53 protein-coding genes (1 of these 53 running past the window's edge) are annotated in these 57671 nt (G+C 68.2%); 39 read left to right on the plus strand and 14 right to left on the minus strand.

Annotated features, from left to right (window positions below):
* The first annotated feature begins 268 nt into the window (after positions 1-268).
* From msrP to F787_RS0110200, 4 genes are all read left to right on the plus strand, one after another.
* A complete protein-coding gene (msrP, locus tag F787_RS0110185; protein ID WP_028492099.1) occupies positions 269-1234 on the plus strand; it encodes a protein-methionine-sulfoxide reductase catalytic subunit MsrP in 966 nt (321 codons plus the stop codon).
* Positions 1235-1867 carry a sulfite oxidase heme-binding subunit YedZ gene (locus F787_RS0110190; RefSeq protein ID WP_028492100.1) on the plus strand — a complete coding sequence of 211 codons (633 nt, stop codon included), beginning with the start codon at positions 1235-1237 and terminating at the stop codon, positions 1865-1867.
* A gap of 64 nt (positions 1868-1931) precedes the next feature.
* A complete protein-coding gene (locus F787_RS0110195; protein WP_019022183.1) occupies positions 1932-2555 on the plus strand; it encodes a hypothetical protein in 624 nt (207 codons plus the stop codon).
* 29 nt (positions 2556-2584) lie between these two features.
* Complete coding sequence (locus F787_RS0110200; RefSeq protein ID WP_018869615.1) at positions 2585-2899, plus strand: DUF2007 domain-containing protein; 315 nt, start codon at positions 2585-2587, stop codon at positions 2897-2899.
* A 7-nt stretch (positions 2900-2906) separates the two neighbouring features.
* Here F787_RS0110200 and F787_RS0110205 read toward each other — a convergent pair whose 3' ends face one another.
* On the minus strand, positions 2907-3683 hold the full coding sequence (locus F787_RS0110205; protein ID WP_051246108.1) for a lytic transglycosylase domain-containing protein: 777 nt from the start codon (positions 3681-3683) through the stop codon (positions 2907-2909).
* Between the two features lie 99 nt (positions 3684-3782).
* On the opposite strand from F787_RS0110205, the gene F787_RS0110210 reads away from it, so the two are divergent.
* Genes F787_RS0110210 through F787_RS0110220 form a run of 3 tightly spaced genes read left to right on the plus strand, consistent with a single transcriptional unit; the run spans position 3783 to position 5729 of the window.
* Complete coding sequence (locus F787_RS0110210) at positions 3783-4610, plus strand: biotin--[acetyl-CoA-carboxylase] ligase (protein ID WP_028492102.1); 828 nt, start codon at positions 3783-3785, stop codon at positions 4608-4610.
* Positions 4600-5502, plus strand: a complete 903-nt coding sequence (locus F787_RS0110215) for a type III pantothenate kinase (protein WP_028492103.1) — start codon at positions 4600-4602, stop codon at positions 5500-5502. Before F787_RS0110210 ends, F787_RS0110215 begins: the two co-directional genes overlap by 11 nt.
* Positions 5499-5729 (plus strand): hypothetical protein, encoded by a 231-nt coding sequence (locus F787_RS0110220; protein ID WP_028492104.1) that lies wholly within the window; start codon positions 5499-5501, stop codon positions 5727-5729. Before F787_RS0110215 ends, F787_RS0110220 begins: the two co-directional genes overlap by 4 nt.
* A gap of 7 nt (positions 5730-5736) precedes the next feature.
* Here the strand turns inward: F787_RS0110220 and F787_RS0110225 are convergent, their stop codons facing one another.
* Positions 5737-7302, minus strand: coding sequence for a DUF255 domain-containing protein (locus tag F787_RS0110225; protein WP_028492105.1), 1566 nt, complete (start codon positions 7300-7302; stop codon positions 5737-5739).
* A gap of 170 nt (positions 7303-7472) precedes the next feature.
* On the opposite strand from F787_RS0110225, the gene F787_RS0110230 reads away from it, so the two are divergent.
* From F787_RS0110230 to lysS, 3 genes are all read left to right on the plus strand, one after another.
* Positions 7473-8453, plus strand: coding sequence for a hypothetical protein (locus tag F787_RS0110230; RefSeq protein WP_019570077.1), 981 nt, complete (start codon positions 7473-7475; stop codon positions 8451-8453).
* Between the two features lie 75 nt (positions 8454-8528).
* Positions 8529-9627 (plus strand): peptide chain release factor 2 gene (prfB, locus tag F787_RS0110235; protein ID WP_099049988.1). Its coding sequence is split into 2 segments (ribosomal slippage): positions 8529-8600 and positions 8602-9627, totalling 1098 coding nucleotides; the frame shifts between segments, so codons are not numbered across the junction.
* Between the two features lie 17 nt (positions 9628-9644).
* Complete coding sequence (gene lysS / locus F787_RS0110240) at positions 9645-11135, plus strand: lysine--tRNA ligase (RefSeq protein WP_028492106.1); 1491 nt, start codon at positions 9645-9647, stop codon at positions 11133-11135.
* 52 nt (positions 11136-11187) lie between these two features.
* Here the strand turns inward: lysS and F787_RS0110245 are convergent, their stop codons facing one another.
* The gene (locus F787_RS0110245) at positions 11188-13290 is read right to left on the minus strand and encodes a bifunctional diguanylate cyclase/phosphodiesterase (RefSeq protein WP_051246110.1); all 2103 of its coding nucleotides are present in this window, start codon (positions 13288-13290) and stop codon (positions 11188-11190) included.
* A 162-nt stretch (positions 13291-13452) separates the two neighbouring features.
* On the opposite strand from F787_RS0110245, the gene F787_RS0110250 reads away from it, so the two are divergent.
* Entirely contained in the window at positions 13453-13833 is a 381-nt protein-coding gene (locus tag F787_RS0110250) for a DUF2237 family protein (protein WP_018869605.1), read from the plus strand.
* 22 nt (positions 13834-13855) lie between these two features.
* Here the strand turns inward: F787_RS0110250 and F787_RS0110255 are convergent, their stop codons facing one another.
* Together F787_RS0110255 and F787_RS0110260 are read right to left on the minus strand one after the other, a co-directional pair.
* Positions 13856-14422 (minus strand): CPBP family intramembrane glutamic endopeptidase, encoded by a 567-nt coding sequence (locus tag F787_RS0110255; protein WP_019570072.1) that lies wholly within the window; start codon positions 14420-14422, stop codon positions 13856-13858.
* Between the two features lie 89 nt (positions 14423-14511).
* On the minus strand, positions 14512-14895 hold the full coding sequence (locus F787_RS0110260; RefSeq protein WP_019590075.1) for a magnesium transporter MgtE N-terminal domain-containing protein: 384 nt from the start codon (positions 14893-14895) through the stop codon (positions 14512-14514).
* Between the two features lie 532 nt (positions 14896-15427).
* On the opposite strand from F787_RS0110260, the gene alaC reads away from it, so the two are divergent.
* The 3 genes from alaC to thrC all read left to right on the plus strand — a co-directional run bounded on the left by alaC (position 15428) and on the right by thrC (position 19181).
* Positions 15428-16630 carry an alanine transaminase gene (gene alaC / locus F787_RS0110265; protein ID WP_018869602.1) on the plus strand — a complete coding sequence of 401 codons (1203 nt, stop codon included), beginning with the start codon at positions 15428-15430 and terminating at the stop codon, positions 16628-16630.
* Between the two features lie 63 nt (positions 16631-16693).
* Positions 16694-18001, plus strand: coding sequence for a homoserine dehydrogenase (locus F787_RS0110270; protein WP_028492108.1), 1308 nt, complete (start codon positions 16694-16696; stop codon positions 17999-18001).
* Between the two features lie 37 nt (positions 18002-18038).
* The gene (gene thrC, locus F787_RS0110275) at positions 18039-19181 is read left to right on the plus strand and encodes a threonine synthase (RefSeq protein ID WP_018869600.1); all 1143 of its coding nucleotides are present in this window, start codon (positions 18039-18041) and stop codon (positions 19179-19181) included.
* Between the two features lie 48 nt (positions 19182-19229).
* Here the strand turns inward: thrC and F787_RS0110280 are convergent, their stop codons facing one another.
* Positions 19230-20108, minus strand: a complete 879-nt coding sequence (locus F787_RS0110280) for a peptidylprolyl isomerase (RefSeq protein WP_042805878.1) — start codon at positions 20106-20108, stop codon at positions 19230-19232.
* Positions 20109-20405 (minus strand): YciI family protein, encoded by a 297-nt coding sequence (locus F787_RS0110285; protein WP_018869598.1) that lies wholly within the window; start codon positions 20403-20405, stop codon positions 20109-20111.
* 114 nt (positions 20406-20519) lie between these two features.
* Between F787_RS0110285 and F787_RS0110290 the strand changes: the two genes are divergently transcribed.
* Genes F787_RS0110290 through F787_RS0110305 form a run of 4 tightly spaced genes read left to right on the plus strand, consistent with a single transcriptional unit; the run spans position 20520 to position 24628 of the window.
* Positions 20520-21140, plus strand: coding sequence for an L-threonylcarbamoyladenylate synthase (locus F787_RS0110290; protein ID WP_038036659.1), 621 nt, complete (start codon positions 20520-20522; stop codon positions 21138-21140).
* Between the two features lie 2 nt (positions 21141-21142).
* Complete coding sequence (locus F787_RS0110295; RefSeq protein ID WP_028492110.1) at positions 21143-22513, plus strand: DUF945 family protein; 1371 nt, start codon at positions 21143-21145, stop codon at positions 22511-22513.
* Between the two features lie 49 nt (positions 22514-22562).
* On the plus strand, positions 22563-23783 hold the full coding sequence (locus tag F787_RS0110300) for a tryptophan--tRNA ligase (RefSeq protein WP_018869595.1): 1221 nt from the start codon (positions 22563-22565) through the stop codon (positions 23781-23783).
* 5 nt (positions 23784-23788) lie between these two features.
* Positions 23789-24628 (plus strand): ScpA family protein, encoded by an 840-nt coding sequence (locus F787_RS0110305; protein ID WP_018869594.1) that lies wholly within the window; start codon positions 23789-23791, stop codon positions 24626-24628.
* Between the two features lie 48 nt (positions 24629-24676).
* Here F787_RS0110305 and F787_RS0110310 read toward each other — a convergent pair whose 3' ends face one another.
* The 3 genes from F787_RS0110310 to F787_RS0110320 all read right to left on the minus strand — a co-directional run bounded on the left by F787_RS0110310 (position 24677) and on the right by F787_RS0110320 (position 30323).
* Positions 24677-27847, minus strand: a complete 3171-nt coding sequence (locus tag F787_RS0110310; protein WP_028492111.1) for an efflux RND transporter permease subunit — start codon at positions 27845-27847, stop codon at positions 24677-24679.
* Positions 27840-29156, minus strand: a complete 1317-nt coding sequence (locus tag F787_RS0110315; protein WP_028492112.1) for an efflux RND transporter periplasmic adaptor subunit — start codon at positions 29154-29156, stop codon at positions 27840-27842. The genes F787_RS0110310 and F787_RS0110315 overlap by 8 nt, the downstream gene beginning before the upstream one ends.
* A 183-nt stretch (positions 29157-29339) precedes the next feature.
* Positions 29340-30323 carry a sigma-54-dependent Fis family transcriptional regulator gene (locus F787_RS0110320; protein WP_028492113.1) on the minus strand — a complete coding sequence of 328 codons (984 nt, stop codon included), beginning with the start codon at positions 30321-30323 and terminating at the stop codon, positions 29340-29342.
* A gap of 282 nt (positions 30324-30605) precedes the next feature.
* Between F787_RS0110320 and F787_RS0110325 the strand changes: the two genes are divergently transcribed.
* The 20 genes from F787_RS0110325 (at position 30606) to F787_RS0110425 (ending at position 53698) form a co-directional block, all read left to right on the plus strand.
* Positions 30606-31754, plus strand: a complete 1149-nt coding sequence (locus F787_RS0110325) for an efflux RND transporter periplasmic adaptor subunit (RefSeq protein ID WP_028492114.1) — start codon at positions 30606-30608, stop codon at positions 31752-31754.
* 42 nt (positions 31755-31796) lie between these two features.
* Positions 31797-35654, plus strand: a complete 3858-nt coding sequence (locus F787_RS0110330; RefSeq protein ID WP_028492115.1) for an efflux RND transporter permease subunit — start codon at positions 31797-31799, stop codon at positions 35652-35654.
* 33 nt (positions 35655-35687) lie between these two features.
* A complete protein-coding gene (locus tag F787_RS0110335) occupies positions 35688-36392 on the plus strand; it encodes a hypothetical protein (RefSeq protein WP_018869588.1) in 705 nt (234 codons plus the stop codon).
* 563 nt (positions 36393-36955) lie between these two features.
* The gene (locus F787_RS0110340) at positions 36956-37408 is read left to right on the plus strand and encodes a sulfur globule family protein (protein WP_026332761.1); all 453 of its coding nucleotides are present in this window, start codon (positions 36956-36958) and stop codon (positions 37406-37408) included.
* Between the two features lie 87 nt (positions 37409-37495).
* Positions 37496-38134 (plus strand): AAA family ATPase, encoded by a 639-nt coding sequence (locus tag F787_RS0110345; protein ID WP_018869586.1) that lies wholly within the window; start codon positions 37496-37498, stop codon positions 38132-38134.
* 3 nt (positions 38135-38137) lie between these two features.
* A complete protein-coding gene (locus F787_RS0110350; RefSeq protein WP_028492116.1) occupies positions 38138-38779 on the plus strand; it encodes a hypothetical protein in 642 nt (213 codons plus the stop codon).
* Between the two features lie 53 nt (positions 38780-38832).
* A complete protein-coding gene (locus F787_RS0110355) occupies positions 38833-39381 on the plus strand; it encodes a hypothetical protein (protein ID WP_018869584.1) in 549 nt (182 codons plus the stop codon).
* Positions 39382-39426: 45 nt separating this feature from the next.
* Entirely contained in the window at positions 39427-40998 is a 1572-nt protein-coding gene (locus F787_RS0110360) for a dynamin family protein (protein ID WP_028492117.1), read from the plus strand.
* 336 nt (positions 40999-41334) lie between these two features.
* Positions 41335-41808, plus strand: coding sequence for a DsrE/DsrF/DrsH-like family protein (locus F787_RS0110370; protein ID WP_018869582.1), 474 nt, complete (start codon positions 41335-41337; stop codon positions 41806-41808).
* Positions 41809-41938: 130 nt separating this feature from the next.
* Positions 41939-42847, plus strand: coding sequence for a cysteine synthase CysM (cysM, locus tag F787_RS0110375; protein WP_018869581.1), 909 nt, complete (start codon positions 41939-41941; stop codon positions 42845-42847).
* A gap of 7 nt (positions 42848-42854) precedes the next feature.
* Positions 42855-43646: a 3'-5' exonuclease gene (locus F787_RS0110380; protein ID WP_018869580.1), complete on the plus strand. Its 792-nt coding sequence runs from the start codon at positions 42855-42857 to the stop codon at positions 43644-43646.
* 4 nt (positions 43647-43650) lie between these two features.
* Positions 43651-44976, plus strand: coding sequence for a 23S rRNA (uracil(1939)-C(5))-methyltransferase RlmD (rlmD, locus tag F787_RS0110385; RefSeq protein ID WP_028492118.1), 1326 nt, complete (start codon positions 43651-43653; stop codon positions 44974-44976).
* Positions 44977-45017: 41 nt separating this feature from the next.
* Positions 45018-45656: a MotA/TolQ/ExbB proton channel family protein gene (locus F787_RS0110390; RefSeq protein WP_028492119.1), complete on the plus strand. Its 639-nt coding sequence runs from the start codon at positions 45018-45020 to the stop codon at positions 45654-45656.
* Positions 45653-46090, plus strand: a complete 438-nt coding sequence (locus F787_RS0110395) for a biopolymer transporter ExbD (protein WP_019022154.1) — start codon at positions 45653-45655, stop codon at positions 46088-46090. Before F787_RS0110390 ends, F787_RS0110395 begins: the two co-directional genes overlap by 4 nt.
* Positions 46091-46095: 5 nt before the next feature.
* On the plus strand, positions 46096-47244 hold the full coding sequence (locus F787_RS0110400) for a glycosyltransferase N-terminal domain-containing protein (RefSeq protein WP_028492120.1): 1149 nt from the start codon (positions 46096-46098) through the stop codon (positions 47242-47244).
* Between the two features lie 28 nt (positions 47245-47272).
* Positions 47273-48286 carry a tetraacyldisaccharide 4'-kinase gene (lpxK, locus tag F787_RS0110405; RefSeq protein ID WP_026300857.1) on the plus strand — a complete coding sequence of 338 codons (1014 nt, stop codon included), beginning with the start codon at positions 47273-47275 and terminating at the stop codon, positions 48284-48286.
* Positions 48287-48293: 7 nt separating this feature from the next.
* Positions 48294-48488 (plus strand): Trm112 family protein, encoded by a 195-nt coding sequence (locus F787_RS0110410; RefSeq protein WP_018869574.1) that lies wholly within the window; start codon positions 48294-48296, stop codon positions 48486-48488.
* A gap of 7 nt (positions 48489-48495) precedes the next feature.
* On the plus strand, positions 48496-49263 hold the full coding sequence (kdsB, locus tag F787_RS0110415; RefSeq protein WP_028492121.1) for a 3-deoxy-manno-octulosonate cytidylyltransferase: 768 nt from the start codon (positions 48496-48498) through the stop codon (positions 49261-49263).
* A complete protein-coding gene (locus tag F787_RS0110420; protein WP_028492122.1) occupies positions 49260-50597 on the plus strand; it encodes an efflux RND transporter periplasmic adaptor subunit in 1338 nt (445 codons plus the stop codon). Before kdsB ends, F787_RS0110420 begins: the two co-directional genes overlap by 4 nt.
* A complete protein-coding gene (locus F787_RS0110425) occupies positions 50594-53698 on the plus strand; it encodes an efflux RND transporter permease subunit (RefSeq protein ID WP_028492123.1) in 3105 nt (1034 codons plus the stop codon). The genes F787_RS0110420 and F787_RS0110425 overlap by 4 nt, the downstream gene beginning before the upstream one ends.
* Positions 53699-53723: 25 nt before the next feature.
* Here F787_RS0110425 and F787_RS0110430 read toward each other — a convergent pair whose 3' ends face one another.
* Together F787_RS0110430 and F787_RS0110435 are read right to left on the minus strand one after the other, a co-directional pair.
* Positions 53724-54998 carry an HD-GYP domain-containing protein gene (locus tag F787_RS0110430; RefSeq protein ID WP_028492124.1) on the minus strand — a complete coding sequence of 425 codons (1275 nt, stop codon included), beginning with the start codon at positions 54996-54998 and terminating at the stop codon, positions 53724-53726.
* Between the two features lie 22 nt (positions 54999-55020).
* Entirely contained in the window at positions 55021-55749 is a 729-nt protein-coding gene (locus F787_RS0110435; RefSeq protein ID WP_028492125.1) for an HAD family hydrolase, read from the minus strand.
* Positions 55750-55811: 62 nt separating this feature from the next.
* Between F787_RS0110435 and F787_RS0110440 the strand changes: the two genes are divergently transcribed.
* On the plus strand, positions 55812-56327 hold the full coding sequence (locus tag F787_RS0110440; protein WP_019022146.1) for a cytochrome c: 516 nt from the start codon (positions 55812-55814) through the stop codon (positions 56325-56327).
* Positions 56328-56462: 135 nt separating this feature from the next.
* Here F787_RS0110440 and F787_RS0110445 read toward each other — a convergent pair whose 3' ends face one another.
* Positions 56463-57254, minus strand: coding sequence for a secretin N-terminal domain-containing protein (locus F787_RS0110445; RefSeq protein WP_028492126.1), 792 nt, complete (start codon positions 57252-57254; stop codon positions 56463-56465).
* Positions 57241-57671, minus strand: partial view of a hypothetical protein gene (locus F787_RS0110450; RefSeq protein WP_028492127.1) — the 3' portion only. The gene runs 70 nt beyond the window's last position; 431 of the gene's 501 nt are visible here — the last part of the coding sequence; its start codon lies beyond the right edge, outside the window; it ends in the stop codon at positions 57241-57243. Before F787_RS0110450 ends, F787_RS0110445 begins: the two co-directional genes overlap by 14 nt.

Below are 57671 nucleotides of genomic sequence, written 5' to 3' on the forward strand. Positions count from 1 at the left end.
GTGGAGGGGTGGATTCCCGTCATCGCGAGTCGCGCAGTGACGTGGCGATCTCCATCCGAAGCCGCCTGTGCCAGGGTGCAGGCATCTTTGGCCGATTGCCGCGTCGCCTTCGGCTCCTCGCAATGACGGGGTGGAGGGGAGGGCAGAGCTTCGGTTCCTCGCAATGACGGGGTGGGCGCTTCGCGGCTTGGTCGGTATTGTCCGGGCGCGCGAACTCACACGCCGCTGCGGGGTCGATTGGTTCAGATCCCCGGACGAGGAAGACCCCATGCTGATTCGTGTTCGCCGGCGCAGTGACATCCCGCGCAGCGAGGTGACCCCGGAGGCGGTCTACCGGCGCCGCCGCGAGTTCATGAAGGGCGGTCTGGCCCTCGGGGCGGGGCTGGGCCTGGGGGCGCTGGGGCTTGCGGGCCCGGCGGGTGCGGACCTGCGCGACGAGCTGCAGCCCCTGGACGCGGAGCCGGGCGAGTTCTCCACCGACGAATCGCTGACCCCGTTCGAGGACGCGACCACCTACAACAACTTCTACGAGCTGGGTACCGGCAAGGAAGATCCGCACCGCCTGGCGGACAAGCTGCAGACCGATCCCTGGAGCATCCGCGTGGAGGGGCTCTGCGACAACCCCGGGGAGTATGCGCTGGAAGATTTCATCGATCCCTGGTCGCTGGAGGAGCGGATCTACCGCCTGCGTTGCGTGGAAGGCTGGTCGATGGTGATCCCGTGGATCGGCTTCGAGCTCAACCGCATCATCGACCGCGCCGAGCCGACCGGCAGCGCCCGGTATGTCGCCTTCGAAAGCATCCACGACCCGGACAACCTGCCGGGGCAGCGTCGCAGCGTGCTCGAGTGGCCGTACGTGGAAGGGCTGCGCATGGACGAGGCGCGGCATCCGCTGACGATCATCTCGGTGGGGATGTACGACCATGTGCTGCCCAACCAGAACGGGGCGCCGATCCGCCTGGTGGTGCCGTGGAAATACGGCTTCAAGAGCATCAAGTCGATCGTGCGCATCCGCTTCGTCGAGGACGAACCTCCGACCTCGTGGAACCGCATGCAGCCGAACGAGTACGGCTTCTACAGCAACGTGAACCCCGATGTGGACCACCCGCGCTGGTCGCAGGCCACCGAGCGGCGCATCGGCGAGTTCCGCCGCCGGCGCACCGAGATGTTCAACGGCTACGGAGAAGAAGTTGCCTCGATGTATGCCGGAATGGACCTGACCGAGAAGTTCTGAGTGGAAAGGCGCCGGCGCGCATCGGCTCGCCCGCCGCGCGGGGTGTGGACCCTGGTGCTGGCGGTCTCGCTGGCGCCGGGGGTGTGGATCGCGCTGCGCGCGGCCGGGTGGTTCGGCGGTCTCGGGGTCAATCCGATCGAGCGGCTGCTGGAGGATACCGGCACCCACGCGATGATCGCGCTGCTTGTGGCGCTGGCGGTTACGCCGCTGCGGCAGTGGACGGGCCTGGCCTGGATCAGCGCGCTGCGGCGGATGCTGGGGCTGGTGGCCTTTGCCTGGGTCAGCGCGCATCTGCTCGTCTGGGTCGGGCTGGATCTGTTCTTTGACTGGGTGCTGATCCTGGACGACATCCGTCACCGGCCGTATGTCACGGTCGGCTTTGCCGCCTGGCTGATCCTGCTGGTGCTGGCGCTGACCTCCACTCGGGGTGCACAGCGGCGGCTGCGGCGCTGGTGGCCGCGCCTGCACCGCCTGGCCTATGCGGCGGGCGTGCTGGCCATCCTGCACGTGCTGTGGCTGACCCGCGGCGCGGACTACGTCGAGGTGGGGATCTATGCTGCAGTGCTGGCGGTGCTCCTAGGCTGGCGGCTGTGGCGGGCCCTGCAGCCGGTGCGAAGGCCCCGGGCGGGATGAAAGATCTCCCCGCGGTCGGCGTCGCATCGCTACAATGGGGAAAACGTCAGACTGGAGCAGTTCCTTGGCCACCTTCACCCTCACCCTGCATGCCCCCGACGCCGAGCAGCCCGAGCTGCAGACGGTCTCGGTGGACGAATCCGGCGACGAGCTGCCCGAATACGGGCAGGTGTGGGTGTGGGACATCCTCTACGCACAGCAGCTGTTCGCGCTGGGTGACACCCAGCCGGCGCAGGATCTCAAGGAGATCCTCGAGCTGTGGGCGGTGAACATGTCCAGCAAGGTGTTCCAGCCGCACCAGCACATCCTGAACAAGGGGTATCTGGATCTCTCCGAGAACCTGAAGCTGGTGACCGACGAGGCGGAGCGCCCGGCGCCGGCGGATGGCGACCGTGTGATCGAGGTGCAGGTCACCGGGCAGGTCGGGCAGATGCCGGAGGTCTCGGTGTCGCCCGAGTCGCTGGAGGCGAACGATCGGGTGCATCTGGTGCTGGGACTGGCGCAGCACTTCAACTACGCCAACGACAAGTTCGGTCGCGAGCTGCCGATCCACGTGCTGGCGCTTCGCAAGTACCACGCCGATATCCAGTTGCCGCACACCCGCGAGGCGATGGATGACGGGCCGATGTACGCCATCCAGAAGGCCATGGAGTACTTCCAGGCCGCCAACCAGGGCACGGTCCAGTAGCGCCGGGCGGGCATGGGAAACACTGATCCATGAAGACCGTCTACCACAACGCCGATCCGGTGATGGCCGAGTTCATCGGCGGCATGCTCAACGACGCGGGCATCCCCGCCCACGTGCATCAGGCCGGGCTCTATGGCGCCTCGGGCGAGATCCCGCCCAACGAGTGCTGGGCGCGCATCGTGGTGGTGCACGAGGAGCAGGCCACCGAGGCGCGGGAACTGGTGATGGAATACCTCGAGGGCGATCCGGTGGGTGACGCGACCGAATGGACCTGCCCGAGCTGCGGCGAGCGGATCGAGCCGCAGTTCACCCAGTGCTGGAACTGCGGGCGCGAGCGGCGCTGAAGCGGCGTCAGCCGGAGCCGGCGCGGACCAGCGGCTGGTCGCCGTTGTAGTGCCGACCGATGCGGCGGATGTATTCGCGGGTTTCTTCGTAGGGCGGGACACCGCCATGGCTTTCCACCGCACCGGGACCTGCGTTGTAGGCCGCCAGGGCCAGGTCCAGGTCGCCGTCGAAGCGATGCAGCATGGCGGCCAGATAGCGTACCCCGCCGTGGATGTTCTGGACCGGATCGAAACGGTCGGTCACACCCAGCTCCGCCGCAGTGGCCGGCATCAGCTGCATCAGCCCGTGGGCGCCCACCCGTGACACGGCCTCGGGATCGAAGCACGACTCCACGTGGATCACGGACAGGACGAGTTCCGGATCCACGCCTTCGCGGCCGGCGGCGTCGTGGATGATGTCGGCGTATTCCCCGCCGCCGCTGGCCATCGCCCGTTGCGCGTTGCGGCCGCAGCGGGCGCGCGCCGGCGGACGGCCGTACTGGGCGATCAGCTCCATGCCGGGCCCCTGATTGCGCAGGTTGGTGACCAGACGTTCGCCGTCGGGTCCCTCGAAGACGAAGATCTCGGTCGGCGACCAGCCGTCGTCACCGCCGGTGGCCGTGTTGCCATGCGAGGACGAGGGACCGGGAACGTCCTCGTAATCGCCGTGTTCGGGCGGTTCGTCACTGATGACGCGAGCGCCATCGTCATCGATCCAGGTGTAGAAATCGGCCTGCGCCGGTACCGGGGCCGCGAGACCCCCTGTCAGGGCCAGTGACCCGACCACGAGGGTCAGGGCGGACAACCCCCTGCGCAACGCCGTAAGATGATGGACCGTGTTCAAGCCGGTTCTCCCGTCGATCTGCCGATCCCCATGACCGCCTTCTCTTCGACTGCCGCCATTATGAGGCCGGAAACCACGGCGCTGGAAGGCCTTTTGCGCGATGAATCCGCGCACGCGGGGCCGGCCCGGGTGGAAGTCCTGGATCGGGTGGATTCCACCAGCCGCTATCTCCTGGAGGACGTGTCCGCCGAGGCGCTGCCGCGGGCCGGACGGGTGTGTCTGGCGCGCGAGCAGACCGCCGGTCGGGGCCGTCGTGGCCGGGACTGGGTCGGGCACCCGGAAGACGGCATTGCACTGTCCGTGGCGTGGCCGCTGGAACCGGGTGAGCAGGTGCCGCCGGCGTGGCCGGTGGGCGCCGGACTGGTGCTCGGCGAGACCCTGCACGAACTGGGCTACGCCGCCGTCGGCCTGAAATGGCCCAATGATCTGGTGGTCGGCGAAGCCAAGCTGGGGGGCATCCTGGTCGAGCAGCAGGCGCCGCGTGTCGCCAACGGTGTCGGCGGGCGGCTGGTGGCGGGAGTGGGACTGAACCGCGCCGGGTCGCAGCGTCTGCAGCTGGGGCGTGCGGTGACCGACCTGGCCGCGCAGGGTGTCCCGCCGCCGGGCTGGCTGGAACTGGCGGGGCGCCTCGCCGCGAGTCTGCTCAGGGCGCATCCATGGCTGATGGCACACGGTCTGACTCAGGCCGGCGAGCGGCTGGGTGCCGTGGATGTACTGGCGGGGCAGCGCGTGGAACGCCTGGAGACCGGCGAGCGATTCCTCGCGCTGGGGATCGATCCGCAGGCCGGCACGCTCCGGGTGCGCGACGAAGAAAGCGGAGAACGGGGCGGGGAACAGGCTCTGCATTCCGGAGAGGTCAGCGTGCGCAGGTGGAATCATGCCGAGTGACGGGAACCCGGGCCTGACGCTACTGCTGGATCTGGGCAGCAGCCGCCTCAAATGGTCCCTGCGCGACGCGTCCGGGGTGGAACAGGCCAGCGGTGCCGACGCCGATATCGCGGCCGGCGTGGCGGAGCTGGCGCGGACGGTGTCGGTTCCGCCGGTGGCCGCATGGCTGGCGCGGGTCGGGCCACCCGAGCGCTCGCAGCGCCTGCGCGAGGCCCTGGCCACGGCCTGGCCCGGTCTGACGGTCGAGGAGGTGGAACCCCGTCTGGAGGCGGAGTCCGGCGTGGGCCGCGGGGCGACGGCGCAGTCGGGCGTGCTGGTGTCGCGATATGCCCACGGCCAGCTGGGCGTGGATCGTTATTGTGCCCTGCTGGCGGCGCGCGCGCGCGACCCGGGGCAGCCGGTGGTGCTGGTGGATGCCGGAACCGCCGTCACCGTGGACGTGCTGCGCGCCGACGGTGTGCATCTCGGGGGTTACATCCTGCCGGGGCTGCACGGTGGCTGGGCCGGGATGCAGAAGCTGCTGAGCGACCGCATCGCCCCGCGTGCGCCGGGCGCCGGTTTTGATCCGTGGCCCGAGCGCTCGCCGGGGCAGAGTACGGCCGCGGCACTGGACCGGGGCTGGGCCACGGCCTGGGCGGCGGGCGTGGCGGCCGTGGTGGCGGCCGGCCGTGAATCGCTCGTGGACACCCCGTACCCCGAGGAGGGGAGTACCGGCTCTGCGGGGGTGGCGCGCGTGCCGGTCTGTCTCCTGACGGGGGGGGATGCCCGGATGCTGATGGAGGATCTGCCGGGACCGGTCAGAATGGATCCCCGGCCCGTGCTGGACGGGCTGGCCGTGCTCGCCGGGCTGGAGCAGGCGGACGAGTCACGCACGGGGAGGGCGGGGGAATGATGCGCTGGACGATTTTTGCGTTGCTGCTGGCCAACCTTGGCTATCTGGGCTGGGCCTACCAGAGCGGACACCTGGATCCGGACCCCTGGTCCGATGCTCCGCCCCCGGAGGTCGGGGGCGAAGGCATCGAGGTGCTGGAGGTACGCACCGGGGCCGACGCGGAGCGTTTGCGCCAGCGCCTGGAGGCCCGGGAGGACCCCTCCGCGTCGGTCCAGGGCGGGGAATGATCGCTTCTTAATCCTCGCCCGGCATGCCGCGCTGCAGGGCGTCGAATCCGAGCGCGATGTCATCGGGGTCGGCACCGGGATGGATCTGCAGCTGGGCTTCCACGGCCGCCGGGTCCACGTGGCTGGCCGCCACCGCCTCCGCCGGCAGGTAATGCAGCCACCAGGCCAGTGCGGCCTGGGTGGGCACCTCGGTCCAGGGTTCGAGTTCCCCGCCCAGCCGTTCGGCATGAGCGTTCAGATCCTCGTTGAAGAACGGCTGCAGCCGGTCCAGGCGCGCCTGCGGGTCGGGTTCGCCGGCGGCGGTGTCCGTCGGATCGCGCTCCAGCGCCCGGGCGGCCCGGCGCAGTTCCAGACGGGCGATTTCCGGCCAGATCTGCGCGGGCAGATAGCCTTCCAGTTCGGGCTGGCCCTCGTCGGTGACCGCATGCAGGAAACCCGCCGGGATGCCCAGATAGGCATCCACGCCGCGCAGGGCGGTGTCGGACCACTCGAACAGCTCGTCATCGTCGAAGATCCGCGCACTGGCGGCCAGTGCCGCGATGGCCTGCCCCGAGGTATGGGCGTAGGTCGTGCGGTCGACCCGCGGCGGATCGGTGGCGCGGCGTTCATCCGGATCCAGTCGGTAATAGGCATTGTCGGCATACTGGGAGTTGCCGAAGCGCCGCTGGTCCTCGTCCCACATCGCATCGCGCAGCCAGCGGATCACGTCTTCCGCGATGTCGCGGTAGCGTTCATCGCCGGTTTCTTCCCAGGCGCGGGCGAACAGCCACAGGAACGCGGCATTCTGATCCAGGCGTTTGGAGGTCTCCAGGGCCCGGTCCGGGTCGCGCTGGTCGAAGTCATAGAAGAAAAAGAAGCCGCCATCCACCGGGTCGTGCAGGTCTTCGGCCACCTGATCCAGCAGACCCGGCATGCGCCCGGTCCATTCCTCCTGATCCAGCAGGAAGCGGTAGGTCCAGGGTTGCGGGCGCTTGCTCAGGGTGCCGAACAGCGCGCTGCCGCTGAGGCGGTCGGCGTCGGCGACGTACACCTGGTCGAGCATTTCAAGAAAGCCGCCGACCGTGGTGATCGGTTCCTCGGCGGGGGTTTCCTCGCGCCCCGTCACCGACACCACCCGCTGCTGGCGCTCCAGGATCCGGTACAGGCCGTCGGCGCGGATATGCCCGGTGAAGCGCGAGATCACGTCATCGTCCGGGGTGGTGATGACCACGAAGGGCAGACCGCGGCCGCCATAGCGCGTGAAGAGGTCGGCGCGCCGATCCAGGTCGATCAGGACCGGGATGTACTCCTCGTTCAGGATGTCCACCACCATGGGGTTTTCCAGCGACTCGTTCTGGAAGTCGATGCACCAGGTGCACCATTGCCCGTGGAAGTAGAAGAACAGCGGCTGGTTCTGATCCTCGGCCCGGTCGAACAGTTCGGGGTCGAAGCTGTTCCACTCGATCTGCGAATCCGCGGGGTAGTCTTCCGCCGGCGCCGCACCGACGAACAGCCACAGCGCCGCGATCAGCAGGGTACCCGCGGCGCGCAAGCCGTTGCGGGCGGATGAAACGTGTTGAGTTGCGGTTCCCATATCGGGCTCCCGGACCGCGTTGCGGTCGATTCTTTCGTAAAGCATAGACCCTGGCTGCGGGGCTTCTCCATGATCGCCGCGCTCGGCTGCTACCATGCCCGGGTTCATCCTAGGGGGCCTTGCATGAGAGACGAAAGCGCGCGGTTGGCTGTTCCGCGGAGGTGGCTGCGATGAGCGACGTGCGGATTCTGGTGCCGGGGCTGCGCGATGCCCTGGTGGCGGCACGCGCCGCCGGGGGCGGCGGGCTGGCGGTACGCTGGCTGCGGCAGCTGCTCGCGCGTTCGCGCGCGGCGACGCCCGCTGAAACCGTCACGGGGGTGCGACCGGACGAACCGCCCGGCTGGGAGCGGACCCTCGCGCAGGCGCTGGGATATACCGAACCCGGAAACGGAGGAGAGACGGGGTCCGCCTTGCGTACCTGGCTGGCCAGTCCGGTCGCACTGAATGCCGGCATGCGGGACCTGACCGCCCGCCCGGTGGACGGGGTCGCCGATACCGATCGGGAGGCCCTTTGGGCGGCCGCCGCACCGGAGCTGGAAAAGGTCGGGGCGCGGCTGGATCAGTCGCCGCAGGGCTTGTGGCTGCTGTCGATGGCCGCCGCGGGTGCCGACGGCGCCCGCAGCCCGTCGGCGGGCTGGGGCCGGCCGATGCCGGCCGCCGGCCTGGACAGCGAGGCCGCCCGCAGCCTGCAGGTGCTGGGCAACGCGATCCAGATGGCCTGGTTCCAGCATCCGGTCAACCAGCAGCGCGAACAGAGTGGTCTGGACCCGGTGCAGGGGCTGTGGTTCTGGTCGCCGGGCGACCCGCCGCCCGTCGCGCCGGCCGTGCAGATCGCCGGTGGCGGCATCCACGCCCGCTGGCTGGCGGAGACCGCGGGGGCGGACTGGAATCCCGATCCGGCGTCGGGTGGCGACGTGATCGTGATGGATTCGCTGGACGGTCCGGCGAGCCCGGAACGCATGGCCGAGCTGCTGTCCTCGCTGGTGCTCGAGGTCATCGCCCCGCGCGCCGCCGGCCTGCGCTTTGGTCGCACCGGGCGTCTGGAGATCGAGGATCCGCTGCTGCCACCGGCGGAGGGCCCGCGTCGCATCCTGCGCGGACGCGATACCTGGGCGCTGTGGCGCCGGCGGATGCCGTGGCCCGGTCTGTAACTCCATGCATGAGTGATACCACGCAGGCGGCCGGGCTTGGTATACTCCCGGGCTTTTTCCGCACGGGGAAACACCATGGAACTGAGTCCGCTCTACAGCCGGATCGAAGACCTGCAAGGCCGCATCGACGGCCTGAGGGGGTATCTTTGACTACGCTGGCAAGGAAGAACGGCTGGAAGAAGTCCAGCGCGAGCTGGAAGAAAACCCGGACATCTGGAATCAACCGGAGCAGGCCCAGGCCCTGAACAAGGAACGGGCCCAGCTGGAGGGCATCGTCCTCAACATCCGCGAGATCACGGATGCACTGAAGGACAGTCGCGAACTGCTGGAAATGGCCGAGGCCGACGATGACGCGGAAACCGTGTCTTCGGTCGAGGCGGATGTCGCGGGGCTGACCGCGCGCGTCGAGGCCCTGGAGTTCCGCCGCATGTTCTCCGGCGAGATGGACGAGGCCAATGCCTACGTCGACATCCAGGCCGGTTCCGGCGGCACCGAGGCGCAGGACTGGGCCAACATGCTGCTGCGGATGTATCTGCGCTGGGCCGAGAGCAAGGGCTTCAAGGTGGAGGTCACCGAACTCTCCGAGGGCGAGACCGCCGGGATCAAGAGCGCGACGGTGCGTGTCGAGGGCGACCATGCATTCGGCTGGCTGCGCACCGAGACCGGCGTCCACCGCCTGGTGCGCAAGTCGCCGTTCGACTCCGGCAACCGCCGCCATACCTCGTTCGCGTCGGTGTTCGTCTCGCCCGAGGTGGACGAGAACATCGAGATCGAGATCGATCCGTCCGACCTGCGCGTGGATACCTACCGTTCCTCCGGGGCCGGCGGGCAGCACGTCAACACTACCGACTCGGCGGTGCGCATCACCCACGAGCCGACCGGCATCGTGGCCGCCTGTCAGGCCGGACGCTCGCAGCACAAGAACCGCGAGATGGCGATGAACCAGCTGCGGGCCAAGCTGTACGAGCAGAAGATCCAGGAGCAGAACGCGGCCAAACAGGCGCAGGAAGAGACCAAGTCGGACATCGGCTGGGGCAGCCAGATCCGCTCCTATGTCCTGGACCAGTCGCGGATCAAGGATCTGCGCACGGGCGTGGAGGTCGGCAACACCCAGGGCGTGCTCGACGGCAACCTCGATCCCTTCATTGAAGCCAGCCTGAAGAGCGGGCTGTAACCCCCGGAAAACCCTCGATGACCGAAACAACCGACGAGAACAAGCTGATCGCGCAGCGCCGCGCCAAGCTCGACGAGCTGCGCACGGCCGGCAACGCCTTCCCCAACGACTTCCGCCGTGATTCCCTTGCGGGCGAGCTGCATGCCGCGCATGGCGAGGCCGAAGGCGAGGCGCTGGAGGCCGAGGGCATCGAGGTCTGCGTAGCCGGGCGCATGATCGGCAAACGGGTGATGGGCAAGGCCAGTTTTGTGCGCCTGCGCGACATGAGCGGGGACATCCAGCTGTTCGTGCAGCGCGATGCCCTGCCGGAAGGGGTGTATGCGGCGTTCAAGCAGTGGGATCTGGGCGACATCGTCGGCGCGCGCGGCACGCTGTTCCGCACGAAGACCGGCGAGCTGACCGTCAACCTGACCGAATTTCGCCTGCTGACCAAGGCCCTGCGGCCGCTGCCGGAGAAGTTCCACGGCCTGACCGACCAGGAGGCGCGCTACCGCCAGCGCTACGTGGACCTGATCACCAGTCCGGAATCGCGCGAGCTGTTCCGGCGGCGTACGCGGATCATCCGCTTCATCCGTGACTACTTCGAGGATGCGGGCTTTCTCGAGGTGGAAACCCCGATGATGCAGGTGATCCCCGGCGGGGCCACCGCGCGCCCGTTCATTACCCACCACAACGCGCTGGACATGCCGCTGTACCTGCGCGTGGCTCCGGAGCTGTTCCTCAAGCGTCTGGTGGTGGGCGGGTTCGAGAAGGTCTTCGAGATCAACCGCAATTTCCGCAACGAGGGGCTGTCCACACGGCATAACCCCGAGTTCACCATGCTGGAGTTCTACGAGGCCTTCGTGGACCACCATGCGCTGATGGATCGCACCGAGGCGCTGCTGCGCGGGCTGTGCGAGCACGTGCTGGGGACCACCACCGTGGAATACCAGGGCGTGACCTACGAGTTCGGCCGGTCGTTCGCGCGCATGACCGTGCGCGAGGCGATCCTGGCCCATAACGACGATATCGCGGATGCCGACCTGGACGACATCGAGCGCGTGCGCGCGCACTGCGAGCGCAAGGGCATCGAGGTGAAGCCGGGGTTCGGTCTCGGCAAGCTGTGGACCGAGCTGTTCGAGGCCACCGTCGAGAATCAGCTCCACGACCCGACGTTCATCACCGCCTATCCCACCGAGGTCTCACCGCTGGCCCGGCGCAATGACGACAATCCGTTCGTCACCGATCGCTTCGAGCTGTTCGTCGGCGGGCGCGAGATCGCCAATGGCTTCTCCGAGCTCAACGACGCCGAGGATCAGGCCGAGCGTTTCCGTGAGCAGGTCGCGGAGAAGGACGCCGGTGACGACGAGGCGATGCACTTCGATGCCGACTTCATCCGTGCTCTCGAGCACGGCCTGCCGCCCACTGCGGGGGAGGGCATCGGGATCGACCGCCTGGTCATGCTGCTGACCGACTCCAGCTCCATCCGCGACGTGCTGCTGTTCCCGCACATGCGCCCGGAAGCCTGATTCCGCCGGCCGATGCCCGGGCGGGGGCGTGACCGGGGGCGGTGGTCGCGGGTCAGGGTTTGTCCGGGGTAATGACGCCCCGCACGAGGAGTCCGGCGCACTGTGCCGCGGGAGCGGGACGGGCGAGCAGGAACCCCTGGAGCGTGCCACAGCCGGCGGCTTCCAGGAAACGCTGCTGTTCGATGTTTTCCACCCCTTCGGCGACGATCTCCAGGCCCAGGTTTTCGGCGAGGCTGAGGACCGTACGTACGATGGCCTCGCCGCTGCCGCCATTGTCGAGGTCGCGCACGAAGCTGCGGTCGATCTTGAGCACGTCCAGCGGGAAACGCTGCAGGTAGGCGAGTGACGAGTACCCGGTGCCGAAGTCGTCGAGGGCCACCCGCAGCCCCATGTCGCGAAATGCCCCCAGGGTGTGGATGACCCGCTGAATGTCGGCCATCAACATGCTCTCGGTCACCTCGAGCTCCAGCGCATCGGCCGGCGTGCCGGTTTCGGCGAGGATCCGGCGGATCCGCCGCGGCAGGTCCCGGTCACGGAACTGCGGGGCGGCCAGGTTGATGGAGATCCGCGGCGAGGGCAGTCCGCTGGCCTTCCAGCGCTGATGCTGGAGGCAGGCCTCGCGCAGGATCCATTCGCCCAGTTCCCGAATCAGTCCGGTTTCTTCCAGTACCGGGATGAAGGTCCCCGGCGACAGCACCTGTCCGTTGGGATCCTGCCAGCGGAGGAGGGCTTCGAGACCGGTAATGCGCCCGTTCCCGGCCTCGACCCGCGGCTGATAGTGCAGGAAGAAGCCTTCCTGACGGTAGACGGCGCGCCGTAGCTGGCCTTCCAGGGCGACCCGTGCGCGCGCCGTGGTGTTACGCTCGCCGGAGCAGAAACGCAGCCCGTTACCGCCTTCCCGCTTGGCCTGGTCCATGGCGGCACCGGCACGGCGCAACAGCTCGCCCGGTTCGCTGCCATCGTCGGGGTAGAGGGCCGCCCCGGCGGAGCCGGGTACGTAGACCTCTTCGCCGTCGACGACGAACAGTTCCTTCAGCCGATCGAGCAGGCCGGAGGCCTGCTGCACCAGGCCTTCGGCGTCCGTATTGCGGCCGAGGATGATGCCGAACTCGTCACCTCCGATACGCGCCAGGGTGTCGCCTTCCTCGAGGGCACCTTCGAGGCGCTGGCTGACACGCTGCAGCAGTGCGTCGCCGGTGGTGTGCCCCAGCCCCTCGTTGATCCCCTTGAACCGGTCGAGCCCCAGGTGCACAACCAGCAGGGGCCAGCCGCGGCCGCAGGCATATTCCATGCTTTCGTTCAGCCGCTGCAGGAATAGTTCGCGGTTGGGCAGGCCGGTCAGGGGGTCGTGCCAGGTCAGGTATTGCAGTCGGTCTTCGGTCTCGCGGCGTTCGGTGACGTCGTGCACGATCCCGGCCATGCGCCGTGGGCGGCCATGGTCGTCGAAACTCACGGTGCCGCGCTGGTAGACCACCCGCGTGGTGCCGTCCGGGCGGCGAATGCGGTGTTCGATGTCATATTCCGGACCGTCCGGACGCAGGGCGGCATTGATTGCCTGCTGGACCCGCTCCCGGTCGTCGGGGTGAACGGCCGCCATGAACGACTCGTGATTGGCGCCCCACTGCTCCCGGGTCATGCCGAAGATGCGATAGACCTCGTCGGACCAGCGGATCTCGTCTTGCTCGAAATCGGAGATCCAGGAACCCAGATGGGCGATGCGCTGCGCCTCGGCCAGCTCGGCCTCGCGCTGTTCCAGCGCTTCGCGGGCGTGGTGGCGCTCGGTGGAGTCGATGCCCAGGGTCTGCAGGTGGGTGAGCCGCCCGTGCTCGTCAAAGAAGGCGCGGGAGGTCCATTCGACCCAGCGCTGTGTACCGTCCGCCCGAATGACCGGGTTCTCGATGATCCGGACCGGCTGTTCCGGCGTGAAACGGGCCAGATCGGCGAGGTTGGCCTCCTGGTGCTCGACGGGCAGGTCCTCGATCCAGCGCCGGCCGACCAGATCGGCGCCGAAGTAGTCCCGCGCCATGCGGTTGGCGAACAGGATCGTGGTGTCGGGCCGGTAGACCGTGATGATGTGCGGGTGGTCCTCGATCAGGCTGCGGTAATCGATGACCAGCGTATCGTCGGGCCCGTATTGATGTTGATCCGTTTTCATCCTTGGTCCCTGCCTGGTGCCCGATCGCCATTGGCTCATTATGGCGATGGAAATTCGCCCGGTGCAATCGCGCCGGATCCGCCCGGCGAGTCCGGTTGCGCGAAACGCCATGCGCAGATCGGGTATCCTTGTGAATCTGAATCCGTACTCAGGGAGCCATCAATGCAGCCCTTTGCCTCGCGCAATGTCTTCGGTGAGGAACTCGAGCCCTGTGGCCGCGACCCGGTGACCGGGTTCTATCGCGACGGGCGCTGTGCCACCGGACACGACGACACCGGCATCCATACGGTCTGTGCCGAAGTGACGCAGGCGTTTCTCGATTATTCCCTGGCGCAGGGCAACGATCTGGTGACGCCGATGGAGGCCTTCGGCTTCCCCGGGCTCAAGCCCGGAGACCGGTGGTGCCTGTGCGCCGGCCGCTGGGTGGAGGCGTATCGGGCCGGCGTGGCGCCGGGGGTATACCTGCGGGCGACCCACGAGGAGACCCTGGCGATCATCCCGCTGGACGTGCTGCAGGCGCACGCGCGGGATCCGGCAGAGTAGCGCGGAAGCGTTCGCGGGCGCCTCAGGCGGGGCGGGCCAGATACCAGCGGATGACCGCCCAGTCGTAGGCCGCGTGCGCGATCATCACCACCACCAGGTTCTCGGTCACGTGGTAGACCCAGCCGAGATACAGGCCGATGAGGGTGGCGAAGACGAAGTACAGGTGGCTGACGTAGTGCGCCAGCCCGAACAGCACCGAGGCCAGCAGGATCGCGGCCCCGGGCGGCAGATGCAGTCCCAGCCACTGCTGTAGCACGCCGCGTACCAGGAGCTCCTCGCCGACTCCGGCGAGCACCGCGATCAGCACTACCGAGCCGGCCGGGGCCCCGCGAAACAGCAGATCCAAGAATTCCTGCAGCTGTGCCCGAATGTCGCGAAACGCCGGGTGGTCGGTCCAGCCCAGCACGGCGACCAGCAGGAACATCGGGGTGGTGACCAGCAGGCCCAGGGCCACGGCCTCGATGCTCCAGTCCATCGCGCCCAGCAAAGGCACTCCGGCGAGCGCCGCCAGCGCGAACGCCACGGGGATGAGTGCACCCTGGAACAGGGCCCCGGCGAGCAGGGGATGACGGGCGATGAACGGTCGCAAGGTGGCGGGAGGGGCAATGGTTGGTTGCGGGTGAGCGGGTCGGCCGGCCGGGCGATCGCCGCGGCCGGCAGTCCGCCCGGGGCTTTGCCTCAGGCCAGACGCGCGCGGTGGTCGAGGATCACGCGCACGCCGTGACGCTTGCCGCCGGGCAGGGCACCGAGCACGTCACGGCGCTCGGACTCCGCCAGGTGTTCGCAGGCCTGCGCCAGACCATGGCTGGGCAGACGGTCGGCCAGCCGCGCCAGGGTATCGGGATCCAGCGCCTGCAGCACCTCGGCCTGCGCCCGTTCGGTCAGCTTGAGGAAGCGCATGCGGGCGGCGGCCAGCTGGCCGGCGTCCAGCGCGCCCAGGATACCCGCCACGGCGGGGTCGGGACGCATGTCGGCCCAGTGCACGCCCCCAGCGGCATGATCGCCGCGGAATTCAGTGGCCGTGGGGAAATCCTGCACGGTGTCCATTGCCAGTTCGGTCATCTTCGGTCTCCTCGCATCGATTCAGTGAAATCAACCAACAACACGATGCGAAGGCCGTCCGGAGGTCCCCGATCGGGGAGCGGGCGGTGGGGCAGGCACGACCCGGTCACTACCGGGATGTGCGGGAACCCGTGATCCGGCGTGTATCCAGGTCACGACGGACCGGGTTCCGGGGCCTCGTTCAGACGAGGAGGCGGCGGGTCCGGGTCCGACGGACAGCTGGATACACGTCATCCGCCGCGCCGGCGGCCTTCGTGCACCGGCAACTGCAACTGTCCATGGGTGTCGTCATACCTCGTATGGCTCAACATGCGCTCGTGGCACCCGGCCACGAACGGGCGCGAATCATAGCGAAAGCGCGGGTGGCGAAACAAGCCTTGCGGCGGTGTGCGTTGACAGGTTCCGATGCGGGTTATAGTTTGACCCGTTTCCCGGCGCGCGCCGGATCAGGGTGCGCGTATCCTGATCGCGCCGGTCGCCAGCGCCGCAAAGCCTACGCCCGGTGATCCCGGGCCCAATCAGGAATCGACCCGTGACCGACGTCTTTCCCCGCATCGAGCGACTGCCCCCCTACGTCTTCAACATCGTGAACGAGTTGAAGGCCGAGGCTCGAGCTCGCGGCGAGGACATCATCGACTTCGGCATGGGTAACCCGGATCAGCCCACCCCGAAGCACATCGTCGACAAGCTGACCGAGGCGGTGCAGCGCGGGGACACCCACCGTTATTCGGTGTCGCGCGGGATCCCGCGCCTGCGCCGTGCCGTCACCCGCTGGTATCAGGATCGTTTCGACGTGGAGCTCGATCCGGAAACCGAGGCGATCGTGACCATTGGCTCCAAGGAAGGCCTGGCGCATCTTGCGCTGGCCACCCTGGGGCCGGGGGATGCGGTACTGGTGCCGAACCCGGCGTATCCCATCCATCCTTATGGCTGCGTGATCGCCGGCGCCGACGTGCGCCACGTGCCGCTGACGCCGGACGTCGATTTCTTTGCCGAGCTGGAGCGCGCGATCCGCGATTCCTGGCCCAAGCCGAAGATGCTGATCCTGAATTTCCCGGGGAATCCGACCACGCAGTGCGTGGATCTGGAGTTCTTTGAACGGGTGGTGGAGATCTGCCGCGAGCACGGGATCTGGATCGTGCACGATCTGGCCTACGCCGAGATCGCGTTCGACGGCTATCGGGCCCCCTCGATCCTCGAAGTGCCGGGCGCCAAGGACATCGCGGTGGAGTTCTACACCCTGTCCAAGACCTACAACATGCCCGGCTGGCGGGTCGGGTTCATGTGCGGCAATCCCACGCTGGTGGCGGCCCTGGCGCGCATCAAGTCGTATCTCGACTACGGCACCTTCACGCCCATTCAGGTGGCGGCGATCTCCGCACTGGAAGGGCCGCAGGACTGTGTCGACGAGATCCGCGAGACGTACCGCGTGCGTCGCGACGTGCTGTGCGACGGCCTGAACAAGCTCGGCTGGGCGGTGGAGAAGCCGAAGGCGACCATGTTCGTCTGGGTGCCGATCCCCGAGCCCTATCGCGAGATGGGGTCGCTGGAGTTCGCCAAGAAGCTGCTGCGCGACGCCAAGGTGGCGGTCTCGCCCGGGATCGGCTTCGGCTCCTACGGGGATGACCACGTGCGCTTCTCCCTGATCGAGAACGAGCAGCGCACGCGCCAGGCCCTGCGGGGGATCAAGGCGATGTTCCGGGCGGATTCCGTCCTCGCCGATGCCTCCGCGTAACCAGGCATTCGAAGACCAAAACCCGGATGCGGTGCATCCGGACGATCAGGGAAACAGGATCATATGACGCCGGTAAAGATCGGAATTCTCGGACTGGGTACCGTGGGCTGTGGCACGGTGAACGTGCTGGCCCGCAACGGCACCGACATCGCCGGGCGCGCCGGACGCGAGATCGAGGTCGTGGCCGCGGCAGCCCGTGACATCGAGCGCGAGCGCGACTGCGACACTTCCGGAACCCGCCTGACCACCGACCCTGGCGTGGTGGTTGACGATCCCGAAGTCGAGGTGGTTGTCGAGCTCATGGGCGGTACCGAAACTGCGCGTGATCTGGTCCTGCGGGCGATCGATGCCGGCAAGCACGTGGTGACCGCGAACAAGGCGATGATCGCGCTGTACGGCAACGAGATCTTCGAGCGGGCCCATGCGCGCGGCGTGATGGTGGCCTTCGAGGCGGCGGTGGCCGGTGGCATCCCGATCATCAAGGCGATCCGCGAGGGCCTGGCGGGCAACCGCATCGAATGGCTGGCGGGGATCATCAACGGGACCGGCAACTTCATCCTGACCGAGATGCGCGACAAGGGTCGTGACTTCGAGGACGTGCTGGCGGAGGCTCAGTCGCTGGGTTACGCCGAGGCCGATCCGACCTTCGACGTGGAGGGCATCGATGCGGCCCACAAGCTGGCGATCCTGGCCTCCATCGCCTTCGGCATCCCGCTGCAGTTCGACCGCGTGGCGGTCGAGGGCATCAGCGGGATCACCCGCGAGGACGTGGGCTTCGCTGCGGAGCTGGGGTACCGCATCAAGCATCTGGGCATCGCGCGTCGCATGCCGGACGGCTACGAACTGCGGGTGCATCCGACCCTGATCCCGGAACGCCGGCTGATCGCCAATGTGGACGGGGTGATGAATGCCGTGCTGGTGCAGGGCGTCGCGGTGGGGCCCACGTTGTACTACGGCGCCGGAGCCGGTGCCGAGGCGACCGCCTCGGCCGTGGTCGCCGATCTGGTGGACGTGGTGCGCGCCCTGACCACCGACCCCGAGAATCGCGTGCCGCATCTGGCGTTCCAGCCGGACGCGCTGTCGGAACGCCCGGTGCTGGCGCTGGAGGACGTCCAGACCTCGTTCTACCTGCGCCTGCGTGCCCAGGATCGTCCGGGGGTACTGGCCGACATTACCCGGATCCTGGGCGAGCATGGCATCAGCATCGAGGCGATCCTGCAGCGCGAGCCCGACCCGGAGCGGGGCGAGGCGACCATCATCATGCTGACGCACGCCGTGCGCGAGGGCGCGATGAACCAGGCGATCACGGCGGTGGAACAACTGCCGCACCTGCTGACACCGATCACGCGTATCCGCATGGAAGCGCTCTGAACAACCAACCGATCCGATCCACGACACGAGAATCCGCATGGCCCACGGACACCGCTACACCGGACTGATCGACCGCTACCGCGATCGGCTGCCGGTCCACGACGACACCCGCGTGATCTCCCTCGGCGAGGGGGCCACGCCGCTGATCCGGCTGAACAACATTCCCCGCGAGCTGGACAGCGAGGTGGAGATCTACGTCAAGTACGAGGGTCTGAACCCCACCGGCTCGTTCAAGGACCGGGGCATGACCATGGCGGTCACCCGCGCGGTGGAAGAGGGTTCGCGGGCGATCGTTTGCGCCTCCACCGGTAACACCTCGGCCGCCGCCGCGGCCTATGCCGCCCGCGCGGGGATCACTGCGTTCGTGGTCATCCCGGACGGCAAGATCGCGATGGGCAAGCTGGCGCAGGCGATGATGCACGGGGCCACGGTGATCCAGATCGCCGGGAATTTCGACGACGGCATGCGGCTGGTCAAGGAGGTGGCCTCGAATACCCCGGTGACCCTGGTCAATTCGGTCAACCCGTACCGTCTGCAGGGGCAGAAGACCGCGGCCTTCGAGATCATCGAGGAACTGGGCCGGGCACCGGATTATCACTGCCTGCCGGTGGGCAATGCCGGCAACATCACCGCACACTGGATCGGCTACAGCGAGATGGCCGCCCGCAGCAGCGAGGACGTGACCGACGCCTGCGCCTACTGCCAGGGGCACTGCAAGTATGCCGGCGGCGGCATGGTCGGGAACCGGCCGCACATGGTGGGCTATCAGGCCTCGGGTTCGGCGCCGTTCATGCGCGGGGCCATGGTGGACGATCCCGACACCGTCGCGACCGCGATCCGCATCGGTCACCCGCAGTCCTGGGACATGGCGTGGAAGGTGCGCGAGGAATCCGGTGGCTGGTTCGACGAATGCGCGGATGACGAGATCCTGGCCGCGCAGAAACTGCTGGCGGAGAAGGAAGGAGTGTTCTGCGAACCGGCCTCCGCCGCCTCGCTGGCCGGTGCCCTGCGCGACATTCGCTCGGGGCGAATCCCGGCGGGGTCCACCGTGGTCTGCACGCTCACCGGCAATGGCCTCAAGGACCCGGACACCGCGATCAGTCAGAGCGTGGTCCAGCCGACGCGGGTGCCCGCGGAGCTGGACGCCGTGTCGCAGGCGATCCGCGACAACCTCGCCTGAAGCCGTCGGCCTGAACCCCGGGGGCCGATTCCGGCCCCGCGGGCAGGGTCAGTTCGCCGGGCGTTCGGGGATCTCGATCCGGGCGGCTTCGCGCAGGCGTTCGATCTCTTCCTGGATCGCGCGGCTTTCCAGGATCTCGATCAGTTCGGCCCGCACGTCTTCCATGGGCGGCGGGTCGACCGGGCGCGTCTCTTCCAGCCGGATCAGGTGCCAGCCGAAGCGGCTTTCCACCGGATCCGTCGTCGTCTCGCCGGGTTCCAGGCGCTGCACGGCATCGCTGAAGGCCGGCACCATGCGGCCGGCTTCGAACCAGCCCAGGTCACCTCCGCGTTGGGCGGAGCCGGGGTCGGTTGAATGCGCTTCCGCCAGCTCGGCAAACGACACCCCGTCCTCGAGTTCGGCCAGCAGGTCCCGGGCGGTTTCCTCGCTCTCGACCAGGATGTGGCGGGCGCGGTACTCCTCGGCGGCCATCTGCTCCACCTGGCGTTCGTATTCGGCGCGCAGGTCGTCCTCGGTGAGTTCCAGCTCGGCCGTCATCCGTTCCATCATCTCGGAGGCGAGGAAGTTGGTGCGGACCATCTCGAGGATCCGGCGCGTTTCTTCTTCCTCGTGCAGGCCACGCCGCTCGGCTTCCTGGCGCAGCAGCCGCAGGCTGATCAGCTCGTCGAGTACGCCATCATCGCCGGCCATCCCGGGGTCGTCGTCCAGGCCGGAATAGGTGAAGACATCGGCCCGGGTGATCGGTTCGCCATCGATGCGCGCGAGGATTTCGGCGTCTTCGGTCGTCGTGGCGGCACCGGTTTCGTGGCCATTGCGTTCGTCAGACGGACCATCGTTGCCGCAGGCGGCAAGCGAGGTGACGGCGGCGAGGATCGCGGCCGCGAGCAGGCCGCGGGGTGCGGACAGGGGGAAGGTTGATGCGGCCATTCAGAACACCTGCTTGAAGGGGCGGACATCCACCGAGGCATACACCCCGGCCCGGACATAAGGATCGGCATCGGCCCATTCGCGGGCCGCTTCCAGCGACGGGAATTCGGCGACGATCAGGCTGGCGCTGAAACCGGCCGGCCCCGGATCGGGGCTGTCGATCGCGGGGCACGGACCGGCCAGCACCAGGCGTCCGGCATCGCGCAGGGCCTGCAGGCGTTCCAGGTGTTCCGGACGCGCCGCCAGGCGGGCGTCCAGCGAATCGGGGGCATCGTGGCCCTGGATCATGTAGAGCATCGGCATTCCGTGTCGGGGGGACAGGCGGGCATTGTAACGTCACGGGCGGGTGCGGCGTGATGGTCGGGTCACAGTTGCGCTACACTGCGCGCTTTGTCCGATCTGCGGTTCCCCATGAGTACGTTCGCGATCCACCCCGAGAATCCCCAGCCACGGCTGATCCGCCAGGTCTGCGACCGGCTGCAGGAAGGTGCGGTGATCGCCGTGCCCACCGATGCCTGTTATGCGCTCGCGTGCCTGCCCGGTGACAAGACCGGCGCCGATCGCATCCGCCGCATCCGCGAGGTGGACGAGACCCATCATCTCACCCTTCTGTGCCGTGACCTGTCCGAACTGGGGGTGTACGCCAAGGTGGACAACAGCGCCTTTCGGCTGATGAAAACCCTGACGCCGGGGCCCTACACCTTCATTCTCCCCGCCACCCGCGAAGTCCCGCGGCGGTTGCAGCATCCCAGGCGCCGGACGATCGGACTGCGGGTGCCGGACAGCCCCATCGTGTCCGCGCTGCTGGCGGAACTCGGAACGCCGCTGATGTCCGCCACCCTGCAGCTGCCGGGGGACGATACCCCGCTGACCGAGGTGTGGGAGATCGAAGAGCGTCTTGCGCATGCGGTGGACGCGATCCTGGACGGAGGAGCAGGGACGCTGGAGGCCACCACGGTGCTGGACCTGACCGGTGACGGCGTGGAAGTGGTGCGACAGGGCCTCGGGGACGTGGCCTTTCTGGAAGAATAGCCATGCGTAAATGGATCATCCTGGCCGCTCTGGTGGTCGCCATTGGTGCGGCATGGCCCTGGTACGTCGGGGGACAGGTGGAAGACACCCTCGACGCGCGCATGGAGCTGCAGGCGGACGGTCTGGAGCTGCGCCACGAGCCCGTTCGCTACGAGCGGGGCTATCGCGAGGCGCGTGCGGAAGGAACACTGCACCTGCGTCGTGGCGAGGACGCTTACGAACTACCGGTGGTGCACGAGGTGCAGCACGGGGTGCTGGGCGCGAGGATCGCCACCCGCCTGGATCACGCGGCCCTCGACGACGCCCTCGCGGAGCATGACGGGCTGGCCGCGATCCTGCAGCGTCTTGCGCCCGAGGCGGAGAGCCGGACCGGCCTGGGTGGCGGCGTCACGACCCGCCTGCGCGTGCAGGATACGCGCCTGGATGTTGCGCAATGGGCGGCAGTGGCACCGCTCCGGGACGCGGAGGGCCCGTTGTGGCTGGAGTTCGAGGACGCCCTGGGGCAGTTCGCCTGGTCGGACGAGCAGGCGATGGCGAGTCTGTCGGTCCCGCGTCTGCGACTCGATCAGGCGGACGGAACCCTGGTGTTCGAGGGGCTGCGGCAGGTCCTGGCGCTGGAGCCCGACGCCGACGGGGTCTATGGCGTGCTTCCGGATTATGAAGGCGGCGTGGCGGCCGACCGGATGGAATGGACGGGTCCGGGATGCGAGGGCAGTCTGCTTCTGAAGCGTGCCCGGATCAATGCGTTCCAGAGCACCCATGGCGACCGGCTGGACGCCCGCGCTCGCCTGGAAATCGACCGGATGACCGTGACGCGGAGCACGCAGCGTCTCGTGCGCCAGAGCGGGCCGATGGATCTGCAGCTGGGGCTGGAGCGCTGGGACCGCGCAGCCATGGAGCAGCTCGCCGGAACCCTGCGTGACCCGGCGCACCGGCGCCAGGAGGCCGAGCAACGCCGCGATCTCACCCATGCCGCGATGATCGATGCCGTGAGCCAGTCGCTGGAGCGCAGCCCGGCGGTGACGCTCGGGGCGATCATGAACGACGAGCCGGAGCGTCGGCTGGAGCTGGAGGGCAACCTGGTCTTTTCCGGGACGCCCGACGGCTTCCGCATGCGCCCGGTGGAGGCGATCGCGCTGGACATGCAGGCCGCGGTCGGGCTGCAATGGCCCGAGTCGCTGGTCGGGCTGACCGACCCGCAGCCGTTCGGCCGGGTGCTGGCCGCGGCCGAGGCGGATGCCTGGCTGGAACGCGACGGCGAGATCCTGAGCGGGACTCTGGCGATGCGTGACGGCCGCATCCACGTCAACGAGCGGGACCGCACCGCCAGTGCCCTGGGCCTGCTGTTCGCCGCCGCCGGCGGCATGTTCTGACACCGACCATCTCAGCCTCATCAGTCAACCATCAGGAAGGATCGCGACCGTGACCACCAATCAGGGGACGAATCAGCGTGTTATCTCGGGGATGCGGCCCACCGGGCGTCTGCATCTCGGGCATTATCACGGAGTCCTGAAGAACTGGATCGAGCTGCAGCATAACTACGAGTGCTTTTTCTTCGTTGCGGACTGGCATGCGCTGACCACGCATTACGAAGACCCGGGCGACCTGCAGCAATACGTGACCGAGATGGTGATCGACTGGCTGGCCGCGGGGGTGAGTCCGGGATCGGCCACCCTGTTCGTGCAGTCGCGGGTGCCGGAACATGCCGAGCTGCATCTGCTGCTATCCATGATTACCCCGCTGGGCTGGCTGGAGCGGGTGCCGACGTGGAAGGACCAGCAGGAACAGCTGCGCGAGAAGGATCTGGCGACCTACGGGTTTCTCGGCTATCCGGTGCTGCAGAGTGCCGACGTGCTGGCCTATCGCGCCGGCATGGTGCCGGTGGGCGAGGACCAGGTCTCGCACCTGGAGGTCACGCGCGAGCTGGCGCGGCGCTTCAACCATCTGTACGGGCGCGAACCCGGGTTTGCCGAAAAGGCCGAGCAGGCCGTGGACAAGATGGGCAAGAAGGCAGCCAAGCGCTACCGCGATCTGCGCAAGCGCTTCCAGGAGCAGGGCGAGGACGAGGCCCTGGAGGTCGCCCGGGCGATGCTGGAATCACAGCAGAACATCTCGCTGAAGGACCGCGAACGGCTGTTCGGCTATCTCGAGGGCGGGGGCAAGATCATCCTGCCCGAGCCGCATCCGAAGCTGACGCCCACCGCGAAGATGCCCGGGCTTGACGGGCGCAAGATGTCCAAGAGCTATGGCAACACCATCAGCCTGCGGTCCGAGCCGCAGGAGGTGGAAAGCCAGATCCGGACCATGCCCACCGATCCGGCGCGGGTGCGCCGCACCGATCCGGGGACGCCGGAAAAATGCCCGGTGTGGGAGCTGCACCAGGTCTACACCGGCGAGGACAAGCGGGGCGAGCTCTACGAGGGCTGCACCACCGCCGGGATCGGCTGCCTGGACTGCAAGAAGCCCCTGATCGCGGCCATCCAGGAGGAGCTGGAGCCGATCCAGCAGCGCGCGCGCGAATACGCCAGTGATCCGGGGCTGGTGCGCTCGATCATGGTCGAGGGCTCGGAGGCCGCGCGCGAAGAGGCGCGCGAGACCCTGGAGGAGGTCCGGCGCGCGATGGGGCTGGACTACCTGCGGTAGAGCCGGTGAGCGAACACGCCGAAGACGCCAGCGTCGACCCCGTTGATCCGGCCGCCGCCGGGGAGGGCGAGCACGTCTGGCGTGTTCACGGCGAACCGGTCGCGGAGCTGCCCGAGGACCTGTACATCCCGCCGGATGCACTGGAAGTGTTCCTCGATTCCTTCGAGGGGCCGCTGGACCTGCTGCTGTACCTGATCCGCCGGCAGAACCTCGACATCCTGGCGATCCCCATCGCCGAGATCACGCGCCAGTACATGGCCTACATCGAGGTGATGCGTGCCCTGCGCCTGGAACTGGCGGGCGAATACCTGGTGATGGCGGCACTGCTGGCCGAGATCAAGTCGCGCATGCTGCTGCCACGCCCGGCGGAGGCGGACGCGGAAGACGCCGGTGATCCGCGCATGGCGCTGATCCGTCAGCTGCAGGAATACGAGCAGTTCAAGACCGCGGCCGAACGCCTGGACGCGCTGCCGCGCATGGAGCGGGATTTCTTCGCTGCGGGCGCTGCGACCGACGCACTGGAAGGCCCGCCGCCCCCGGCACCGTCGCTGGATGCCCTGATGGACGCGCTCGCCGGGGTGATGCGGCGTGCCAGTCTGAACGCCCACCACCACGTGGCCACCGAACAGCTGTCGGTGCGCGAGCGCATGACCCGGCTGCTGCAGGAGCTGGACAGCGAGACCTTCACCGACTTCGTCGGCCTGCTGGAACGGGCCGAGGGCCGCCAGGGAGTGGTGGTGTCGTTCCTCGCCATCCTCGAGCTGGCCAAGGCGGGGCTGGTGGAGTGGGGCCAGAGTGAACCCTACGCCCCCATCCGCCTGCGTCGGCGCGGCGGCGACGCCTGACCCCGACGCGCCCCGCCGCCCCATGTCCTCCCTTCCTCGGGGCTGCGGTCAGCTCGCGTGGTGGGTGGACGTGGCGCCGCGATCGAACGCCCCCTCGTACAGGCGCAGCAACGCCGGGATCACGAACAGTACCAGCACCGTGGCCACCGCCAGCCCGAACACGATCGAGATCGCCATCGGGATCAGGAACTGCGCCTGCACCGAGCGCTCGAACAGCAGCGGGGTGAGGCCCGCGATGGTGGTGACCGAGGTCAGGATGACCGCGCGCAGGCGCTGGCAGGAGGCCTCGATGATCGCCTCGCGCAGGGCCAGACCGCTCTCCCGCAATCCCTGGTAGAAGCTGACCAGGATGATGGAGTTGTTGACCACGATCCCGGTCAGGCCGAACAGGCCGAACATCGACAGCACGGTCAGCTCCACCCCGAGGATCCAGTGGCCCAGCAGGGCACCGAGGATCCCGAACGGGATGATCGCCATCACGATCAGCGGCCAGCCCCAGGAGGCGAAGACCCAGGCGAGGATGATGTACATCAGTCCCAGCGCCAGCACCAGGCCCGTGCGCATGTCGGCAAACGTCTCCTCCTGATCCGCCGCGCGGCCCTCGAAGGACCAGTCCACCCCGTGGCGCTCGGCGACCGCGTCCAGCGGACCGTCTTCCAGCGCGGCGCGGATGCGCGCGGCATTGTTTACCGAGCGGTCGACTTCGGTGGATACCTCGATCGCGAGGCGGGTATCGGCATGCCGCAGGGTCTCGAAGCCGGGACGGGATGCGAGTTCCGCCACGTTCTCCAGCGGGGTCAGCTCGCCGTCCGGCAGGCGGATCTGCAGGCGGTCCAGGCTTTCCGTCGCATGGCGTTCGTCGTCGGGCAGACGCACGCGCACCTCGACCTCCTCCAGGCCATCCTGATAGATCTGCGCCAGATGGCCGTCGTAGGCGTCGCGCAGCTGCGCGCCGAGCTGCTCCGTGGTCAGTCCCAGCGCGCGGCCTTCCGGCAGGATGCGGAAGGTCAGCTGCTCGCGGCCGAACGGGGTGTCGTCCTGGGTGGCAAAGGTGCCCGGGAACTCGTCGAACAGATCGGCCACGTCCAGTGCGGCGTCCTTGAGGATATGCGGGTCATCGCCGGTCAGACGTACTTCGAGATCGCGTCCGGGCGGGCCGGCCTGACGCTCGTCGATGGAAAATGTCTCGATGCCGGGGGCCTCGCGGACATTGTCCCGCCATGCCTGGATGAACGCCCGGTTGCGCACCTCTCGGGCCTCCGGCGAGATCAGCTCGACCTGGATGTTGCCGAACTGGTCGCCCTGCGGGGCGTTGCCGTCGCCGGGGTCGATGCCGCGTCCGAGCCGGGTCACCGAGGCACGCACCAGGCCGCCGCCGAGTTCCTCGTCGGTTTCCTCCAGCGCCTGTTCGACGTGGATGAGGAACTCTTCGACCCGTTCTGGCGGGGTGCCGGCCACGAAGTTCACGCCCGCGTTGACGACCGTGCCCTCGGGCGAGGGGAAGAAGGTGAAGCCGATGCGTCCGGATGCCGCCAGGCCGATGGCCAGGATCACCGCCCCCACCGCCAGGGCGAGGGTGACCCCGGAGTGGTCCACGGCGCGCGTGACGGCACGGCGGAACGGGCCGTTGCGCAGGTTTTCGAAACCCCGGTCGAAGCGCGCCCGCAGGCTGCCGGCCGGCGGTTCCTCGAGGCGATCCATCACGCCCTTGAGATGGGCCGGAAGGATCAGGAAGGCGATCAGCAGGGTGGCCACGATCACGCAGATCACCACCAGCGGGATGTCGAACAGGATATTGCCGATGATCCCGCCGATCAGCATCAGTGGCATGAAGGCCGCGACGGTGGTCAGTGACGCGGCGACGACCGGGCCGACCATCCGCTGAGCACCCTGACGTGCCGCCCGACTGGCCGACAGGCCCCTCTGATGCAGGCTGTAGGCGTGCTCGGAGACGACGATGGCGTTGTCGACGATGATCCCCAGCGACATGATGAAGCCGAACAGCGACATCATGTTGATCGAGCCACCTACCAGCCACAGCACCACGAATGCGGCGGTGAAGGCGATCGGGATGCCGAGGGCGACGCGCAGGGCGATGTGGCGGTTCAGGAACAGGAACAGGATCCCGAGCACCAGCAGGAGTCCCCCGGCACCGTTTTTCAGCAGCAGGGTGATGCGCTCGGACAGCAGCTCCCAGAAGGCATCGGTCTCCTGCAACTGGACACCCGGGGGCAGGGCGGGCCGGGTGCGCTCCAGCCACTGTTCGAGGATGCGCGCGGATTCCAGGGCGTCGCCGGTCTCGCTGCGCATCAGCTGCATCTCGATGGCCCGTGTACCCTGCGAGCGGACACGCACCTCACCGTCGCGGGGGCGCAGGTCGATGTCGGCGATGTCGCCCAGCAGCACCCGACCGCGTTCGGGGTCGCCCTGCAGCACCAGGCGTTCGAAGGACACGATGTCGCGAGCCTGCTCGAGGCTGCGCAGCTGTCGGGCGGTGTCGTCGCGTCCGACCGAGCCGGCGGGCATGTCGCGGCTCATGCCGGCGACGGCCGTGCCGATGTCGGCCAGGGTCATGTCCAGGCGGTAGAGATTGAAGGCCGGCACCTGAATGGCCATCTCGTCTTCCGTGAGGCCGGTGAATTCGACCCGCGCGATGCCGGCGTCCAGCAGCTCGCGTTCGTACTGCCGGGCCAGGGTCCGCAACTGTTCCGGGTCGTCGGGGCCGGTGATCAGCAGGCGCGAGACCGGCTCGTAGTTGATCACCTGATTGACGATCGGGGTCTCGGCATCCGCCGGCAGGTTGCGCTGCTGATCGACCCGGTCGTTGACCTGTTCCAGCGCATGCGACATGTCCGCGCCGGGTTCGAACTCCAGGGTGATGGTCGCCACGCCCAGCGCGGAGGTGGAGGTCATCTCGCGCAGGTCGTCGACCGTGCGCAGGTCCTGCTCCAGCGGGTCGGTAATCGACTGTTCCACGTCTTCGGCGGCAGCGCCCGACCACACGACCTGGACCGTGATGATGTCGAGATCAAAATCGGGGAAGAACTGCGAGTTCAGCTGGTTCAGGGCATAGGCGCCCGCCAGCAGCATCAGCGCGATCAGCAGGTTGGCGGCCAGGCGGTGTTCCAGGAACAGCCGGATCGGACCGCGCCCGGCCGCGCCCTCCGCATCGCCCCCGGCCGGGGCGCCACCCGGCATGGGTGCGCTGGTTTCACTCATCGCCGGCGTCCTGCGGCTGGAGGTCCGGGTCGCCTTCGCGCACGGCTTCGGCCGCGGTGGGCAGGTCCTCGCGGTCCTCGACCTCCACGCGCAGGCCATCCACCGCATTGGGCAGGCGGGTGGCGATCAGGACGTCGCCGGCCGACAGGTCCGGATTGCGAACCAGCGCCAGGGTGTCCCCGGCCTCGCTGCGGTATTCGCCCAGACGTTCGACGTTCAGGGACTGCAGGCGGCCGTCGATCACGCGGAACATGGTGTCGCGCCCGTACAGGGCCTCGAACGGAACGGCCAGGCTGTCGTCTTCCTCGGGCAGGCGCAGGTTCAGTTCAAGGAAGCGGTTCAGACCCAGCGAGCGTCCGCCTTCGCGGATTGCAAACACGCCGTGCGAAGCGCTGGCGCCAGGCCGGGTTTCGCCTTCGATGCGGACCAGTTCGCTGGTGATCTCGCGCCCGCCGTTGCGGGCCGAGGCTTTTAGCGTTGCCCCCTCGGCCAGCAGCGCCTCCAGCCGCGGTTCCAGCGACACGGGAAGTCCGGCCCGGATCTCCACGTCGTCGACGTCGAACAGGCGTACCAGTTCGTCGCCCACCCGGGCGCGTTCGCCCGGCGAGGTCCGGACGGCGGTCACGCGGGCATCGAACGGGGCGCGGATCTCGGTGCGTTCCAGGTCCAGTTCGGCCTGTTCGGCCGCGGCCCGCGCCCGGTTCAGCCGGGCCTCGGCCCCGGCCAGCCGCATGGGGGCGTCGGCGATCGCCTGTTCCCGGTTCTGGATGGTGAGTTCGGCCTGTTGCAGGCGCTCCTGGGCTTCGTCCACGTCACTGTCGGATGCCATGTCGCGTTCGCGCAGGTTGCGGGTGCGTTCGAGGTTGCGGCGAGCAATCTCGCGCAGTTCGCGTTCGCGCACCAGGGCCTCGCGATCGAATCGCGCGCGCAGCTGTTCGCTTTCCAGTGCGCCCTCGAGTTCATCGACCTCGGCGCGCGCCTGACGCAGGGCCAGGCGCGCCTCGGCGGGGTCGATCCGGATCAGGACGTCGCCCCTGGCGACCCGCTGGCCTTCGCGCGCGGAGACCAGGGCCACGTCGCCCTGTACTGCGGCTCGCAGGGTCGCGTCGTGGGCCGAGGCACTGCGCCCGTAGAGCATCACCGAGGGCTCATGGGTCCCGGGTTCGGCGACGAAGCCGCGCACCGGCCAGGCGCGTTCCTCGCCCTCGGGCGCGGGGGCCTCGGGGCCGGTGGCGCGCAGGATCATGAATCCGGCCACGCTGAGCGCGACGATCAGTACGGGGATGAGGGCACGGCCGACTCGCGGCATGACACGGGACATGCAGTTCTCGCTCGGGTCCTGGGCTGGATGGGGCGCGGGCCTGATGCCCGGGCCTTGGAGACGGTGCACCGGATGAAGTTCCCGTCCGCGGGAGACCGGTATCAGTGTCTCCTGATATGGCCAATCCTAACATCGGCGGCACGAGGGCCGCAGGCGTGGGGAATGCCTTTCTCAGGCCAGGTTATAGCGATGCAGCTTGCGCCACAGGGTCGTACGGTCGATTCCGAGACTGCGCGCGGCCCGCGAGCGGTTGCCATTATGAGCGGCAAGGGCCTGACGCAGGCGCCGCGCCTCTTCGGACTCCCTCGGGGATACCTGCGGGGCCGCGTCCGTGGGGGGCACTTCCGGAAAAGCCGTTGCCGGGGTGGCGGCCTCCGCCGGTGGTGACACGGTCCCGGGAGGCCGGCCTTCGGGCAGGGGAAAATCCTCCACGCGACCGTTCACCGCGTGCAGCTGGAGGCAGGCGAACACGTTCTCCAGTTCGCGGAAATTGCCGGGCCAGGGGTGGGCTTCCAGTTTGCGCCTTAACGCCGGCGCCAGCTGCAGCGCGTGTTCCTCGACGAAGCGGTCGAGGGTGGCGGCCAGGTCACGCGGCCGGGTCCTCAGGGGCGGCAGCTCCACCGTGGCGACAGCCAGGCGGTAGAACAGGTCGGCGCGGAACTGTCCCGCATCCACGCGGGCCTGGAGGTCCTGATTGGAGGCGGAAAGGATGCGTACGTCCACCTGCCGCGTGGTGTTCTCGCCCACGCGTTCGAACTGTCCGTCCTGCACCGCGCGCAGCAGCTTGGCCTGCAGACGCAATGGCAGTTCGCCGATCTCGTCGAGGAACAGGGTGCCGCCGTGGGCGGATTCGAAACGGCCCTCGCGATCGTTCACCGCGCCGGAAAAGGCCCCGCGCACATGGCCGAACAGCTCCGATTCCAGCAGCTCGTCGGGGATGGCCGCGCAGTTGACTTCGACGAACGGTCCGGCGGCACGCGGGCTCCATTCATGGATGCCGCGGGCCAGGCGGGTCTTGCCGGTTCCCGACTCCCCCAGCAGCAGCATGCGAATGTCGCTGCCCGCCGCCCGGCGGGCGAAGACCATCTGATGATGGCATTCCGGATCGGCCGAACGGAACGCGTCCGGCAGACCCTCCCCACGGTTCATTTTCATGGCCTTCCTCTCCGGGAAATTCACCGGGAGTATGGCAGCGGCGTTGCAACGCCGCCACCGCTGTTGCAACAAAAAAATTTCTGCAGCAACAGATGCTTATATTCGAATTCCCGGGTAGCGCGTGTTGCAACACCCTGAGTGCGCGGTGTTTTTTTCACGAGGACAAATATCTGAAATTTAATAATATTCTAATATTGGCATTTCTCTTGCTTGTATCGGGGCGTGCTTTTCTCTACAACGAAAAAAGACCAACGGAACAGGCACGCTGTCGGGGAGGTGCGAATGACGCTCATGCGAACGGCCAGCCTGATGCTGTGCATGGTCATCGTGGTTGGCACGGCCGGTGCACAGACCGCCTGGACGCCGGCCCAGAGCCCGGGAACCACGAGTCCGGACCGTACCGGTATCCATGTCGCGCAGCCGCTCGCCGCGGAGCGCCATACCGTCAGCGGCACGGTGATCCCGTTCAGTGAAGTGACCCTGCGGGCGCAGTCGGGGGGCCGGGTGATCGCGGTTGAAGGGGTCGAGGGCGACCGCTTCGAGGAGGAAGAAGAGCTGGTCGCGATCTCCGACGATCGCCTGCAGGCTCAGCGCCAGGCGGCGCTCGCCGAGATGCGCACCACCGAGGCGGCGATCCGCGAAGCACGCATGCAGTACGACCGCGAGGTCATTTCCCCGCGCTCGCAGGACATCGGGCAGATGCCGGGCATGGGCATGCCGTCGATGTTCGACCAGGTGTTCACGCGCAACATGGGGCAGTTCATGGGATTCGGTGACCCGACCCTGGACCGCACCACGGATCTCTTTTCCCGCCACATCGGCGTCGATCAGGCCCGGGCGCGCTGGGAACAGGCCCGGGCCCGCGTCGAGGAGCTCGACGTCGCGCTGGAAGACACCCGCTCCCGCGCTCCGTTCGACGGGGTGATCATGCACAAGCACGTGGAACAGGGCGATACCGTCCAGCCCGGGCATCCTCTGGTCACCTTCGGGCACCTGGATTACCTGCGGGTGGAGGCCGCCGTGCCGGTTCGCCTGGTGCGTCAGCTGGACGTGGGCGACATCGTGCCGGTGACGCTCGACGGTCATGCCGAGGAAGTCAACGCCCGGGTCTCGCGGATCTTCCCGCTGGCCGATCCGCAGCGCCATACCGTGACCGTGAAGTTCGATCTGCCGCAGGAGGTCCGCGGCGGCCCGGGCATGTATGCCGAGGTGCATCTGCCGGGCGAAGTGACGCGCGAGGACCGGGTGGTGATCCCGGAGAGCGCGATCATCCCGGGCGGGGCCTTGCCGCGCGTGGCCGTGCTGGATGCCAATGACGAGGTGCGCATCCGAATGGTCCGGCTGGGGGCATCGCGTGATGGCGGCGTGGTCGTGACCTCGGGGCTGGAGCCGGGGGCGCGGGTGCTGCGGCACCCCGGCGGCCGCCATTGATGCGCTTCGAACTCGAACAATGACAGGACGTTCGCGCCAGACATGAGCGACCAGGAACCTCGCAACCAGGAACGGCCCGGCGATCACGCGACCGATCCCGGCATCGCCGGGCGCATGGCCCGCGCATTCGTCCATTCGCCACTGTCGCCGCTGCTGCTGCTGGCCAGCATCGCGATCGGCATCCTCGGCCTGATCGTGACGCCACGCCAGGAGGACCCGCAGATCTCGGTCCCGATGGTCGACATCATGGTGGAGTATCCCGGCGTGCCATCGGAGCAGGTGGCCAGTCTGGCCGCGCGGCCGCTGGAACGTCTGATGAGCGAGCTCTCGGGTGTCGACAACGTCTACTCGGTCTCGCAGCGAGGCGAGGCGATGGTCACCGTCCAGTTCGACGTCGGCGAGGAGATGGAATCCTCGGTGGTCAAGGTGCATGACCGGCTGATGTCGAACCGCGACCTGATGCCTCCGGGGGTCAGCGAGCCGATGGTGAAGCCCAAGGGTGCGGATGACGTGCCGGTGGTGACGCTGACCTTCTGGTCGCACGAGGTCGATGACGCGATGCTGCGCCAGATCGCCCTGGACGCGCAGCAGCAGCTCAACGAGGTACCCGACACCGCGCAGAGCTTCGTGGTCAGTGGCCGCGAGGAGAAGCTGCGCATCGAGGTGCGGCCGGAACGGCTGGAAGGTTACGGGGTCACCCTGGATCAGATCGCGGGCGCGGTGCGTCAGGCCAATTCCGAACGCGGAGCGGGCGCGATCGAGGCGGGTGGACGACACATGTCGGTGCACACCGGTTCGTTTCTGACCAGTGCCGAGGATGTCGAACGCCTGCTGATCTCGGTGGAGGACGGTCGCCCGATCTATCTGCGCGACGTGGCCGACGTCAGCTATGGCCCGGGGGAGGTGGATCGCTTCGTGCGTCACTATTCCGGCCCGGCGGGGGAGGCACCCGATGCCGCACCGGAGGGTGCCTCCGCCGTGACCCTCGCGATCGCCAAGAAGCCCGGCAGTAACGGGGTCACGGTCGCCAATGGCGTGCTCGAACGCCTGGAGCGCCTGAAGGGCTCCGCCATCCCCGACAACGTGGGCGTCGAGATCTCGCGCGACTACGGCAAGACGGCCAACGAAAAGGTCAACGAGCTGATCTTCAAGCTGTTTGTCGCGACCTTCGCGGTGACCCTGCTGGTCGCGCTGTTCCTCGGGCTGCGCGCCGCGCTGGTGGTGCTGATCGTGATTCCGGTGGTGATCCTGTTCACCGTGTTCAGCGCGTGGCTGCTCGACTACACCATCGACCGGGTGAGCCTGTTCGCGCTGATCTTCGCGATCGGGATCCTTGTGGACGATGCCATCGTCGTGGTGGAGAACATCTACCGCCGCTGGCTGATGAAGCGCGGCCTGGATGCCGAAACCAACGTGGATGCAGTACGCGAGGTCGGCAACCCGACGATCCTGGCGACCTTTACCGTGATCGCGGCGCTCCTGCCCATGGGCTTCGTCTCCGGGATGATGGGTCCCTACATGCAGCCGATCCCGGTTCTGGGGTCGGTGGCCATGCTGTTCTCGCTGGTCGCGGCCTTCGTGTTCACCCCCTGGCTGACCCAGCGGCTGCGCCCGAGCATGGCCTACCTGGAGAAGGCCACCGAAAAGGAACACCGGCAGGCCGAGCGGCTGGGCACGTTCTTCCGCCGGGTGATCCCCGGGCTGGCGGACAATCCCGCCCGGGGCTACGCCTTCCTGGCCGGTATCGTGGTGGTGTTCTTCCTGATGGCCAGCCTGTTCTACACCACGGATGTCCGGGTGAAGATGCTGCCGCTGGACAACAAGCCCGAATTCCAGGTGATGATCAATTTCCCCGAGGGCACGGCGCTGACCGAGACGGCCTCGCTCAGCGAAGCGATGGTGGCGGAACTGCGGGAGTTCGAAGAAGTGACCGGGCTGCAGGCATATGTCGGCACTGCGGCGCCGTTCAATTTCAATGGTCTGGTGCGTCATTACTACCTGCGCCAGGACCCCTGGCTGGGCGACATCCAGGTTCAGCTGGTGGACAAGGGCGATCGTGCGCGCTCCAGCCACGAGATCGCCACCGAGGCCCGTGAGCGTCTGACACCGCTGGCCCGCGAGGCCGGCGCGCGCATCGAAGTGGTGGAGATGCCGCCGGGGCCCCCGGTCCTGCAGTCGGTGGTCGCCGAGGTCTATGGCCCGGATGCCGATACCCGGCGGCAGGTCGCGCGCGACCTGGAAGAAATGTTCCGCGGGGCCGAACACGTGGCCGATGTCGACAGCTTCCTGCAGGCCCCGCACGACGTCTGGCATTTCGACGTGGACCGCGACAAGGCCCTGCGCCGCGGTGTCACCGTGGAGACCGTGAACCAGACGCTGGAGACCGCGATCGGTGGCCGGGTTCTGGGCGACATCAAGGCGCGTTCGCTGGTGGAGCCGCACCTGATCGAGCTGCGCCTGCCACGCCCCACGCGCTCCGATATCGGGCGTCTGGAACAGCTGCCGGTGGCCTCGCAGCATGGCGGGACGGTCAGCCTGGGCGAGCTGGGCCGGTTCGTCGAGCGCCCGCAGGACGAACCCATCTATCACAAGAACCTGCGGCCGGTGGAGTATGTCACCGGCGAAGTGGTGGGGCGTCTGGCGGCGCCGGTCTACGGGATGCTCGAGGTGCAGGAGCAACTCGCCGATTACGAGCTTCCCGACGGCAGCCGGGTGCAGCCGCACTGGCTGGGGCCGCCGCCGAATGACGGGTCCACGGCGTTCGAATGGGCCGGCGAATGGACGGTCACCTACGAGACCTTCCGCGACATGGGCATCGCGTTCGCCATCGCCCTGATTCTCATCTACATGCTGGTGGTCTGGGAGTTCGGCAACTTCGTGCTGCCGGGCATCATCATGGCCCCGATCCCGCTGACCCTGATCGGGATCATCCCGGGCCACTGGCTGTTCAACGCCGAATTCACCGCGACCTCGATGATCGGGTTCATCGCCCTGGCAGGGATCATCGTGCGCAATTCCATATTGCTGGTCGATTTCGGCCGCCAGGCGGTGGATCAGGGACATGACGTCCGCGAGGCGATGATCCTCGCCTGCCAGGCGCGCACGCGGCCCATCGTCATCACCGCGTTCGCGCTGCTCGCCGGTTCCAGCGTCATCCTGTTCGACCCCATTTTCCAGGGCATGGCGATCTCGCTGATGTTCGGGACCATCGTGGCCACGCTGCTGACCCTGGTCGTCATCCCGCTGGGCTGCATCTCCGGGCGGCGCGCGTTCTGTCCTGCCTCACTGGAAGACGGCGACGGCACCAACGGCTCCGGCTGTGCTACCCCGACGAATGGCAGTGCCGGGACCGGCCGTGACGACAATCCCTTCGGCTCGGCCGAGGGCGGACCGGTCACGCGCGCAGTCCAGTATCTCGGGTTGTATCTGCGCTGCCTGGCCGCTGCCTTCGTCGAGGGCATGCGCGACCTGTTCCTGGCCTTGCTGAAGCTGGTGCGCGGGCGTTTCGGGACGCGCCCGGGGCCCGGGCCGGGCGGTGGCCCGGGATCCGGCGGTTCCGGCTCGGGCTCCGGGCCTTCTCCAGCCCCGTCGTCCGGTCCGGCGTCGGGTCCCCCCGCGTCGGGGGCCCCGGACGCCCCCTCCGGCCGTGAAGCGGACGCGGTCGCGAACGCCGAATCTGCGCCGGACGACGGGCATGAGCCGAAGGAGCGAGATACGGAGGCGCCGCGGAAATCCGGCAGCGATCCCCGTTCCGCCGGATCGGAGAATGCCGGGCCGAGTGTGACGGCGGAACAGAAGTTGGACTCGGGGGAAGATGGCAATGAAACGTCTTCCTCGGGGGCGGGCCCCGGTGCACGCCAGTCGGGTGGCCGCCGACGCCGGGGTATTCGGCTGAAATGAGCAATCACTGAAAGAACCTCAAGGAGGTTAATGATGAAGAAGCGATTCAACGCACGCATGCTCGGTCTGGCCATGGCCGGCGCCGCAGTGGTCTCGATGTCCGTGCTGGGCGCGGCCCAGGCGGAAGAAGGGAACCAGGGCGCTCAGGGGCAGCCGATGGCCCAGCATGCTCCGGTTCCCGGTCCCTGGGGCCAGCCGGGTCCGTATGGACAGGGCATGGGCGGGCATCAGGGCGGCGAGATGATGCAGCGTCGCGATGCCTCCGGTGACTTCAGCTTCGGCATGTCCGGGCGCAGCCACGGGCAGGGCTACGGCCAGGGCCGAGGTCATGGCTACGGTCACGGTTATGGCCCGGGCTATGGTCCCGGCTATGGGTACGGGCCCGGTCATGGTCCCGGCTACGGCTACGGTCCGCAGCAGGGCCATGGCCCCGGCATGATGCACGGCCCTGCGTACGGGCCCGGCCATGGTGCCGGCATGCGCGGTCCCGCAGGCCACGGCCAGATGCAGGAATTCGATCCCGAGAATCTGCCGGAGGACATGCCGGAAGAGATGCGCGAGCGCATCGAGAAGATGCATGCCGAGCGGCAGGAACGCATCGAGGAAATGGAAGCCATGCGCGAGGCCCGGATGGAGGCGATGAAGAAGGGTCGCCAGGCCTACATGGAGGAGATGGAACGCCAGCGCGAGATGCGCATGGAGCAGATGGAAGAGCGTCGCGACTCGGGGAACTACTGAGCGCCGGGTGACGCATGGGAGCGAGGCGAATGGCGTTCGTAGGTGACGGCATGCAGCGGGGAGCAACGGCGGGGCGGAGCGTCCTGCTGGTCGCCCTGGTGACGGTCGGGGTGATGGTGGCCGCTGCGGCTGCCGAGGCCCGGGAACGTCACAATCCGTGGCATGCCGGACCGCCATCCGCGGCCGATGCGGGAGAGCCGGGAGGCTTCTCCCGGGGCGAACCCCGGTCGGCCGGATCGTTCCCTCCGCCGGACTACGATCCGGCCCGGCGGGGACGCGAGGAGCGCTCGCGCGTTCCCGCAGGTGAAGCACGCCCGGCTCCGGGGATGTCGCCCTACGGTTACGGGTTCGGTCCGTATCCGTATGGCGGCCACCGGGGACCGGGGGCAAGTGAACCGGGCATGTCGGGGTACGGATTCCCGTTCTTTGGCGGCCCGGGCGCATGGGGACCCTTTTCGGGGCCCTGAATCACCTGCCTTCGGGCAGGGTCCGGTGCGTGATCGCCCTCCGCGCATCGGTGGCAGAAATGGGAGGGCATGTCTCCGATAGGAGGAGGTAACACTATGAGCAAGTTTCTGAAAGCAGCCGTTCTTGCGGCATCCATGGCCGGTCTGGCCGCTGCCCCGATGATGGCTTCCGCGCAGTGGGGCGGGCCGGGCTATGGTGGTCCGGGCTACGGGGCTCCCTACGGTCCCGGTTATGGCTACGGCCCCGGCTACGGTGGCATGCCGTTCTTTGGCGGTCCGGGTTACGGCCGCGGCCACAACATGGGCGACATGTTCGGCGACATGATGGGCGATTTCGACTTCTCCGCCCGCGGTCGCGGTCATGGTCACGGCTACGGTCACGGCCGTGGTGACGGCTACGGCTATGGTCGTGGTCATGGCTACGGTCCCGGCTACTATGGCCATCCGGGCTACGGTTACGGCCCCGGCCACGGCTATGGCCCGCAGCAAGGTATGCCGCAGCAGGGCATGCCGCAGCAGGGCATGCCGCAGCAGCAGCAAGAGCAGTGATCTGCTCGCACGGGCTCGCCCGTGCATGATCGGCTGCCCGGTTCGCCGGGCAGCCCGTTTTAGAATTCAATGGATCCGGGAGCCGCAATGCTGACCGTGGTGGCCAACCTCAAGGGCGGAACGGGCAAGAGCACCGTCGCTTTCAATCTCGCGCTCTGGCTGCTCGCGAAAGGGCACCGCGTACAGGCCGTGGACCTGGATCCGCAGGGGACTCTCGGCGATGTCCTGGAAGTGCGGCAGGAGGAGGGGTACAGCCCCGCGCTCCCCGCCACGACCGATGCCGATGTCGCGCTGGGTCGGCAGGGGGAGTTCGATCACTGGCTGGTGGACGTCGGGCCCTCCGCCATGGACACCCTGATGCGGGCGGTCGCCGCGGCAGACCGGGTGCTGATCCCGGTGCCGCCGAGTCAGGCCGACGTCTGGTCCACTCACCGTTTCGTGCGCGAGATCCAGGAGCGTCGGACCGATCGTGACAGCGGTCCCGGCATCGAGGTGTTCATCAATCGCGCCGACACGCACCAGTTCGTGCGCGAGACCGAGGAGACTGCGGAGGCCCTGCAGCAGATCGAGGGTATCCGTTTTCTGCGCCCTCGGCTGAAGCAGCGCACGGCCTTCCGGCGGTCGTTCAGCGAGGGGCTGGCGGTGAACGAGCTGGAGCCTTCCGGCAAGGCGGCGGAGGAGCTGGACCGACTGGCCCGGGCGATTTTCGGACAGGAAACGAGGTGACAAATGGAATCAGGTGAAGACAAGCCGCGCCACGGTTTCATCAATCGCTACTGGGTGCTGATCGTGATCGTCCTCTGGTTGATCGCCTGGTCCGCCCGTGACTGGCTGGCGCCGGCCGAGCCGGAGGACCCGCCCGCGGAGTCCGGCGTGGTCCTGGAGGAAGAGCCTTCTGCCGAGGACCAGGAAGCTGCTCGGGAGGAAGCGGCCCGGGAAGAAGCTGCTCGGGAAGAAGCGGACAGGGAAGAAGCGGACAGGGAAGAAGCGGACAGGGAAGAAGCGGACAGGGAAGAAGCCGCCAGGGAAGAAGCCGCCAGGGAAGAAGCCGTGGAGGAGCCGGTGGAGGTCGAGGCGCTGCTGACCGAAGCACGGGAGACGTACTGGCGCGAGGGTGCCGCAGCCGCGTTGACCGTCCTCGAAGGCGGGCTGGAAACGCAGGCGTACGAAAGCCGGGAACGGGCGGACATCCTCGGGGAACTGGGCAATCTGCAATACGCCACCGGCGATGTTGAAGCCGCCATCGGAAGCTGGGACCGGGCGCTGGAGAAGCTTCCGGAGGGCGAACGCCGGGCGTTGATGGCCCCACTGCGTCCGATCTATTCCCGGCATCATCCGCAAGGGGCGGACCACCTGGAACGGTTCCGCTGAGGTTTGCGGCACCCTCCACATCACGTGTGCTGTAGTCACCGACCGGAGGAACGATGGGTGCGAAAGACAGGCCAGCTGACGGCGACAGTCAGTATTACGAGGTCAAGGAAGAGGCGGACGATGCGCAACGACGGGCCAGGCGGCTCGAATTGATCGTCTATGCTTCCCTGGTCGCATTCGTCGTGCTGGCGGTGTACGGTTTCTGGTTGATCACCAGCCTGACCCGGGACGTGTCACAGCTGACCGAGGAGATCTCCTCGATGACCCGGGTGGTGGACCGCGACATGTCGGCGATTGTGCGCCACATGGAGGCGATGGAGGGCCGCATGGTGGATATTGCCGGATCCACGGCCGAGATGGAGCAGAGCGTTGCATCCATCAGCGAGGACACCGGCCGCATGAGCACGGACATCGGGTCGATGACCCGGGATACCGAGGTGATGGCCGGGTCCGTGATCGGCATGCAGCGCGACATGTGGAGCCTGAATCGCAACGTGGGCGGTCCCATGGGTATGATGAACATGTTCAACCCACTCTCGGGGCAGGGCGGTCCCTATCCGGGGTCGGGCGGCCCATACCGTCCGCCGTCGGCGCCGCGCTAGCCGTGCGCGCGGTCTGCCCGGGCCCGAACCAATATGGAGATCGGAATGTTCAATCGACCTGGCAGCCGCGTCCGCAAGCAGCTCAAGCTCCTGAGTGACCGTCTGGCGGAGGAAAACCCGGTCCTCGAGGGCGTGGTCAATCCGTTCCGGGAGCTGGATCGGGTCGGATATGCCTCGGGCCTGCTGGATCCGGAAGAAGAGTCCTACGCCTTCACCATTTCCTGGTGGCCGATGATCTCGGTCCTGGGGACCTTCTCCTCGGGCAAGTCCACGTTCATCAACGAGTTCGTGGGCGATACCGTGCAGCGCAGCGGCAGCCAGGCGGTGGACGACAAGTTCACCGTGATCTCCTACGGCGGCAGCGAACGGGTGCAGGAACTCCCCGGGCTGGCGCTCGACGGAGACCCGCGCTTCCCGTTCTATCGGGTCTCCGACGAGATCGAACGCATCACCGATGGCGGCGGGCGCACGGTGGATCATTTCCTGGCGATGAAGACCGCGCGTGCGGAGCAGCTGCGGGGCCGCATCCTGATCGACTCGCCCGGGTTCGATGCCGACGAGCAGCGCACCACCATCCTGCAGCTGACCGACCACATCATCGATCTGTCGGATCTGGTGCTGGTGTTCTTCGACGCACGGCACCCCGAACCCGGCGCCATGCGCGACACCCTGGAGCACCTGGTCAACCGGGTGGCCGAGCGCAACGACTTCACCAAGCTGGTCTTTATCCTCAACCAGATCGACACGACCTGGCGCGAGGACAACCTCGAGGAAGTGGTCGCCGCGTGGCAGCGCGCGGTGGTGCGTCAGGGCAACGCAACCGGGCGTTTCTACTGCATCTATAACGAGAGCGGCGCGGTGGAGATCGGCGACGCGCAGGTGCGCGAGCGCTATGAGGAGAAATCCGCGCATGACCGCGAAGAGATCCATGCCAAGATCCGCGAGATCAGTTCTTCACGGTCGTACCGGATCATCGGGGCCCTGCAGGCGATTGCCGAGTCCATCGAGATGGACGCCCTGCCGGCGATCAAACGCAGTCTCGATCGCTGGCGGCGCCGGGTGTTGCAGTTCGACGCCGGCATGATGGGAGCGCTGGTGGCGGTGCTGGCCGTGATCGGCTATCAGGCCACCGACGGTGTCCGCCCGTGGATCGATGGCCGGGTGTGGCAGACCCTGCTGGACAACCCGTGGTGGACGTCGCTGGGCGTGGTGCTGGTTCTCGGCGCGCTGGGCGGTATCCATTTCTTCAACCGTCGCTGGCTCGCACGGCGGATTGCACGCGAGCTGCCGAAAGAATCGGCGGCCGGGAACTGGCAGGCGGCCTTTCTCAAGAGTACCCGGCCGATGCGTTCGCTGTTCGCACGCGGGCCGCGTGGTCTGGGGCGGCGGAGCCTGGCACGGCTGCATCGCCTGCGTGATCAGGCCGAGGCCTACATCCAGAAGCTCAACAACCAGTTCGTGGACGCGAGCCCCGTGGACCCCGGCAGTGGCCGGGCCTCGGCGGCCGATGTTCATCGACCGGCGGAGGCGGCCGAACGGCGGCCGGCGCCGGAATCCGGGCCGGGTCAGGAGGGTGCGGCCGAGGGCAGTGATGCAGGGAGCAGCGGAACGCGGTAGGCTTCGGTCGGCTTGAGCCGGTGCCTGTCTGCCGCCGACAACAAGCGAATCGGTCACCGGATGCGCACGGACCGCGTGCCATCCGCACCGAAGGAGGAGAGCAATGACCGTACTGGCGTGGGTCATGTTTGGGCTGGCAATGATTCTGGTACCGATTTCGGTCTGGGCCAGCCTTGCCGCCCTGGGTGTTTGCGCGGGTTGCGCCCTGATTCGGGACTGGCGACGAGCGCGCCAGGGCTCCGGACACTGAAAATCCGCACTTCACGCCATTCGGAGCCGGGTGGTGCAGGGGGCGCCACCCGGCTTCGCCATGTATAACAACAGGAGGAAAACTCAATGAGCGACGAACAGAAGAAAATGGCCATCATCGCGACCAAGGGCAGCCTGGACTGGGGGTATCCCCCGTTCATCCTGGCCTCGACCGCAGCGGCCCTGGGCTATGAGTGCGAGATCTTCTTTACCTTCTACGGCCTGAAGCTGCTGGAGAAAAAGCTGGATCTTCAGGTGACCTCACTGGGCAATCCGGGCATGCCCATGCCCATGCCGATGCCGGTTCTTGTGCAGGCCCTGCCGGGGATGCAGAAGATGATGACCGTGATGATGAAGAAGAAGATGAAGGCGAAGGGCGTCTCCGATCTGGAGGATCTGCGCGAGCTGTGCCAGGAGGCCGAAGTGCGCATGATCGCCTGCCAGATGACGGTGGACCTGTTCGAAATGGACACCAGTCACTTCATTGATGGCGTGGAATATGCCGGGGCGGCGGCGTTCTTCGAGTTCGCCGGAGATTCCGACATCTGCCTGTTCATGTAAACGGGCGGGGCGTTCGCGCCATCCGGGCCCCGGAGCCGAGCTCCGGGGCCTTTTTGTTGGCGGGGTTCACGTCGCATTCGTCGTGCCCGCGGACCCGCAAAGCCTGCGTGAGTCGTTATACTCTGCGGCCATGAAACGACTGCATCCCGATTCCTTTCCGACCCTCGAGGATTTCGTCGGCAACACGCCGCTGGTGCGCCTGCAGCGCCTGGCCGCGGATCTGCCGTCGACCGTGCTGGTAAAGCTCGAGGGCAATAACCCCGCCGGTTCGGTCAAGGACCGGCCCGCGGTCAACATGATCCGTGCCGCCGAGCAGCGCGGCGACATCCGTCCCGGCGATACCCTGATCGAGGCCACCTCCGGCAATACCGGCATCGCGCTGGCGATGGCGGCCGCGATCAAGGGCTATCGCATGATCCTGATCATGCCGGACAACATGTCGGCCGAACGGCGTGCGTCGATGAAGGCCTATGGAGCCGAGCTCAAGCTGGTCACGCGCGAGGAAAGCATGGAAGGGGCGCGCGACCTCGCTCAGCGCATGGCGGACGCGGGAGAAGGCTTCCTGCTTAACCAGTTCGGCAATCCCGACAATCCCGATGCGCATTATCAGGGCACCGGGCCGGAGATCTGGCGCGACACCGAGGGCACGGTCAGCCATTTCGTGTCTTCCATGGGCACCACCGGGACCATCATGGGGGTTTCGCGGTACCTGAAGGAGCGCGATCCGGAGATCGAGATCGTCGGCGTGCAGCCGGGAGAAGGGGCTTCCATCCCGGGGATCCGGCGCTGGCCCGAGGCCTATCTGCCGACGATCTTCGAGGCCGCGCGGGTGGATCGCACCGTGGACGTGACCCAGGAGGAAGCGGAGACCACCATGCGCCGGCTGGCGGCAGAGGAAGGCATCTTTGCCGGGGTGTCGTCCGGCGGCGCGGTGGCGGCCACCCTGAAGCTCGCCGCACAGGTCGAAGGCGGAACCTTCGTGGCCATTATCTGCGATCGCGGCGACCGCTACATTTCCACCGGCGTCTACCCCGACTGAGGCTGGCATGTCTGCTCCCGTACTGGTTTTTGACCTGGAAACGGTGCCCGATATCGAGGGCGCGCGCCGGCTGTACGACTTTGATGGCCTGACCGACCGGGAGGTCGCGGATGCGCTGTTCGCGATGCGCCGCGCGCAGACCGGCTCGGAATTCCTGCGCCATCCGCTGCATCGCATCGTGTCCATCGGGGTGCTGTACCAGGGCGGGGAAGCGCTCAAGCTGTCGGCCTTCGGCCGCGACGGCGAGGACGGGCACACGCCGGACGAGGCCGAACTGCTGCGCCAGTTCTTCGGCGTGATCGACCAGCGCACGCCCACGCTGGTGAGCTGGAACGGGAGTGGCTTCGACCTGCCGGTGCTGCACTACCGCGCGCTGGTCAATGGCGTGCAGGCGCCGCGGTACTGGGAGCAGGGCGACGACGACCGCGAGTTCCGCTACAACAACTACCTGTCGCGCTTCCACTGGCGCCATGTCGACCTGATGGACGTGCTCGCCGGCTTTCAGGGCCGCGCGGTGACCGGTCTGGACACCATGGCCAGCCTGCTGGGCTTCCCCGGCAAGCTGGGAATGGACGGCTCCATGGTCTGGCCGGCATGGCGCGACGGACGCGCCGGCGAGATCCACGACTACGTGGAGCACGACGTGCTCAATACCTACCTCGTGTGGCTGCGTTTCGAGCACATGCGGGGCCACCTGACCGACGACGCGCTGAAATCCCGCCAGGACCAGCTGGCGGATTACCTGGCCGCCAGCCCGGCGGAGCACCACCTTGAATTTCTCGAAGCCTGGCGGGGCTGACGGCATGAGCAAGAAGATCGACCGCACACCGTTCGAGGCCGTGATCGAGGACGTGACCCTGGATGGCCAAGGCGTGATCCGACGTGACGGCAAGGCCTGTTTCGTGCACGGGGCTCTGGCCGGTGAGCGGGTGCGCGCGGTGCAGACCGGGCGCAAGCGCCGTTTTGATATGGCCGAAGTGGTGGAGGTGCTGGAGCCCGCCGCCGGCCGGGTGGATCCGCCCTGCGCATTCTTCGGTCTGTGCGGTGGCTGCAAGCTGCAGCACGCCTCGATCGACCTGCAGCGCGAGATCAAGGAACAGGCCCTGTTCGATGCGCTGGAGCGGATCGGGCACGTGACGCCCGAGGCGCGGTTCGAGCCGCTGACCGGGGCGACCCTGGGCTATCGGCGGACCGCGCGGCTGGGCGCCAAGCACGTGCCGAAGAAGGGCGGGACGCTGGTCGGGTTCCGCGAACGCGGCAGTCCCTATCTGGCGGAGATGGATCACTGCGAGGTGCTGCACCCGGCGGTGGGGCACCGCATCCGCGCGCTGCGGGAGCTGCTGGACGGTCTGCAGGCGCGTGACCGGATCCCGCAGATCGAGGTCGGCGTGGATGACGACGACCGCGTGGCCTTGGTGTTCCGTCACCTCGACCCGCTGGACGAGGCGGATCAGGCGCGCCTGGCGGCCTGGGGCGAGGAGGAACGGATCGGCGTGTTCCTGCAGTCGGGCGGGCCGGAGACCGTGGTCCATCTGGCGGGGCCGGATGCCCCGCTGGTCTACCGGCACCCCGATTTCGGCGTGGAGGTCGGTTTCACGCCCATGGATTTCGTCCAGGTCCACCCCGAGGTCAACCGTGCCATGGTGCGCCAGGCGGTGGCCGCCATGGAGCTGGAGCCGGAGCACCGGGTGCTGGACCTGTTCTGCGGGCTGGGCAACCTGACCCTGCCGCTGGCGACCCGGGCGGCCGAGGTGACCGGGGTCGAGGTGGATGATGCGATGCTCGCGCGGGCGGCGGACAGCGCGCGCGGGCAGGGGATCGACAACACTCGCTATGCCCGCGCCGACCTGGACGACGCCGAGGCACTCTCGCGGGCCGACTGGCTGCACGAGGACTGGGACCGGGTCCTGCTCGATCCCCCGCGCACCGGGGCGGCCGCCGCCGTGGAGGCGCTGGGCCCGCGCCGGATCGAGCGCTTGGTCTACGTGTCCTGCAACCCGGCGACCCTGGCCCGTGACGCCGAACGTCTGGTGCATCATCATGGCTACCGGCTGGAACGGGCCGGGATCATGGACATGTTCCCGCATACCGCGCACGTGGAATCCATGGCCGTCTTTTCCCGGGCCTGAGGGCGCAGGCGGGCCGCGCCGTAACTCCAAGGAGGCAGTGAATGCTCGAGATCGTGAAAAGTGGCGGCTGGCTGATGGTGCCGATCCTGCTGTGTTCGGTGCTGGCCGTGGCGATCATCCTGGAACGTTTTATCTCGTTGCGGCGAGGGCGGGTAGTGCCGCAGGGCCTGCTGGGGCGCGTATGGGAACAGATGCGCGAACACGGCCTGTCGATGGAGGACATCGAGCGCCTGCGTGAAAACTCCCCGCTGGGATCGGTGCTGGCTGCGGGTCTGGCGACCCATGATCGTACCCGCCAGATCACCCAGGAAAGCATCGAGGAGGCGGGCCGGCGGGTGGCCCATGAACTCGAACGCTACATGAACACCCTCGGTACCATCGCGATGATCACGCCGCTGCTGGGGCTGCTGGGCACCGTGGTCGGCATGATCGAGGTCTTCACGGTGGTCACCGAGATCGGTGTGGGCAGCCCGCGGGATCTGGCCGGTGGCATCTCGCAGGCGCTGATCACCACCGCCACCGGCATCGGGGTCGCGATTCCGGCGCTGATCTTCCATCGCTACTTCCGCGGCCGGATCGATGAACTGGTGCTGGAGATGGAGCAGGAAGCCACCAAGCTGGTCGAGATCATGCACGGCGAGCGCAGCGCCAGCAGCGTCGAGGCCGGAGGCCGGGCGTGAAATTCCGGCCGCATCGCCCCCCCGAGGAGCCCGGCGTCAATCTCACGCCGCTGATCGACGTGGTGTTTCTGCTGCTGATCTTCTTCATGGTCTCCACCACGTTCGACCGGCACGCGGACATCGACATCACCCTGCCATCGGCCGACCGGGAAGCGGAACAGGTGGACGACCGCGCGTGGATCGACATCGTGGTGGATGCCGACGGCCGTTATTTCGTGGACGGGCGGGAACTGGTCAACCGTCGGGCCGAAACCCTGGAACAGGTGCTGGGCGAGGTCCTCGAGACCCGCGGTGACGACCCCGTGGTGATCCGCGCGGATGCCAGCGCCAGCCATCAGTCGGTGGTGCGGGCGCTGGACGTGGTGGGCCGCCTCGGTGTCAGCGCGGTGTCGATCGCCACGCTGGGCGATGACGGCCGGGCGGCGGACGACTGAGCGGCATGTACACGACCGAACCGGGATACGGCGCCGGGCTGGCGAAGGTCTGGGGCGCGGTCGGGCGGGACTGGCGCCGCGGAGACCGTGCACGGGCACTCGCGCGGCTGGGATTCCTCGGTCCGCCGCAGGACCGCGGTCGCCTGATCTGGATCCGTGCCGGGGCCGACCCCGAAAGCCTGCGTCTGGGGATCGAACTGCTGGGATTCGTGCGCCACAAGCGTCAGGACGTGCGCCTGGTACTGACCTTCGAACGCGACTGCCCCGAACTGTTCGAACAGCACATGCAGCCGTTTCGCAAGGTGGGCGTGGGGTACGGCCCCTGCGACCGGCCACGGGTCGTGCGCCGCGTGCTGGACCGCTTCCAGCCCGCGGGCATCATCCTGGCGGGCGGCGTGACCCCGCCCAACTTGCTGGAAGCCACACAGGCGCCGGTGATCGCGGTGAACGCGGCACCGCCGGCGCGGCCGGCGGCGCGGGGTCTGGAGCTGGCCTGGCCCCGCGATCCGGAAGAGAGCCGGCGCTGGAATGAGCACGCCGGCGACGGCGGTGCCGCGCGGTGGCTGGAACCGGCGGATCCGATGGCGCGTTTCGTCGAAGCGCAGGCGGATGTGGTACTGCGCTCGCTGGTGGGTGGGGAGGTACGCCGGCTGTGGTGGTGGCATGGCACCGCGGCCGGCTGGCCGGCCTGGCGCGCCGCCTGGGAGGCCTCCGGTTTCGCGGAGGAGGACATCCTGCTGGCCAGTCTGGAAGAGGACCCCGGTCACCCGCTGCCGGGGCGTTCATTGCGGGTGAGCGAATGGGATCGCAATGCGCTCGCGCCCGGGAATGTCGTGCAGCTGGACGACCCGCGCTGGTTCGCCGCGGCGGCCAGCGCGGCGCAGGCGGTGCATCTGGATGCCCCGGGATCGCGGGTGCTGTGGCAGGCGCTTGCCGGCGGGACCGCGGTCAGTCTCGGGCGCGAAGGGACCCTGGAACTGCCGGTGGAGGTGCATGTCGATCCGCAGGCGGTGCTGGCCCGCTGGACGGCGTTGCGTGACGATGCCGCCGTCCGCCGGCAGCTGGGGGATGCCGCCCGCCGCCGGTTCTGGGACGAGCGCCGGCGGGTGGATGACCATTTCGAGACGCTGCTGGCCGAGGTCTGGGACTGGTGAGCCCGTTGCCGGGGAACGGAGGCCGCGCATGAATACGGCCTGGCTGAGTCGATGGTGGTGGCGACACTGGAGCCACCGCGGCCCGGTGGCCGCGACGTTGTACCCCCTGTCGCTGGCCTACGCCGGACTTGCGGAATATAACCGCATGCGCCTGGAAGAGATCCGCCGGAATACCCGACTGCCGTTGAAGGCGGTGATTGTGGTCGGGAATCTGACGGTCGGCGGCAGCGGCAAGACCCCGATGACGGACTGGCTGGCGCGGCGTCTGACGGAGGCGGGATATCGTCCGGGCATCGTGTCCCGTGGCTATGGCCGGCGTGGCGAGGCGGGGCAGGCGGTGCATCCGGATTCGGATCCGGCCGAGGTCGGGGACGAGCCCGTGCTGCTGGCCCGACGGACCCGGCTGCCGGTCCAGGTGGACCGCGATCGCGTGCGTGGCGCACGCGCGCTGGCCGACCGCGGCGCGGACGTGGTGATCGCCGATGACGGCATGCAGCACCATCGACTGCCACGGGATCTGACCGTGTTGATGGTGGACGGGCGCCGGGGCCTCGGCAACGGTCTGTGTCTGCCGGCCGGGCCGCTGCGCGAGCCGAAGGCGGCACGTGCGCGGGCCGATTTCGTCGTGCGGACCGGTGGCGAGGCTGGTGTCGACGAGATCCCGATGCAGCTGGTACCGGCCTCGCGCCTGCGGCGGGTGGACGGCAGTGACGAGACCATGCGCCCGAGGCTTCTGGGCGGGCAGGAGGTCCATGCGGTCGCCGGCATCGCCGACCCGGAACGTTTTTTTTCCATGCTGGAGCAGCGCGGCATCTACGTGATCCGGCATCCGTTTCCGGACCACCATCGCTTTCGCGCGCGTGATCTGGCGTTTGATGACGACCTGCCGGTTCTGATGACCGAGAAGGATGCCGTAAAATGCCGGTCGTTCGCGCAATCCCGCCACTGGTACTGGCCCGTGGCGGCCAGCCTTCCAGCCACTTTCGAGCCGGCCCTGCTGCAGCGTCTGACGACCAGCATCCGGCTCCGCCATCTGGGGTAAGTACAACATGGACAACCGCCTTCTCGACATCCTCGTCTGCCCGGAGACCAAGGGCCCGCTGAAATACGACCGCGAGAATCAGGAGCTGATCTCGGTTCAGGCCGGTCTGGCGTACCCGATTCGGGACGAGATCCCGGTGATGCTGGTGGACGAGGCCCGGCGCCTGTCGGACGAGGAAAAGGAACGCTGGCGCGACGTCTGAGGGCGCCGTGGAACCCTTCGTTGTCGTCATCCCGGCGCGGCTGGCCTCCAGCCGTCTGCCGGAGAAGCCGCTGGTGCCGGTCGCGGGTCGTCCGCTGATCGCGCATGTCGTCGCGCGTGCGCGGGAGAGTCGTGCCTCCCGCGTCATCGTGGCGGCCGACGATGAACGGGTGGTGGCCGCAGCCCGCGCGGCGGGCGCTGAGGCGGTGTTGACCGCCGCGGACCTCCCGTCGGGCACCGACCGCATCGCCGCCGTGGCAGCGACGGAGGGCTGGGGTGACGAATCCCTGGTGGTGAACCTGCAGGGGGACGAGCCCCTGACGCCCGGCGGGCTCCTCGACGAGCTGGCGGCCCTGCTGGCGGAATCGCCGGAGGCCGGGATGGCGACCTTCGGGGTGCCGCTGGGCAGTGCGGCCGATCTGCACGATCCGAACCAGGTCAAGCTGGTGACCGATGATCACGGGCGGGCGCTGTACTTTTCCCGCGCGCCCATTCCCTTCGACCGTGAGGCCGCGCGCGACGGCCGCGACCCCGACACGTCGGCGGCCGTGCGTCACCTCGGACTGTACGCGTATCGCGCCGGGTTCCTGCGGCGCATGAGTGCGACCCCGCCTGCGCGCCTCGAACGCCTCGAGCAGCTGGAGCAGCTGCGAGCCCTGGCGATGGGCGCGCATATACGGGTGGGGCTGCGCGCGGAGGCGCATCCGCCCGGTGTCGACACCCCGAGCGATGTAGAACGCGTGGAAGCCGTGCTGGGGCAGGCGGGAGGTTCATGACGGGCGGGTGGCCGCGTCGCCGGACGGCGGGTTACGCCGCGGGTGTCCTGATACTGGCGCTGGTGTTGACCGGATGTGGCGAGGGGCCGTCGGAGGCGCCCGCACCCGAACGGCCCGTCAAGCTGGTCACCGTGAGCGAGCGGGACACTCTCATCGAGCGCCGCTTCTCCGGGCGTACCCAGGCGGCGGAACGTGCCTGGCTGGCGTTTCGCGTCGGAGGGGTGGTCGAGTCGGTTGCGGTGGAGCGCGGCGAACGCGTGGACGAGGGCGACCTCCTGGCGCGTCTGGACCCGCGCGACTTCCAGCGCCGGGTGCGTGAACTGGAGGGCGGTCTGGTGGAGGCCCGCGCGGAGCAGCTGATGCTGGAGCGCGGCGCACGCGAGGAAGAACGGCGCCAGCTGGAGGCGCGGCTGGAGGCGGCCGGGGCCCGCGAGGAACAGGCCGAGTCCGAATACCGCCGGGTGGCGCGCATGCGCGACGACGGTCATGTGAGTCAGTCGGAATATGACCGCGCCCGCCGGACCCTGCGCGAGGCCGCGGCGGACCGGCGTTCGGCGCAGGAGGCGCTGACCATCGCGCGGGCCGGCGGCCGTGAGGAGGAGCGCGAGGCCGCCCGGGGCCGGATCCGGCGCATCGAGGCGCAGCTGGAGCAGGCGCGCGACGCACTGGAAGACAGCGAACTCAGGGCCCCGTTCACCGGTTACGTCGCCGAACGCGATCTGGAACCGCATGAACCGGTGCAGGCGCATCACCCGGTGGTCCTGTTCGAGGATCTGGAATCCATCGAGATCGAGGTCGGCATCCCCGAGGGGCTGCTGGCCTGGCGGGACCGGCTGGAGGCGGTGGAGGTACGCATTCCGGCGCTGGACGACGCGCGTTTCTCCGCCAGCATCCGGTCGGTCGGGGTGGACGTGCTGCCGGGACGGCAGACCTATCCGGTCAAGGTGCGGCTGGAGACCCCCGACCCGCTGACCCTGCCCGCGACGGCGCTTGACCCCGACCGGGTCCTGCCGGGGATGACCGCCGAGGTCGCCTTCCGGGCGCGCCCCGAACCCGGTGTCGGCGTAGTGCTTCCGCCGTCCGCTCTGGTGGAACACGCGGAGGGCTACGCGGTGTGGGTGCGGGACCCCGAGGACGGCCGCGTCGCCCCGCGCCAGGTGGAAGTGCTCGGCGCGGACGGCCACGGGGTGCGCGTGCAGGGCGATCTGGAGCCGGGTGACGAGGTGGTCTCCGCGGGCGCCGGACGGCTGCGCGAGGGCCAGCGTACCCGTCGGTTCAATGACGAGGCCCCGGCTTCGGGACGCGACACCGGGGCCGGGGGCAACCGGCCGTGAACCCGCCCGGCGGCGACAACGCCGGGTCCGGGTTCAACGCCGCGACCTGGGCCATCCAGCGGGCCCGGCTGGTAGTGTTCCTGACGGCCCTGCTGGTCCTCGGCGGGACCTGGGCCTTCATCGACATGGGCAAGCTCGAGGATCCCGAGTTCACCGTGCCGACCGCGCTGGTGCAGACCGGGTATCCCGGTGCTCGAGCCACGCGGGTGGAGGAGGAGGTCACCGAGGTCCTGGAGCGCCATATCCAGCAGCTCGACGAGCTGGACGAACTGGAGTCGGTGAGCCGCCATGGCGAGTCGGTGATCTTCGTCCACGTCGACGAGGCTCTGGGGGATCAGGCCCAGCGCCAGGTATGGGACGAGCTGGAACGCACCGTGCGCGCGGCGGTGCCGGATCTTCCGGAGGGGATTCGCGGTCCGCTGGTGGACGACGACTACGGGGATGTCTTCGGCACCCTGCTGGCGATCCACGGCGAGGGCTACAGCCACCGCGAGCTGCACGACTACGCTGATGAACTGCGCCGTGAACTGTTGCGCCTGCCCGGGGTGGCACGAGCCGAGCTGTTCGGCGATCGCGGCGAGCGGATTTTCGTCGAGACCCGGCGTTCGCGTCTGGCCGCACTGGATCTGCATCCGGGGGTGATCATCCAGGCTCTGGAGCGCCAGAACGTGGTGGCGCCCGGCGGGGCGATCGAACTGGAGGAGGACCGCGTACGGCTGTTCGTCTCCGGGGTGTTCGAATCGGTGGACGACGTTCGCAACCTGGCCATCCACAACCCCGAGACCGGCGAGCGTTTCCAGCTGCGCGATGTGGCCGAAGTGCACCGCGGTGACGCCGAGCCGCCGGAACGCATGCTGCGCTACAATGGCCAGCCGGCGGTCGCGCTGGGGGTGAGCCCGACCGAAGGGACCAACGTGGTCGCCCTGGGTGACGACGTCCTGGAGCGCATCGAGGCGTTGCGCGGGGATCGCCCGGTGGGAATCGACATCGACACGGTCAACTTCCAGCCGGAGACCGTGCGCGCGGCGATCCTGGATTTCGGCGGCAACCTGGCCACGGCCGTGGTCATCGTGCTGGGGGTGCTGCTGGTGGCGCTGGGCTGGCGCACCGGCCTGATCGTCGGCATGGGCGTCCCGCTCACCATCCTGGCGACCTTTTTCGTGATGTGGGTGGCCGGCATCGAACTGCACCGGGTCTCGCTGGGGGCCCTGATCGTGGTCCTGGGGATGCTGGTGGACAACGCGATCGTCGTTGCCGAACTGATGATGACCCGCATCCAGCGCGGCACCGAGCGGCTGCAGGCGGCGCGCGAGGCGGTCAGCGAGACCGGCGGGCCGCTGCTGATCGGGACCCTGATCGCAGCGCTGGCATTCTCGCCGATCAGCATGACGCCGACCCTGGTGGGCGAGTTCACCCGCTCGCTGTTCTGGGTGGTGGCGATCGCGCTGGGTCTGTCGTGGCTGCTGGCGGTGACCCTGACGGCCCTGCTGGCATGGCGCTGGTTGCCGGCTCCGGCGAATGGCGATCCGACCGGCACGGAGACGCCCGGAATCGGCACGCAGCTGCTCGCGCTCTATCGCCGGGCGCTCACGGCCATGCTGCGCCATCGCCGCCGGACCCTGGCGTCGGTGGTCGGCCTGATGCTGGTCGCGGTCGCGTCCTTTGCGCTGGTACCGCAGATCTTCTTCCCGCCGGCCGACCGGGCGCAGTTCATGATCGATCACTGGCGGGGAGAAGGGACGCGCATCGAGTCCACCGCAGCCGATGTGGCGCGTCTGGAATCCTGGCTGTCGCAGCACCCCGAGGTGGAAAGCTACACGGCCTTCATCGGCGAGGGGTCGCCGCGGTTCTATCTGCCGATGATGCCCGCACTTCCCAATCCGGCGCTGGCCCAGATCCTGGTGCAGGTCGAAGACGTGGATCGACTGCATGACATCATCGCGGAGACCCGCGAATGGATGGACGGTCGCTTCCCCGGGGCGGAACCTCGGGTGCGGCCGATGCAGCTGGGGGAGCCCGTGCGCTATCCGGTGGAGCTGCGGCTGTCCGGGCCGCAGGACCGGGCCGAACTGCGCGCCACCGCCGACCGCGTGCTGGAATGGATGGAAGGTCACCCCGACCTGGAACGGCCCCGGCATGACTGGCGCGAACGCACACTGACGCTGGACGTACAGGTGGATCAGGACCGGGTACGAGCGGCCGGGCTGTCCAGCGCCGAGGTGGCCGAGACGCTGGAGGCCGGGGTCAGCGGCATGCCGATCGGGGTCTTTCGCGATGGCGATCAGGCCCTGCCGGTGCTGTGGCGCTTCCCGGAGGACGAACGCCGGGATCTGGCACAGCTGCACACCCTGGAGATCTGGCCGCGCGACGGCGGTGCCGCGGTACCACTGGGCCAGGTAGCCGAGGTGGAACCCGTGTTCGACGAGGCGGTGATCTGGCGCCATGACCGGCGCCCCACCGTGACCCTGCAGGCGGACCTTGCCCCCGGTGCCACCGCCAGCGGTTTCGTGCGCGAGGCCGACCCGGTGATCGACACCTTGCTGCAGGGCACCGGGAATGCGGGGCAAGTGGAGCGCGCATGGGGCGGCGAGTTCGAGGCGGCCGCTGATGCGCAGGCCAGTGTGCTGGCGCCGGTGCCCATTGTCCTGGGACTGATGGTGGTGTTACTGCTCTGGCAGTTCAACAGCTTCCGCAACACCCTCGTGGTGGCGCTCAGCGTCCCGCTGGCGGTGGTGGGCGTGGTCGCGGGTCTGCTGCTGTTCCGGCAGCCGTTCGGTTTCATCGCCCTGCTGGGGGCGATGAGCCTGGGCGGAATCCTGCTGCGCAATGCGATTGTGCTGGTGGAGCAGGCCGAACTGGAACGCCGCCGTGGACTGGAACCCCTGGAGGCCCTGATCGAGGCCGCGGTCAATCGTTTCCGCCCGGTGCTCCTGACCGCCCTGACCACCATCCTCGGCATGATCCCGCTGGCGCTGTCCGGACCGTTCTGGGCGCCCCTGGCCATCGCCGTGATGAGCGGCCTTGCTGCCGGTACGGTGCTGATCCTCGGCGTGGTGCCGGTGCTCTATGCGACGCTGCACCGGCTCCCGCGTCCGGCCTGAAACGGCCCGAGCGGGCCCGGTCGACTTAACCGGTGGCCTCTCGCAGTCGTCGGCTCCAGTCGCGCAGGGCCTCCGGCAGTTCTTCGTCGGTATCGGGCAGTTCCCGTGCCAGCAGCCGCAGGCGATAGCGCACGTCGTTCTGCAGCGCGGCGGTTTCCACACGCAGGGATGCATCCTCGGCGATGCTCTCGCGGATCAGGTCGAGGGGCAGGCCGCGCAGCCCGGCCCGGTCCAGCAGGCGGGTCAGCGGCTCCAGGTGGCGCCGGAGGATGGCCTGCGACGCCGGATCGAGCTGTTCCATGCGCTCGAGGCCCTGTTCCACGCATTCGATCCCGGCACGCAGGGCTTCCCAGTCGACCGGAAAGCCGGTCGCCTGCGGGACCGATTCCGCGACGGGGCAGTGGTCCATGGCCTGCAGCAGGACACGGAGGGCGTCGCCATCGAGCTGGCCGGCGTGGCCCTTGAGGATCGCCGACAGGGCCGCGGGATCCTGTCGGCCGCACAGGGCGGAGGCAAGCTCCATCACTGCCAGGCAGCGACCCGCCGGCTCCAGCGTTTCGCCTGTGTGACCGCGTGGGTAGCCGCTGCCATCGAGGCGCTCGTGGTGCTGCAGGACCGCATGGCTGGCCCCGGGGTGGCACGCGGGAAAACGCTTGAGCGTGAGCCAGGCGATCACCGGATGGCTGCGCAGCTGGCGTTCCTGTTCGGGCGTCAACGGGGCGCGGGATTCGAAGATCGCCGGGTCGATATGCAGATAGCCGATGTCATGGAACAGCCCGGCCGTGGCCAGATCGCGGGCGAAGGCGGTGTCCGGCGGGCGCAGCTCCATTCCCAGAAGCGTGGCGCCCAGCGACACCTGGATGGCGTGTTCGAACGCCTCCGGCATGCGTTCCTGCAGAATGGACAGTTTGCCTGCCAGCGCCGGGTCCAGGGTCAGGGAGGAGGGCACCGCGACGGCTTCGCGGGGCCGCGAGGCCACGGCCATCAGGGCGCGGGTCAGCGGGTCTTCTTCCGCGACACGTTCGGAGGTGGCGCGCAGGGCCGCCCGGTCCACCGGTTCGGCGACGTCGATGCTGGCGTCCAGCGGGCGCAGCAGTTTGTGTGTGGTGAGGCGCTCGAACAGCCGCCGGTCCAGAGGCTGGCCGGCCTCGATGAGCTTCTGGCCGTGAGCGTTGTAGATGGCCTCGCTGGTACGCATGTCGCGCACTTCGCCGGCTTCGGTCACGTGGGTGACGAAATGGGCGGTGTCGGGCGGGCCGCCGTGTTCCTCCGTGCCGGCATGTTCGGGGCGCTGTGGCATGGGGGCCGATTCTAACAACAAGTCAGTCGTGCAAGCCGAGTATGCGCGGGAGCTGCCCGAGACGGCCCAGACGCGGCGGCGCGGGAACCGGGTGTTCCCAGGGCAGCGCGTCGGGGTTGTACCAGGCGGCGTTGAGCCCCGCATCCAGCGCCCCGAGGATGTCCGCCACGGGGTCGTCGCCAACATGGAGGATGGCCGGTGCCGGTACGCCGGCACGCCGTCGCGCCTGTTCGAAGATTCGCGGATGGGGTTTGGCCACGCCCGCTTCGGCCGCGGGAACGGCGAAATCGAAATAATGGCCCAGGGGCGTGCGGAACACGTCGGCGTTGCCGTTGCTGATGGCGCCGAGGGTGAATCGGCCATGCAGGCGGGCGAGCACGGCGTCGGCCTCCGGGAACGGGGTCACCTCGTTGCGGGCATGCCAGAAGACCGCGAAGCCTTCCTCCTCGAGGGTGTCCGGACAGACCTGGCAGCGTTGTGCAAGACCGCGCAGCCATCGTTTGCGCAGGCGGGTAAGGTCGTGGCGCTCTTCCTCGGGTGCGGCACGCATGAAGCCCGCGCGGTCGGCCACCAGCTCTTCGGGCTCGAAGCGGGCGCAGACTGCGGGCGCGCGTTCGCGCAGCCAGGCGTAGAAACGGTCTTCGGCATGACGGATGACCGGCATCACCGGCCAGAGGGTGTCGTCCAGATCGAACGTGATGCATTCGATCGAATGATCGGGTACGGAGGCGGGTCGAGCTTTCGAATTCATCGAACGTTATTGTCGGAGTTTTGCGTCGAGCGTCGCTTTTCCGAACCTCAAGCAGGTGTAGAATGAAGGGGAATTTCAATCGTGCAGCTTTCATTCTGCCCGAAAAGGAGAATCACAACATGAAGAAGCTCTTTCTGCGCAGTCTTCCCGTGGCCCTGCTGGGTGCGATGATGATGACCGGTACCGCTCAGGCCGTCGATCCCGAGGACGCGATCGAGTATCGCCAGGGCGTGTTCAAGGCCTTCAGCTGGAATTTCGGCCCGATGGCGGGCATGGCCCAGGGCGAGATTCCGTTCAACGAGGAGATGTTCCTGGAGCGTGCCGATCAGCTGGCGCGCCTGGCCGACATGCCGTGGCAGGGCTTTACCGAGGGCTCCGATCTCGGTGAAACCGATGCCATGATGGAGGTCTGGGAAGATCAGGAGACCTGGGAACAGAAGATTGCGGACTTCGAAGAAGAGGTTTCGCGCATGACGGCCCTGATCGATGAAGGGGCCGATGAAATGCAGCTGCGCCGTCAGGCCGGCGAGATCGGCCAGTCCTGCAAGGCCTGCCACGACAGCTTCCGCGCTGACTGATCGGCAGGCGGGGCCACCCGGCGGTATACGCCGCCGGGTCGGCCCGTGCCGAACGGAGACATACCGGGGCCCGTCGCTGCAGCGGCGGGCCTTTCTGGTTGCGGGCCGCGCACCGTGTCCGGGCCGGGCACGACTTCAGCGTAACCCGGGGGCCGTGGCGTCCTCCGTCGGGTCCACCCGGATCTCCAGCGATACGTCATCCCGGGCGCGGGTGGTGCGGCGGCGAACGGGCGGATGAACGTCGCGGGCGTCGCTTTCCAGCCGCGAACGGATGCCGGCAAAATCGTGCCAGCTCCCGGGCTCCAGGGTGATCTCCGTTGCGACCCGTTCGTGCTCGGCGCCGCGCTGCAGGGGCGTCTGATGGAGATGGGTGATCGCCACGCGCACGCGGCCATCGGGTTGCATGCGGGGTTCCACGGCGAAGCCGCGCGCCGTGTCGCGATAGATGGGTTCGATGGCCACGCCGGCACGGCCGGCAAACAGGCGGTAACCGGCGGGCAGCGTCTCCCCGACCATCAGAACGGCGCGCCCTCCGTCGCGCAGCCGCAGGAACTGCTCGCGGTCCTCGTCTCGCCGGGTGGTAAAGCGCCGGATACGGCCGGCGGTTTCGTCGTCGTGGTCGCCGCGGCGGCGTACGCGCAGGATCAGATCGGGGGACGCCCGGTCGAGCTCCGCCACCATCTGGCGGATCTCCTCGATCTCGTGCGCCGGCGCGCGCACCAGAAGGCGGAAGCCATCCGGCTGCAGGGTAGCGCCGGGGAACAGTTCGCGCAGGTCGTGCACCACGGCTTCGGCCCGGCGATTCTGCAAGTCGATGACCGTGACACGGTCGGCCGCGTCGCGAGCCGTGGAACCGAGAGGCAGGGCGAGGAGGCAGGCGGCCGCGCTCGCCCGCAGGAGCCGTCGGCGTCGATCAGAGATGGACACGTCGCAGTTCGTCCGAATCCCGGCCGGCTTCCCAGCTCGCTTCGAATTCCTCGGCGCGGCGCCGGGTCCGGCCTCGATGATCGGTTTCACCCCGCAGGATGCGCTGGCTGCCCGAACGCGTGAACTGCATCCAGCCGGACTGATCGGCGATGACCGTCATCACCAGCGGTGCGTTTTCGTCGGGTTCCAGCACCCGCACGGAGACCGCGGTGGTCAGGCGCTTGAGCGTGCCGACCAGTTCGGGCAGACGGTCCTTGAGTGCCAGGTCGTCGTCCACCAGCAGGCGAATGTCGGTGGAGCGGTGGCGCTGGGCCATGCGCGCGAGGGTGCCGGGGAGATCGTCGTCCGCGACTTCTTCCAGCAGCGATACCGGAGCATGGATCCACAGGATCCGCCCGGCGTTTTCGCTCATCTCCC

Origin of the sequence: Thioalkalivibrio sp. ALE19, assembly GCF_000428605.1 — a bacterium.
Lineage (GTDB): Bacteria > Pseudomonadota > Gammaproteobacteria > Ectothiorhodospirales > Ectothiorhodospiraceae > Thioalkalivibrio.

Coding starts and splice junctions, on each gene's coding strand:
- F787_RS0110435 (WP_028492125.1), bottom strand. CDS start 55,749: ATGAATTCGAAAGCTCGACCCGCCTCCGTACCCGATCATTCGATCGAA.
- F787_RS0110260 (WP_019590075.1), bottom strand. CDS start 14,895: ATGACCGAACTGGCAATGGACACCGTGCAGGATTTCCCCACGGCCACT.
- F787_RS0110320 (WP_028492113.1), bottom strand. CDS start 30,323: ATGAAAATGAACCGTGGGGAGGGTCTGCCGGACGCGTTCCGTTCGGCC.
- msrP (WP_028492099.1), top strand. CDS start 269: ATGCTGATTCGTGTTCGCCGGCGCAGTGACATCCCGCGCAGCGAGGTG.
- F787_RS0110225 (WP_028492105.1), bottom strand. CDS start 7,302: ATGGGAACCGCAACTCAACACGTTTCATCCGCCCGCAACGGCTTGCGC.
- F787_RS0110440 (WP_019022146.1), top strand. CDS start 55,812: ATGAAGGGGAATTTCAATCGTGCAGCTTTCATTCTGCCCGAAAAGGAG.
- F787_RS0110270 (WP_028492108.1), top strand. CDS start 16,694: ATGACGCCGGTAAAGATCGGAATTCTCGGACTGGGTACCGTGGGCTGT.
- F787_RS0110310 (WP_028492111.1), bottom strand. CDS start 27,847: ATGAGTGAAACCAGCGCACCCATGCCGGGTGGCGCCCCGGCCGGGGGC.
- F787_RS0110370 (WP_018869582.1), top strand. CDS start 41,335: ATGAGCGACGAACAGAAGAAAATGGCCATCATCGCGACCAAGGGCAGC.
- F787_RS0110390 (WP_028492119.1), top strand. CDS start 45,018: ATGCTCGAGATCGTGAAAAGTGGCGGCTGGCTGATGGTGCCGATCCTG.
- F787_RS0110410 (WP_018869574.1), top strand. CDS start 48,294: ATGGACAACCGCCTTCTCGACATCCTCGTCTGCCCGGAGACCAAGGGC.
- F787_RS0110430 (WP_028492124.1), bottom strand. CDS start 54,998: ATGCCACAGCGCCCCGAACATGCCGGCACGGAGGAACACGGCGGCCCG.
- F787_RS0110420 (WP_028492122.1), top strand. CDS start 49,260: ATGACGGGCGGGTGGCCGCGTCGCCGGACGGCGGGTTACGCCGCGGGT.
- lpxK (WP_026300857.1), top strand. CDS start 47,273: ATGAATACGGCCTGGCTGAGTCGATGGTGGTGGCGACACTGGAGCCAC.
- F787_RS0110380 (WP_018869580.1), top strand. CDS start 42,855: ATGTCTGCTCCCGTACTGGTTTTTGACCTGGAAACGGTGCCCGATATC.
- F787_RS0110355 (WP_018869584.1), top strand. CDS start 38,833: ATGGGTGCGAAAGACAGGCCAGCTGACGGCGACAGTCAGTATTACGAG.
- F787_RS0110250 (WP_018869605.1), top strand. CDS start 13,453: ATGCAGCCCTTTGCCTCGCGCAATGTCTTCGGTGAGGAACTCGAGCCC.
- rlmD (WP_028492118.1), top strand. CDS start 43,651: ATGAGCAAGAAGATCGACCGCACACCGTTCGAGGCCGTGATCGAGGAC.
- F787_RS0110230 (WP_019570077.1), top strand. CDS start 7,473: ATGAGCGACGTGCGGATTCTGGTGCCGGGGCTGCGCGATGCCCTGGTG.
- F787_RS0110295 (WP_028492110.1), top strand. CDS start 21,143: ATGCGTAAATGGATCATCCTGGCCGCTCTGGTGGTCGCCATTGGTGCG.
- F787_RS0110325 (WP_028492114.1), top strand. CDS start 30,606: ATGACGCTCATGCGAACGGCCAGCCTGATGCTGTGCATGGTCATCGTG.
- F787_RS0110200 (WP_018869615.1), top strand. CDS start 2,585: ATGAAGACCGTCTACCACAACGCCGATCCGGTGATGGCCGAGTTCATC.
- F787_RS0110335 (WP_018869588.1), top strand. CDS start 35,688: ATGAAGAAGCGATTCAACGCACGCATGCTCGGTCTGGCCATGGCCGGC.
- F787_RS0110210 (WP_028492102.1), top strand. CDS start 3,783: ATGAGGCCGGAAACCACGGCGCTGGAAGGCCTTTTGCGCGATGAATCC.
- F787_RS0110315 (WP_028492112.1), bottom strand. CDS start 29,156: ATGCCGCGAGTCGGCCGTGCCCTCATCCCCGTACTGATCGTCGCGCTC.
- lysS (WP_028492106.1), top strand. CDS start 9,645: ATGACCGAAACAACCGACGAGAACAAGCTGATCGCGCAGCGCCGCGCC.
- F787_RS0110280 (WP_042805878.1), bottom strand. CDS start 20,108: ATGGCCGCATCAACCTTCCCCCTGTCCGCACCCCGCGGCCTGCTCGCG.
- F787_RS0110330 (WP_028492115.1), top strand. CDS start 31,797: ATGAGCGACCAGGAACCTCGCAACCAGGAACGGCCCGGCGATCACGCG.
- F787_RS0110400 (WP_028492120.1), top strand. CDS start 46,096: ATGTACACGACCGAACCGGGATACGGCGCCGGGCTGGCGAAGGTCTGG.
- F787_RS0110285 (WP_018869598.1), bottom strand. CDS start 20,405: ATGCTCTACATGATCCAGGGCCACGATGCCCCCGATTCGCTGGACGCC.
- cysM (WP_018869581.1), top strand. CDS start 41,939: ATGAAACGACTGCATCCCGATTCCTTTCCGACCCTCGAGGATTTCGTC.
- thrC (WP_018869600.1), top strand. CDS start 18,039: ATGGCCCACGGACACCGCTACACCGGACTGATCGACCGCTACCGCGAT.
- F787_RS0110215 (WP_028492103.1), top strand. CDS start 4,600: ATGCCGAGTGACGGGAACCCGGGCCTGACGCTACTGCTGGATCTGGGC.
- F787_RS0110340 (WP_026332761.1), top strand. CDS start 36,956: ATGAGCAAGTTTCTGAAAGCAGCCGTTCTTGCGGCATCCATGGCCGGT.
- F787_RS0110345 (WP_018869586.1), top strand. CDS start 37,496: ATGCTGACCGTGGTGGCCAACCTCAAGGGCGGAACGGGCAAGAGCACC.
- F787_RS0110360 (WP_028492117.1), top strand. CDS start 39,427: ATGTTCAATCGACCTGGCAGCCGCGTCCGCAAGCAGCTCAAGCTCCTG.
- F787_RS0110220 (WP_028492104.1), top strand. CDS start 5,499: ATGATGCGCTGGACGATTTTTGCGTTGCTGCTGGCCAACCTTGGCTAT.
- F787_RS0110290 (WP_038036659.1), top strand. CDS start 20,520: ATGAGTACGTTCGCGATCCACCCCGAGAATCCCCAGCCACGGCTGATC.
- F787_RS0110350 (WP_028492116.1), top strand. CDS start 38,138: ATGGAATCAGGTGAAGACAAGCCGCGCCACGGTTTCATCAATCGCTAC.
- F787_RS0110245 (WP_051246110.1), bottom strand. CDS start 13,290: ATGAAAACGGATCAACATCAATACGGGCCCGACGATACGCTGGTCATC.